Origin of the sequence: Campylobacter concisus, from assembly GCF_015230035.1 — a bacterium.
In the GTDB taxonomy this organism is placed as follows: Bacteria; Campylobacterota; Campylobacteria; order Campylobacterales; family Campylobacteraceae; genus Campylobacter_A; species Campylobacter_A concisus_BK.
Window position 1 is genome coordinate 1 of record NZ_JAAKZD010000009.1, and the last position, 57,671, is coordinate 57,671.

At 38.8% G+C, this 57,671-nt stretch carries 54 protein-coding genes, 1 tRNA gene and 2 pseudogenes (1 of these 57 running past the window's edge); 35 read left to right on the forward strand and 22 right to left on the reverse strand.

Annotation, left to right across the window (positions count from 1 at the left end):
* The 14 genes from G6W41_RS07035 to G6W41_RS07095 form a co-directional block, all read left to right on the forward strand.
* On the forward strand, window positions 1-646 hold a 646-nt coding region (locus G6W41_RS07035; protein WP_194171042.1), incomplete at its 5' end, for a hypothetical protein.
* Between the two features lie 128 nt (window positions 647-774).
* Window positions 775-921: a hypothetical protein gene (locus G6W41_RS07040; RefSeq protein ID WP_194171043.1), complete on the forward strand. Its 147-nt coding sequence runs from the start codon at window positions 775-777 to the stop codon at window positions 919-921.
* Between the two features lie 130 nt (window positions 922-1,051).
* Window positions 1,052-1,684 carry a tetratricopeptide repeat protein gene (locus tag G6W41_RS07045; RefSeq protein ID WP_194171044.1) on the forward strand — a complete coding sequence of 211 codons (633 nt, stop codon included), beginning with the start codon at window positions 1,052-1,054 and terminating at the stop codon, window positions 1,682-1,684.
* Between the two features lie 110 nt (window positions 1,685-1,794).
* Window positions 1,795-1,932, forward strand: coding sequence for a hypothetical protein (locus G6W41_RS07050; protein WP_194171045.1), 138 nt, complete (start codon window positions 1,795-1,797; stop codon window positions 1,930-1,932).
* 127 nt (window positions 1,933-2,059) lie between these two features.
* Window positions 2,060-2,443 (forward strand): Imm41 family immunity protein, encoded by a 384-nt coding sequence (locus tag G6W41_RS07055; protein ID WP_194171046.1) that lies wholly within the window; start codon window positions 2,060-2,062, stop codon window positions 2,441-2,443.
* Entirely contained in the window at window positions 2,440-2,832 is a 393-nt protein-coding gene (locus G6W41_RS07060) for an Imm41 family immunity protein (protein WP_194171047.1), read from the forward strand. The genes G6W41_RS07055 and G6W41_RS07060 overlap by 4 nt, the downstream gene beginning before the upstream one ends.
* Before the next feature lie 167 nt (window positions 2,833-2,999).
* Window positions 3,000-3,338: a hypothetical protein gene (locus tag G6W41_RS07065; RefSeq protein WP_194171048.1), complete on the forward strand. Its 339-nt coding sequence runs from the start codon at window positions 3,000-3,002 to the stop codon at window positions 3,336-3,338.
* Between the two features lie 125 nt (window positions 3,339-3,463).
* Complete coding sequence (locus G6W41_RS07070) at window positions 3,464-3,913, forward strand: hypothetical protein (RefSeq protein WP_194171049.1); 450 nt, start codon at window positions 3,464-3,466, stop codon at window positions 3,911-3,913.
* Window positions 3,914-3,918: 5 nt separating this feature from the next.
* Window positions 3,919-4,314 (forward strand): hypothetical protein, encoded by a 396-nt coding sequence (locus G6W41_RS07075; protein ID WP_194171050.1) that lies wholly within the window; start codon window positions 3,919-3,921, stop codon window positions 4,312-4,314.
* A gap of 49 nt (window positions 4,315-4,363) precedes the next feature.
* Window positions 4,364-5,191, forward strand: a complete 828-nt coding sequence (locus G6W41_RS07080) for a hypothetical protein (RefSeq protein ID WP_194171051.1) — start codon at window positions 4,364-4,366, stop codon at window positions 5,189-5,191.
* A 74-nt stretch (window positions 5,192-5,265) separates the two neighbouring features.
* Window positions 5,266-6,024: a hypothetical protein gene (locus tag G6W41_RS07085; RefSeq protein WP_194171052.1), complete on the forward strand. Its 759-nt coding sequence runs from the start codon at window positions 5,266-5,268 to the stop codon at window positions 6,022-6,024.
* A complete protein-coding gene (locus G6W41_RS10320; protein ID WP_257784944.1) occupies window positions 6,015-6,137 on the forward strand; it encodes a hypothetical protein in 123 nt (40 codons plus the stop codon). The genes G6W41_RS07085 and G6W41_RS10320 overlap by 10 nt, the downstream gene beginning before the upstream one ends.
* Before the next feature lie 241 nt (window positions 6,138-6,378).
* Window positions 6,379-7,581: a lysozyme inhibitor LprI family protein gene (locus tag G6W41_RS07090; protein WP_194171053.1), complete on the forward strand. Its 1,203-nt coding sequence runs from the start codon at window positions 6,379-6,381 to the stop codon at window positions 7,579-7,581.
* On the forward strand, window positions 7,581-10,364 hold the full coding sequence (locus tag G6W41_RS07095) for a hypothetical protein (protein ID WP_194171054.1): 2,784 nt from the start codon (window positions 7,581-7,583) through the stop codon (window positions 10,362-10,364). Before G6W41_RS07090 ends, G6W41_RS07095 begins: the two co-directional genes overlap by 1 nt.
* 62 nt (window positions 10,365-10,426) lie before the next feature.
* Here the strand turns inward: G6W41_RS07095 and G6W41_RS07100 are convergent, their stop codons facing one another.
* Both G6W41_RS07100 and nifJ read right to left on the reverse strand, forming a co-directional pair.
* Window positions 10,427-10,933: a DNA-deoxyinosine glycosylase gene (locus G6W41_RS07100; protein WP_194171055.1), complete on the reverse strand. Its 507-nt coding sequence runs from the start codon at window positions 10,931-10,933 to the stop codon at window positions 10,427-10,429.
* 65 nt (window positions 10,934-10,998) lie between these two features.
* Entirely contained in the window at window positions 10,999-14,577 is a 3,579-nt protein-coding gene (nifJ, locus tag G6W41_RS07105; RefSeq protein WP_194171056.1) for a pyruvate:ferredoxin (flavodoxin) oxidoreductase, read from the reverse strand.
* Between the two features lie 156 nt (window positions 14,578-14,733).
* Between nifJ and G6W41_RS07110 the strand changes: the two genes are divergently transcribed.
* The 4 genes from G6W41_RS07110 to fldA all read left to right on the forward strand — a co-directional run bounded on the left by G6W41_RS07110 (window position 14,734) and on the right by fldA (window position 17,567).
* Complete coding sequence (locus G6W41_RS07110) at window positions 14,734-15,900, forward strand: sugar transporter (RefSeq protein ID WP_194171057.1); 1,167 nt, start codon at window positions 14,734-14,736, stop codon at window positions 15,898-15,900.
* 135 nt (window positions 15,901-16,035) lie between these two features.
* Entirely contained in the window at window positions 16,036-16,347 is a 312-nt protein-coding gene (locus G6W41_RS07115; RefSeq protein ID WP_002939277.1) for a DUF2325 domain-containing protein, read from the forward strand.
* Between the two features lie 3 nt (window positions 16,348-16,350).
* Window positions 16,351-17,064 (forward strand): hypothetical protein, encoded by a 714-nt coding sequence (locus tag G6W41_RS07120; RefSeq protein WP_194171058.1) that lies wholly within the window; start codon window positions 16,351-16,353, stop codon window positions 17,062-17,064.
* 11 nt (window positions 17,065-17,075) lie between these two features.
* Entirely contained in the window at window positions 17,076-17,567 is a 492-nt protein-coding gene (gene fldA / locus G6W41_RS07125; protein WP_012001166.1) for a flavodoxin FldA, read from the forward strand.
* Between the two features lie 28 nt (window positions 17,568-17,595).
* Here the strand turns inward: fldA and G6W41_RS07130 are convergent, their stop codons facing one another.
* From G6W41_RS07130 to G6W41_RS07155, 6 genes are all read right to left on the reverse strand, one after another.
* Window positions 17,596-18,333, reverse strand: coding sequence for an amino acid ABC transporter ATP-binding protein (locus tag G6W41_RS07130; RefSeq protein WP_194171059.1), 738 nt, complete (start codon window positions 18,331-18,333; stop codon window positions 17,596-17,598).
* A complete protein-coding gene (locus G6W41_RS07135; RefSeq protein WP_194171060.1) occupies window positions 18,333-19,001 on the reverse strand; it encodes an amino acid ABC transporter permease in 669 nt (222 codons plus the stop codon). The genes G6W41_RS07130 and G6W41_RS07135 overlap by 1 nt, the downstream gene beginning before the upstream one ends.
* 23 nt (window positions 19,002-19,024) lie before the next feature.
* Window positions 19,025-19,777, reverse strand: a complete 753-nt coding sequence (locus G6W41_RS07140; protein ID WP_021088117.1) for an amino acid ABC transporter substrate-binding protein — start codon at window positions 19,775-19,777, stop codon at window positions 19,025-19,027.
* 9 nt (window positions 19,778-19,786) lie between these two features.
* Window positions 19,787-20,539: an amino acid ABC transporter substrate-binding protein gene (locus G6W41_RS07145; RefSeq protein ID WP_194171061.1), complete on the reverse strand. Its 753-nt coding sequence runs from the start codon at window positions 20,537-20,539 to the stop codon at window positions 19,787-19,789.
* A 9-nt stretch (window positions 20,540-20,548) separates the two neighbouring features.
* Window positions 20,549-21,328, reverse strand: a complete 780-nt coding sequence (locus G6W41_RS07150) for an amino acid ABC transporter substrate-binding protein (RefSeq protein WP_103569424.1) — start codon at window positions 21,326-21,328, stop codon at window positions 20,549-20,551.
* Between the two features lie 146 nt (window positions 21,329-21,474).
* Window positions 21,475-24,927, reverse strand: coding sequence for an acyl-[ACP]--phospholipid O-acyltransferase (locus tag G6W41_RS07155; protein ID WP_194171062.1), 3,453 nt, complete (start codon window positions 24,925-24,927; stop codon window positions 21,475-21,477).
* Between the two features lie 171 nt (window positions 24,928-25,098).
* On the opposite strand from G6W41_RS07155, the gene mnmG reads away from it, so the two are divergent.
* From mnmG to G6W41_RS07175, 4 genes are all read left to right on the forward strand, one after another.
* Window positions 25,099-26,961, forward strand: a complete 1,863-nt coding sequence (gene mnmG / locus G6W41_RS07160) for a tRNA uridine-5-carboxymethylaminomethyl(34) synthesis enzyme MnmG (RefSeq protein ID WP_194171063.1) — start codon at window positions 25,099-25,101, stop codon at window positions 26,959-26,961.
* A gap of 362 nt (window positions 26,962-27,323) precedes the next feature.
* Window positions 27,324-27,827 (forward strand): ubiquinol-cytochrome c reductase iron-sulfur subunit, encoded by a 504-nt coding sequence (gene petA / locus G6W41_RS07165; protein ID WP_103612822.1) that lies wholly within the window; start codon window positions 27,324-27,326, stop codon window positions 27,825-27,827.
* Between the two features lie 10 nt (window positions 27,828-27,837).
* Window positions 27,838-29,082, forward strand: coding sequence for a cytochrome b (locus tag G6W41_RS07170; protein WP_194171064.1), 1,245 nt, complete (start codon window positions 27,838-27,840; stop codon window positions 29,080-29,082).
* Between the two features lie 2 nt (window positions 29,083-29,084).
* Complete coding sequence (locus G6W41_RS07175) at window positions 29,085-30,125, forward strand: c-type cytochrome (RefSeq protein ID WP_194171065.1); 1,041 nt, start codon at window positions 29,085-29,087, stop codon at window positions 30,123-30,125.
* A gap of 281 nt (window positions 30,126-30,406) precedes the next feature.
* Here G6W41_RS07175 and G6W41_RS07180 read toward each other — a convergent pair whose 3' ends face one another.
* Complete coding sequence (locus G6W41_RS07180) at window positions 30,407-30,889, reverse strand: hypothetical protein (protein WP_194171066.1); 483 nt, start codon at window positions 30,887-30,889, stop codon at window positions 30,407-30,409.
* A 116-nt stretch (window positions 30,890-31,005) separates the two neighbouring features.
* Between G6W41_RS07180 and G6W41_RS07185 the strand changes: the two genes are divergently transcribed.
* From G6W41_RS07185 to G6W41_RS07195, 3 genes are read left to right on the forward strand one after another with little or no spacing between them, the layout of a single operon-like run.
* On the forward strand, window positions 31,006-32,169 hold the full coding sequence (locus G6W41_RS07185) for a cation:proton antiporter (protein WP_021088913.1): 1,164 nt from the start codon (window positions 31,006-31,008) through the stop codon (window positions 32,167-32,169).
* A 2-nt stretch (window positions 32,170-32,171) separates the two neighbouring features.
* Window positions 32,172-33,449: a citrate synthase gene (locus tag G6W41_RS07190; RefSeq protein WP_194171067.1), complete on the forward strand. Its 1,278-nt coding sequence runs from the start codon at window positions 32,172-32,174 to the stop codon at window positions 33,447-33,449.
* Window positions 33,446-34,249 carry a 3'(2'),5'-bisphosphate nucleotidase CysQ family protein gene (locus G6W41_RS07195; protein WP_194171068.1) on the forward strand — a complete coding sequence of 268 codons (804 nt, stop codon included), beginning with the start codon at window positions 33,446-33,448 and terminating at the stop codon, window positions 34,247-34,249. The genes G6W41_RS07190 and G6W41_RS07195 overlap by 4 nt, the downstream gene beginning before the upstream one ends.
* Window positions 34,250-34,251: 2 nt before the next feature.
* On the opposite strand, the gene G6W41_RS07200 is transcribed toward G6W41_RS07195, so the two are convergent.
* The 8 genes from G6W41_RS07200 to G6W41_RS07235 all read right to left on the reverse strand — a co-directional run bounded on the left by G6W41_RS07200 (window position 34,252) and on the right by G6W41_RS07235 (window position 40,278).
* Entirely contained in the window at window positions 34,252-34,653 is a 402-nt protein-coding gene (locus G6W41_RS07200) for a damage-inducible protein (RefSeq protein WP_242039925.1), read from the reverse strand.
* Window positions 34,654-34,719: 66 nt separating this feature from the next.
* Window positions 34,720-36,276, reverse strand: a complete 1,557-nt coding sequence (locus tag G6W41_RS07205) for a class I SAM-dependent methyltransferase (protein ID WP_194171069.1) — start codon at window positions 36,274-36,276, stop codon at window positions 34,720-34,722.
* Window positions 36,277-36,285: 9 nt separating this feature from the next.
* Window positions 36,286-36,783, reverse strand: a complete 498-nt coding sequence (locus G6W41_RS07210; protein ID WP_194171070.1) for a redoxin family protein — start codon at window positions 36,781-36,783, stop codon at window positions 36,286-36,288.
* A gap of 36 nt (window positions 36,784-36,819) precedes the next feature.
* Window positions 36,820-37,494: a molybdate ABC transporter permease subunit gene (gene modB, locus G6W41_RS07215; protein WP_194171106.1), complete on the reverse strand. Its 675-nt coding sequence runs from the start codon at window positions 37,492-37,494 to the stop codon at window positions 36,820-36,822.
* Entirely contained in the window at window positions 37,494-38,351 is an 858-nt protein-coding gene (locus G6W41_RS07220) for a sulfate/molybdate ABC transporter ATP-binding protein (RefSeq protein ID WP_194171071.1), read from the reverse strand. The genes modB and G6W41_RS07220 overlap by 1 nt, the downstream gene beginning before the upstream one ends.
* A 2-nt stretch (window positions 38,352-38,353) precedes the next feature.
* Window positions 38,354-38,743 carry a TOBE domain-containing protein gene (locus G6W41_RS07225; protein ID WP_194171072.1) on the reverse strand — a complete coding sequence of 130 codons (390 nt, stop codon included), beginning with the start codon at window positions 38,741-38,743 and terminating at the stop codon, window positions 38,354-38,356.
* Window positions 38,740-39,495 (reverse strand): molybdate ABC transporter substrate-binding protein, encoded by a 756-nt coding sequence (gene modA / locus G6W41_RS07230; RefSeq protein WP_194171073.1) that lies wholly within the window; start codon window positions 39,493-39,495, stop codon window positions 38,740-38,742. Before modA ends, G6W41_RS07225 begins: the two co-directional genes overlap by 4 nt.
* Window positions 39,496-40,278, reverse strand: a complete 783-nt coding sequence (locus G6W41_RS07235) for a TOBE domain-containing protein (protein WP_194171074.1) — start codon at window positions 40,276-40,278, stop codon at window positions 39,496-39,498.
* 154 nt (window positions 40,279-40,432) lie between these two features.
* On the opposite strand from G6W41_RS07235, the gene G6W41_RS07240 reads away from it, so the two are divergent.
* The 3 genes from G6W41_RS07240 to G6W41_RS07250 are packed head-to-tail and all read left to right on the forward strand — an operon-like array spanning window position 40,433 to window position 44,198.
* A complete protein-coding gene (locus G6W41_RS07240; protein WP_194171075.1) occupies window positions 40,433-41,143 on the forward strand; it encodes an MlaA family lipoprotein in 711 nt (236 codons plus the stop codon).
* Window positions 41,144-41,145: 2 nt separating this feature from the next.
* Window positions 41,146-41,748 (forward strand): ABC transporter substrate-binding protein, encoded by a 603-nt coding sequence (locus tag G6W41_RS07245; protein ID WP_194171076.1) that lies wholly within the window; start codon window positions 41,146-41,148, stop codon window positions 41,746-41,748.
* Window positions 41,748-44,198, forward strand: coding sequence for an efflux RND transporter permease subunit (locus G6W41_RS07250; protein ID WP_194171077.1), 2,451 nt, complete (start codon window positions 41,748-41,750; stop codon window positions 44,196-44,198). Before G6W41_RS07245 ends, G6W41_RS07250 begins: the two co-directional genes overlap by 1 nt.
* Before the next feature lie 2 nt (window positions 44,199-44,200).
* On the opposite strand, the gene G6W41_RS07255 is transcribed toward G6W41_RS07250, so the two are convergent.
* A complete protein-coding gene (locus G6W41_RS07255; RefSeq protein ID WP_012140469.1) occupies window positions 44,201-44,776 on the reverse strand; it encodes a BON domain-containing protein in 576 nt (191 codons plus the stop codon).
* Window positions 44,777-44,851: 75 nt separating this feature from the next.
* On the opposite strand from G6W41_RS07255, the gene G6W41_RS07260 reads away from it, so the two are divergent.
* A tRNA-Sec gene (locus G6W41_RS07260) sits at window positions 44,852-44,949 on the forward strand.
* A gap of 117 nt (window positions 44,950-45,066) precedes the next feature.
* On the opposite strand, the gene G6W41_RS07265 is transcribed toward G6W41_RS07260, so the two are convergent.
* The 4 genes and pseudogenes from G6W41_RS07265 to G6W41_RS10510 all read right to left on the reverse strand — a co-directional run.
* On the reverse strand, window positions 45,067-45,408 hold the full coding sequence (locus G6W41_RS07265) for a hypothetical protein (protein ID WP_194171078.1): 342 nt from the start codon (window positions 45,406-45,408) through the stop codon (window positions 45,067-45,069).
* Window positions 45,409-45,410: 2 nt separating this feature from the next.
* Window positions 45,411-46,733, reverse strand: coding sequence for an NFACT RNA binding domain-containing protein (locus G6W41_RS07270; RefSeq protein WP_194171079.1), 1,323 nt, complete (start codon window positions 46,731-46,733; stop codon window positions 45,411-45,413).
* 71 nt (window positions 46,734-46,804) lie between these two features.
* The gene (locus G6W41_RS10505) at window positions 46,805-48,019 is read right to left on the reverse strand and encodes a methyl-accepting chemotaxis protein (protein ID WP_430733019.1); all 1,215 of its coding nucleotides are present in this window, start codon (window positions 48,017-48,019) and stop codon (window positions 46,805-46,807) included.
* Window positions 48,008-48,781 (reverse strand): annotated as a pseudogene (locus G6W41_RS10510) (cache domain-containing protein); the annotation flags it as partial. The pseudogene G6W41_RS10510 and the gene G6W41_RS10505, both read right to left, overlap by 12 nt.
* 462 nt (window positions 48,782-49,243) lie before the next feature.
* Here G6W41_RS10510 and G6W41_RS07280 point away from each other — a divergent pair.
* The 6 genes and pseudogenes from G6W41_RS07280 to G6W41_RS07310 all read left to right on the forward strand — a co-directional run.
* Window positions 49,244-51,286 (forward strand): annotated as a pseudogene (locus G6W41_RS07280) (TonB-dependent siderophore receptor).
* A gap of 83 nt (window positions 51,287-51,369) precedes the next feature.
* Window positions 51,370-52,635 (forward strand): 3-isopropylmalate dehydratase large subunit, encoded by a 1,266-nt coding sequence (leuC, locus tag G6W41_RS07285; protein WP_103589905.1) that lies wholly within the window; start codon window positions 51,370-51,372, stop codon window positions 52,633-52,635.
* 872 nt (window positions 52,636-53,507) lie between these two features.
* Complete coding sequence (locus tag G6W41_RS07295; protein WP_194171081.1) at window positions 53,508-54,071, forward strand: molybdenum cofactor guanylyltransferase; 564 nt, start codon at window positions 53,508-53,510, stop codon at window positions 54,069-54,071.
* Complete coding sequence (locus G6W41_RS07300; RefSeq protein ID WP_194171082.1) at window positions 54,064-55,026, forward strand: phospholipase A; 963 nt, start codon at window positions 54,064-54,066, stop codon at window positions 55,024-55,026. The genes G6W41_RS07295 and G6W41_RS07300 overlap by 8 nt, the downstream gene beginning before the upstream one ends.
* Window positions 55,027-55,191: 165 nt before the next feature.
* Window positions 55,192-56,586 carry a GntP family permease gene (locus G6W41_RS07305; protein ID WP_194171083.1) on the forward strand — a complete coding sequence of 465 codons (1,395 nt, stop codon included), beginning with the start codon at window positions 55,192-55,194 and terminating at the stop codon, window positions 56,584-56,586.
* On the forward strand, window positions 56,583-57,671 hold the 5' portion of the coding sequence (locus G6W41_RS07310) for a glycerate kinase family protein (RefSeq protein ID WP_194171084.1). 42 nt of this gene lie beyond the right edge of the window; only the first 1,089 of its 1,131 coding nucleotides appear in the window; its start codon is at window positions 56,583-56,585; the stop codon falls past the right edge of the window. The genes G6W41_RS07305 and G6W41_RS07310 overlap by 4 nt, the downstream gene beginning before the upstream one ends.

The window sequence follows — 57,671 nt, forward strand, 5'->3', positions numbered from 1 at the left end:
GTATGATATAAAAATTTTAGAAATACAGACTTATACCTATAAAGCCAAAAATGATAAAGAGTTAGATTTATCGTATGATTTTTGTAGAAATTATGATTATGAAATAGTCAAATCAAGATTAAATAATTCTGCGTATGATAAAGACAATATTTTTATGTATGAAAAATTTTTATTATTAGATAGTATGGCTCGTGCTGGTTATGTTACATTATTTTCTGTAATCCCAAATTTATCAAATAATATAAATTCGGTAATCGACAATTTAAATTTATGGTTCAACAAATCTCCTAAAATTTATAAAGAAAAAGATATAACAAAGTGCGAATTATGGCTATATTATGAAGATGGTTTATCATTTTTAGGTTTATTAGAACAAAACAATATCAAAGTTTTAGGTTGCGAAGCTCTACTTTTTTATCCAGACAAAAAAGGAGTAGAACCAAATCAATATCATAGCTTTTCACTAGAACACTATCCTTTAGTCAATAAAAATCTGACTTGGTATCCAAAAGAAGAAAAAAATAAATATGATACTTGTAGAAATTTTTTTTATGATAGATTTGAAATAGTCAAAGAACTAAGAAAAATCGGATACGATATGTTATTTCAGACAGAACTGGATTTATCTATTGCAAAAATTGATTAATTTGCAATCTAAGGAGGCATCAAATAAAAACAGATAGTATATGTGAGCAATATTCAAAAGAAAAAATAAAAATAAATACTTGGCTAGAAGATGATGTCTTTTTTATACAAGGAGATACAAAAAGTTTAATGTTTTTATCTGACTTAATTAAAGCACAGGCAATGGAATTGAAAAATGACAATATTTGTATTGGTCCAAATTTAGCAGGAAATAAATTTTTTTCTAAAAAGGCTAAATTTGGAATTTTAATTCACAATACGGACAGTGCAAAATGAAAAATATCCTAATAGTGTTTGGAAAACAAAAGAAAGTTGCCTTGATAGTGCGTTTAAAACTGGAAAGCATAATGTAGATAAAAAAGAGCTACAAAAACTTTTAAATCAAAAATTAAAATAGGATATATTTATGAGATTAAATAAAAATATAACCGAAAGATTAAATTTGCTAAAAGAAATAGTGAATTTTTTATCTGATGAAAAAAGTTTATCTACTTACTTAAAAATAGCAAATATATACACGGAAGAATGTAGATATAACTCAGCTATCAAATTTTACAAAAAGGGATTACAAATTTCTAAAAGGTTATTTGGAATAAATAATGTCGAAGTAGCAAAATTTTATAATGATATAGGAAATGTGTTCTTGCTAAAAAAGGATTTTGAAAATTCTATAAAAAATTTTCAAAAATCTCTTACAATAAGAATTAAAATCTTAGGAGAAATCCACCAAGATACAGCAGTATCATATTATAATCTGGGTGTCGCTTTTTTGAAAAAAGAAGATTATATAAAAGCTTTTGAGCTTAATAATAAAGCACTTGAAATTTATTTAAAGATATGTGGGGATAGCAGTACTAGCGTGGCAAAGTGTTATGCAAATATTGCAGCTATTTGTGAAGTAGCAGATGAGTATAAATTAGCAATAAAAAATTATAAAAAAGCCTACAAGATCAGCAAAAAATTACTGGGAAACAAAAATCCTATGACAAATTTTTACTTTAATAAAATAAGCGACATTTGTAAGACAGTGCAAAGTTAACTTTGGTTTTAGTGACTACTTAGAAAGCTCTAAATTCAGCAAAAGCTCACATCTTACACTAAGGACAATATCTACTAGTATAAAAAAGTAAAAGGTGTTGATTTTTTACAATGTTTAGTTTTAGGGATGCTTTTGGTGTGCAGTTTGCATATCGTATATATTTTTCTGAAATTTGTATCTATATCGCATCTTTGAGCGATTATTATTATATGGTTTATTGCAAAGATGAAAGCGAAGAGATAATATAAAAAGAACGGCTATAAAATTTGGTCTTTATTTGAGGGGTTTGCCTAAATATGTTGTGAACTAATAATATAAAGATTTTAAAATTTGGAAAATCAAATTTTTAAAAAATATAAATGGAGCAGGCGATTGATGAAATTTGAAAATTTTTATAAAAATGTAAAAACAAGTAAGTATTTTGATAAGGATTCATTTATAGGACAAATAGTTCTTAACGGCATATGGTATGATGATAAATATTGGCGACTAGAAAAAGATCTACTTGAAATTTATGATACATACAAATGTGAAGTAAAAATTCCAAGAGAACTGTTTGCAGGGATAGTGTCTATATTGGATGTTTTTATTATGCATAGTACTCAAGAGCTTATATTTGAGAAAAAGTCTATCAAAAGACCATATCTATCATTGGAATTTGACCCAAAAGAGAGACTGGAGGTGATAGGTAGCTACATATTTGGAATATATGATGGCGATATTAGAAGTGTTGATTTTGATTACATGGAGGACTTATGAAGTATTTTTATAAAAATTTAGCATATGAAAAATGCTATGATGAGAACTCATTTGTTGCAGGTCTTATGGATTATTTTGAGTGGAGTGATGAGAAGTATTGGCTATTAGAGAGCGACCTTGTAGATATATATAAAAAATATCATAAAAAAGAGCTACCGATTAGGATAATGAGGGGTATAGTTTGGCTATTGAATACCCCTTTATATCACTTTGGCCCTTTCAAGGTAAAGACATGTGAGAGGTCTTTTAAAAAGAAAAGCAACTATCTAATCAGTCCTTTGAGACCCAATATATCTGATAGAGTTAATAGGCTCAGGTCTTTAATCTTGACCGTGTCTCTAGATGATGATAAATTTTTCTATACAGATTTTATATATGCTCCAAAATAAAAGGTATTACGGTAATCTGATTAAAGGAGGTAAAATGAACTATTTAATAGGTTTTATTATTTTTGCCGGAGGGCTGTCTATCTAGCGTTGCTTGGCTTGCTTTTTATATATAGGGAGCTAAAAAGTAGTTGAAGGGCTGCAAATTTGGCTTTTAAAGGTAATGAAAAATGAGTAATTTCTTTATATCTATTGGATTTTTGATAACTGCTATTCAAATTTTTGCTAGCAAGAAAATAGCAAGAGCATATGATAGTACCGACTACTCTTTGATGGGAGATTTCTACTTGCTTTCTGGTGTGGCGGCATTAGTGGGCACCATATTATTTTTTTGGCTTGGATATAGGTCTATTAAATTTAAAGATATCAAGAAAGAATTTGAATACAAATGGTGTAATAGCTGCGACAAAGCCATTAAAGTCGGCAAAGATGCCTCTTGGTGTCCAGACTGCGGCAAGCAACTAACGAAATTTAACGACAAGCACGGTAAAAAAGCATCTAAAATATAGCACTCCTTCATTGGCTCTGTAAATTCCATATAAATTCATTTAAAATTTAGGCGATATTGCCAAGATAGGAAGTGGTTTAAGGTTTATTATTTGCCGATCCGTTTGGTTAAAAAAAGGAAGTTTGGTTGGGTAGATTTTGGGATATTTTCATAAATGGCTTAATTGAAATAACAATAAAAAGTGGATCGCCACTATTGTATTGGGTGTTGTTTGATGTGGTTGGTCTAGCTTCTTTTAGCATTTTTTTGAGCATGATTGTGTTTGATCTGTGTTGTTTTATTAAGTATGGATCTATTGAGTACTTTAATAAAAACACAATAATATCTTCTATTTTTGTATCTGCCATTTTTGGTGTGTTTTGTTTTTTGTATATTAATTACAGCTATGGGACATTGCGATATGTGGCAAATTTTTCACTTTTTCTAGCTGGAGCGGTTCTTGTTCGGACTATCTATAAGGAAGTAAAAGCAATGTCAAGGAATTACGACAATACCACAAGAACTAAACCAAAATTCTTTAGAATGTCTAGATCAAAAAGGCGTAAAGAAAATTTGAAAAATAATACTAGAAAGTAGAAAATATGTTTAAACGCATAGGCTGGTCTTTTATAGGATTTATGTGCTTGCTTGACTGTATATCTATGTTAATACATAAAAATGTAAAAGTAGGTGAGAAGTTTTTTAAATTTGATGATGCTGGCAATTTATATCTTTTGCCAGCTTTTAGTTTTTTATTTTTGGGTATATATAGCTTTTGGATGGCTTTTAGAAAAGAGCCGCCAATCGTGCAAAGGCTAGAGGGCATGTGGTGCCCTGATTGCATGAAATTTTATAATATAGGTGAAACTACATGTGAAAAGTGCGGACAAGAGCTGCTAAAATGCTATAACACACACTATGAAACAAGGCCAAAACCAAAGACCGAGCCGCTGTTTAGATCAAAGCCTAGAAATAAAAAGCGAAAGCTAAAGAGATAGGAAAGCAATAGCGATCGAGAGGATGTTATAGTAAAGTGAAAGAGAATAGATGAAATTTAGAAATTTTATATTATTTATAATCACTCCATTTGATGTATTGGTTGCTACTTTAAAACCGCAACTTACGAAATGTTTATTTATTATCTTATTTCTGTCGGGATGCGGCATTGTTACGAGTGTAGATGATGACAATAAAGAATCTAAAATTTTGAGTGTAGATCAAAGAATATCTACTAAAGAGGGATTGCTCTCTTTGATGGCACCTATACATAAGGATATAGGCGTTTTTTATGGAGTATATAAAGTAGAGGAAGGCATGGCGTTGACTTGGGCTGTAAAAAATATGATGGCTTCAAAGCTTATTATTTCGACAGAGTCTTATCCTGGGCATACTTTTGAATCTGCAAAATATCTCAATCCAAAAAATCTTAAAATTTTTGAAGAAGAGACAAAAACTAAAGAGAGTTTTTACAATACTACTACTAGTGCTATATATAAAAAAGCATATCTTGATTATATAGATGGAGTTAAATGCAGGACATTTGTCCATGCGGATTTGAGACAGATTTATCAGAATGTAATTGATGGTGAAAAGACATATACACAATACTATGATACATATTGTTCATTTTATCAGCCAAAAAACATTAAAAAACCAACAAATATGGTTAGACTGCAATATGAATATAGCTTTAATCGCAAATCAAAAGCTTTTACAGATAGCAACAAAACAGAGCAGGAAGTCTTAAATGATATACACAATATATTTAGGCAAGACATACAAGCAATATTTTCTACCATAAAACTTGGCATGGACAGAGAGAAGATGAGAAAAGAAGGGCTTTTGTTTGATAAACCATATAGGGTTCAGTTTTAGATAAAATTACAACTGCAAACTATATGCAAAGAATTTGATAAAAATAGTGGCTATACATAAAGGAGTGTAGTGAGATGAAGATACCAATAATTTCATTTTTAATAGCTTTCATAACAGGATGTAGTTTTGATAATACATATAAAAGTGATATATATGATCGCGACTATATAAAAATGGATCCAAACACTACACTTTATAGCTCAAATAAAACATTTTCAGTAAAGGCGCCGATAAATAGAGGCATCTTATTTGAGGGTTTAGACAAATATGATGATTTTACAGTGTTGCAGCGCCGTATCATCGGAGAGATAGTTGAGATATTTTATCTTGAAATAGATAATATAGATACATTCGATGGAGAAAAGTATCTTGATTTGAAAAATATAAATTCTTTTGAGCTAAATACTAATAATCCAAATATAAAATATAAAAATGAAACATTTGGACAGTATTATGATAGAGCTTTTGTCAATATCATAGATGGTATAAAATGTAGAAGCTTTCCTAAAGAACTAAACAAAAAATATAATCATCAAAACAAGGGTGATGGCATAATTCAGACACAAGAGTATGAGACATATTGTAGCTTTTATGGTACCAATGGTGTGCCAAAGGTGCTTCGTATAAGATCTGAATATAGTTTTAACTTATCAAGTGAGGCATTTAAAAAAAGCACCCTCTCAGAAAAAGAAAAGTTAAATAAAATAACAAGACAATTTAGGCAAGATGCGGAAGAAATTTTTTCTAATATAAAAATCAATATGGATAGACAAAAGATGCGTCAGCATGGGTTATTATTTAATACAAAATCAAAGGAGATAAAATGGAAATAAAAAAATTAATCATGTTTGCTTTGTTGGCATTTGTTTTTACGGCTTGCGCAGAAAAAGAATATATATGTCAAGACCATGAAAAAGATGGCGCAGTATGTGGCTATAGACCATAAGTAGCCATAAATATTTAGAAACATAGAATTTAAATTTACAGGACGGACTTAGAAATTCCTTGTTTGTATGGAAAACTATATAAAAAGCAGGTGCTAAGTTATCTAAGCGAATTATATGAAAAATGTGGCGACAAATACGAAATAGTAGATGATTTGCGTTAAAATAAGCTTTTAAATTATAATAAATAAACCCCATAAAAGATACAATAACAAGATTTTATTACCACAAAAAGGAACTCTAATGAAAAATTTAAAACTTATTTTTATATCCACATTACTAATCACATCAAACCTCTACTCAAGTGAAAAAATTCAGCCTAGCTTCGATTGTTCTAAAGCTAAAACAAGAGTAGAAAAACTAGTATGCTATGATGAAGATATATCAAGAGTAGATAGAGATATGCAAAAAGCATATGATCTAATGATGGGCAAATATGACCTTGCTTATATGAATGAAGAGGCTAAAGAGGAGATAAAGCCATATTTAAAAAAGCTAAAACAAAGCCAGATTGACTGGGTTAAGTATAGAGATAAGTATTGCAACACAAAAAAGGATGAAAAAGAATTTAATAGCTGTGTCTTTAGTAGATATGTTAATAGAATACAATCTATAGTGCCAAGTTACGACTGGAGAACAGGTTTTTCAATAAATGATAAAAACAGCACAAATGATCTATGCTATAACTACTTTACTCAAAAATTCTGGATGGACTCCCCAAAGCCTGTAAATAAAGATAACCCATCTTATGGCGAAGATAAAGAGTTTTATGAGAAATTTCTAATAGATGCTCTTGATGAAGATGTTGCAAAAAGAGAGCTAAACACCACTAAGAACTACTATTACACTAAGCTTGACTTTGCTCCAGTTGGAAGCTTTATCATGTGTGTAGGTATAGGTGGGGAAGAAAAAGATATATACGATCTACGAAGTAAAATATATAAGCCTTATTGTACAAATTCTAGTATGAGATTTGATGATTTTTTATATGGATATTCTACGATAGATAGTAAAAACCCTAAATTTAAAGAGGTAGAAGAGACTAAGGCGGAGTTTAAAAAGAGAGGCTTAGATTATGAAAAAGATGATAACTTTCCAACAGAGGTCTATAAAAAGGCGATAAAGAGTGGCAGAAGTAGCTTTAGTAATAAAATATATAGTACCATAGAATATTACGATGCAAACATACTTTCAGATGGAATGGTTAGGATACTATATGCTTCAAATTCAGGAGCAGAAGTTAAGGATAAATTTGGAGAGTATATAGACACAAATAATTATTCCACTACACCTTCTCTTATTATAGCCGATAAATTTTTCTTTAGAGTTTTTGCAGGAAAATATGCTAATAATCTTATATGTAGAATGCCTATCCAAAGCAGATTTAAAGATAGAAATGATACTAAGCTTATAAGAGAGTATCTTAATCAGTTTAAGGAGTTTTAATGCCAATCAATGAGAGAAATGCTAGTGATTTTAAAAATAAACTAAGAGATGCATTAAAAAAGGCTGAAGATTTTATATATGAACTATATTATGATACTAATAAAATAGCTACCATAGGTTGTGGTTTTAATGTAACCTTAAAAGATATATTACAAAAAGTTTGTGATAAGAAATATTCTGATCCTAAGATGGATGAAAAAGAATTTACTGGACTACTTAATACCATTAATGGAGTAAAGGTAAAAACCGACGAAAATTTAAGATCTAAGGTATCAGAGTATCTTGATGGCATAAAAACAAAAGATGGGAAAAAATTAAAATTTAGTGCATTTGAATTAGACGATAATCAAATCGGTGATATATTGCCAGAGGTTGTTGAAATATTTAGAGATGGTCTAAATAAAAAATTAGCCTATACCTCTATAAGCCCACAAGAGAAAAAGATAGATGAAAATAGTATAGGTAGCAGAGAATATATAGCTCTAATGAGCATGACATATAATAATCCAAGCCTTGTAGGAAATGGTCTAAAAGCTTACTTAAGAGCTAAAAACCGCTTTGGAGCTTGGTATGAGATAAGATATAAGAGTAACGCAGATAATAATATAGGCATAGCTAAGCGTAGATTTATAGAGTCAAATGAATTTGGACTTTTTGAAAGTAGTGAAAATAATGAAGCGCTTAATAATAATGCCCTAACTAACATAAGTATAAACGCAATATCCTTTGAAGAGTGTTTGGATCTATTCTCTCTTTTAAACGTAGCAAAGATAAAAGAGAAAGATGAACCATCTATAACCTATCTACAAAACGCTATAGCTTATGAGACTACTAAGGAATTTAAAGGCAATAGAACTATAGCTGGCTACTCAAATGGCAATGCTGACTTTAACGAACACTACAGAAAATACAACACTATCTTGCAATTTTTTGCAGACAAGATAAATGCTCTTTTAAAAAATGTCACCTCAAAGACCTTTAAGCTAGAAGATATCTATGTGATCACCACAAAGGATGATAATAGTCATAATATCTCAAGGATAAATAAACTTTTAAAGATAAGAGCAGAAAATGGTGAGTTTAAACCTGAAGCCAAAAGAGATATCTTGCTTATATATCCAACAGCCTCAGCCCTTCCTGTAATGCCTATCCAACCAAAAAATACAACCTTTACTATCGTCTTAGCAGATAATACATCGCTTGATTGTTCAAATTTAAACCCAGATGGAAATAGTAATGAGAGTGAGATAGTACTTATGAACTATAAGCAAGATGTAAGAGAGCCTAATAAAAACTCAAGAGATGAAGAGATAAGCTTTATAAAGCCCTCTACAAATGTTGAGACTATCATCTACAAAAACGATAACGACATTTTCATATCACAAGATGAGAAATATGCCTTTAATAGCGGCAATGTAATAACTCTTAACTTCTTTGAAAAAATGAACTTTAACCTCTTAAATTTTGCTAAAGAAAACAGCTATAGCATAAGAAGCGACAAGGCTTCAAGCATGTTTGATATAAAGCTAAGGCTACCAGACGCTACTGATAGTATCTCTACAAAAAATGAAGGAAATTTCAACATAGTAGTGAGTGATCTGATCATAGAAGATGAAGAGGGTAAAAGCTTTGATATAAAAGAGGTATATCTTCATAATGGTGAAGATAAAAGGGTCTATCCCTCTTACTACCTAAAGAAAAACGATGATAAAGACTCAGATAGTAATAGTAGCTCTAAAAACTCATATACGGCTAAATTTAGAATAAATATAAATTTAGACAAAAACTCTACAGGCTTTAAAAAGACTTCAAAATTTATCATAGCTACATTTGATCTAAGCAAAAGGTATGACACTGCCGAGATACATGCCAAAGAAGATACTGCTGTTGTTACTTTGGCTAGTAAAGATAAAAAAAATGGAGGTGCTGAGTTTGATATCAAAGTATCTACAGTCGCTTATCAAAAAAATATAACTGAGATCAGGCTAAATACTTCAGAAAATACTAGTGCTACAAATCTAAGCATAAAGGATACTTTAAATTTAGAAGCTGTTTATCTACCAAATAAGGGAGACGATGACTACAAAGAGGTAAACTGGGCATATAAAGTGATAAGAGAGGATAAATATAATAGTGAGGTGATGGTAGATAAGCCAATAGGGACAATAAATTTAAGTGAAGAGAAATTTAAAGGTAAAAAGATCACCTTTAGTCCAAAAGATGACATAAAGGATAAAGAGCTACTAAAAAGACTAAATCATGGCAACCATATCATAATGTTTTTTGCCTATCTAAGATTACCTGCATTTAAGACTAAATTTGGAAAGACACATATTAGGGTAGATATAAAAGCACCTATTTATTTAAAATACTCTAATGGCAAGCTTTGCATATATGAGTTTGGGCATACTGATGCTACTATGTGCTTTGATACAAGCTTGTCTGATGATATCTTTGGTAAAGAGGGTAAAGATGAGAAAGTAGAGCATATGCCTAAAGGAACGTACTATATAAGCTCAAATTTAAATAGCGGGGATATAGATATATATGAAGATGATAAGCTAAGTGAGACATGCTACCAAAGCATAGATGGTAAAGATAGATCATATATAGAGCCATGTAAAATTTATGCAATAAATAGCAATATACAAAGAGTATCATCTGTAAAAAGTGGGATAAATTTGATAGATAGTGAGAATAAAAACAGATTTATCCAAAAATTTAACGAAGTAAAGCAAAGAGTTGGACTAGATAGCAAAGAGGTTAAGTTAGAGGTGGGGTAGGGGACGATATTCTAGTTTTATATTTTGGAATTTGTAATAACAGACAAGCAAATTAGCTAAATTTAACTTTCTATTACTGCTTTTGCTACTACTTTCCATTCGCATTTGAGCTTTTCAAGGCTAAATTTAGCATTTGCAGGGCTGGTTGATGGTAGTTTTATCACCTCGTTTTTTGTCGCTTTTATGATCTCATCTTCTAAGTATTTTTTACAAATTTCATAAGCCTTGCCGCCGTTTGCATAGACTTGCTTGATATTTGCCTCTTTAAATAATGGCTTTAAATTTGCAGGTACGATCTTGCTCATCTTAGCGTCGCTTGAGCCATCTATCTCGCATGATATCGCCGCGTCATATATCGCGATGTGATGAGAGAGTAGAAATTTTATCTTTTCATCCGTGCTTTCTGGCACATCAGCATTTAATATCCTAGCTAGCACTCGCCAAAAGCGGTTTTGCGGATTTGCGTAGTAAAAGCCAAATTTACGAGAGATGACAGAGGGAAATGAGCCTAGGATCAAAATTTTAGAGTTTTTATCAAAGATTGGCTTAAAAGGGTGCATTTGGCTCATATTTTGCCTTTTAAATTTAATGAAATTTTCTCTTGCCGTTTAAATTTGGCAAGAGAAATTTAAATTTATTCAGCGCTTTGCGCAGCTTCGCTGCTCTCTATCTCATCGCTAAAGTCAGCTAGGCTTAGGCGTTTTAGCTGGCGGTAGCGTCTTTGTGCGTCGGCTTTGTTTTTAGCTAGTAGCTCGTCTGCGTGCTCAGGGTTGGTCTTTTTAAGCGAGTTGTAGCGAACTTCGTTTAGCAAAAACTCTTCATAAAGCGACCAGTCAGGCTCTTTTGAGGTGATTTTAAGCGGATTTTGCCCCTCTTTTAAAAGGCGCGGATCGTATAGATATGTCGGCCAGTATCCGCATTTTGTGGCGAGCTCGCCTTGGCCGCCTGACTGTGACAAGCCGCCTTTGATGCCGTGAGCGATGCACGGAGAGTAGGCGATGATGAGGCTTGGGCCGTCATACGCTTCAGCCGCTGCGATCGCTTTTATCACGTTTGCTTGGCTCGCGTTTGAGTTGATCTGCGCTACAAAAATATTGCCGTAAGTCATTGCGATGTAGCCAAGGTCCTTTTTCTGAGCCGGCTTGCCGCTAGCCGTAAATTGCGCTATCGAGCCTGCGCGGCTTGATTTAGAGCTTTGGCCGCCAGTGTTTGAGTAGACCTCGGTGTCAAGCACTAGTACATTTACGTTCTCACCGCTTGCTAGCACGTGGTCAAGTCCGCCAAAGCCGATGTCATACGCCCAGCCGTCGCCGCCGATGATCCATTGCGACTTTTTGACTAGGAATTTCTTAAGCTCTAAAATTTCTTTAACGCCTGGCGCGCTTAAATTTTGCTCTAAAATAGGCAATAAATTTTTCGTGATCTCTTGCGTTTTAACGCCATCATTTTTGAAATTTATCCAGTCGTTGTAAAGCGCTGAAAGTGCGTTTGGCACGCTATCTATGTTGTTTCTCATTATATCTTCGATGCGGTGGCGCATAGTCTCCATCGCTACGTTCATACCCATGCCAAACTCAGCATTATCTTCAAATAGCGAATTTGCCCACGCAACGCCCTTGCCTTCGTCATTTGTGGTGTATGGAGTAGATGGAGCTGAGCCGCCATATATCGAGCTACAACCAGTTGCGTTTGCAACGATCATGCGCTCGCCAAAGAGCCTTGTTATAAGCGTGATATACGGAGTTTCGCCACATCCCGGACAAGCGCCGTGGAATTCAAAGAGCGGCTTAGCAAAGCCAACGCCCTTAACGCTCTCTTTGTTCATGAGATCGTCTTTGTAAGCGACCTTTTTAAATAGATAATCAGCATTTTCTTGCTCGTTTTTGCCTAGCTCTTCTTCAAGCGGCACCATGACGAGCGATTTTTCTTTGCTTGGGCAGTTTTGCGCGCACAGCTCGCAGCCGGTGCAGTCTAGCGGGCTTACTTGGATTTTATATTTTAGCCCTTTAAGCTCTTTGCCTTTTGCCTCTAGGTTGTGCTCTTTTACGCCTTGTGGTGCTGCGCTAAGCTCGTTTTCGTCTATCAAAAATGGCCTGATTACAGCGTGTGGGCAGACAAATGCACACTGGTTGCACTGGATGCAGTTTTGCTCGATCCATTTTGGCACCATTACGCCAACGCCGCGCTTCTCGTAAGCTGTCGTGCCAGCTTCGAAGTGTCCGTCTTCGTAGCCTATGAAGGCAGAGACTGGTAGGCTATCGCCTCTGGCCGCATTTATCGGTTTTACGACGTTTTCGATGAAGCTGTTGCAGATATATTTTTCATCTTTTTGTTCATCATCTGCTAAATTTGCCCACGCAGGATCGACTGGCACCTTGATAAGGCCGTTTGCGCCGACGTCGATAGCGCTGTAGTTCATCTGCACGATCGCCTCGCCTTTTTTAGCGTAGGCTTTGTGCGCGTACTCTTTCATATATTTTTGCGCATCTTCAAATGGTATGATGCCAGCTAGCTTGAAAAATGCCGACTGCATTATGGTGTTTGTGCGGTTTTTAAGGCCGATGTCGTGCGCTAGCTTTGTTGCGTTTATGATGTAGAAATTTATATTTTTGCTAGCTAAAATTTTCTTAACTTTATTTGGCAGCTTCGCTATGGTCTGCTCTGCGTCCCAGATAGAGTTTAATAAAAATGTGCCGTTTTCTCTGATGCCGTCAATGACGTCGTAAATTTCAAGATATGCTGCGACTGAGCAGGCTACAAAGTGCGGGTTTGAGACGAGATAGGTCGAGCGGATCGGCTTTTTGCCAAAGCGAAGGTGCGAGCGCGTGTAGCCGCCTGATTTTTTACTATCGTAGGCAAAATATGCCTGCGCGTAAAGATCAGTCTTATCGCCGATGATCTTAATAGAATTTTTGTTTGCGCCCACGGTGCCGTCAGCTCCAAGGCCGTAAAATAAGCACTCTTTAACGCTCTCATCGCTTAGTGAAATTTTCTCTCCAGTTGGTAGTGAGGTAAAAGTGACGTCATCGACGATGCCCACTGTAAAGCCATCTTTTGGCTCACTTTGGTTTAAATTTTCAAACACAGCTAGCATTTGCACAGGATCGACGTCCTTTGAGCTTAGGCCGTATCTACCGCCAACTATGACTGGAGCGTCCTTTTGTCCGTAAAATGCAGCTTTTATATCAAGATATAGTGGTTCGCCAAGGCTGCCAGGCTCTTTTGTGCGGTCAAGAACGGCTATTTTTTTCACGCTCTTTGGCATCACGTCAAAGAGATACTTCGTGCTAAATGGGCGGTACAAATGCACCTTGATGATGCCCACCTTTTCGCCTTTTGCGTTTAGATAATCAACGACCTCTTCAAGTGTCTGCGTCACTGAGCCCATAGCCACAATGACGCGCGTAGCCTCTGGGTCGCCGTAGTAGTTAAATGGCTTGTAGTCTCTGCTAGTGATCTTTGAAATTTCAGCTAGGTACTCTGCCACGATATCTGGCACTGCGTTATAAAAGCGGTTGCTTAGCTCTCTTGTTTGAAAGTAGATATCGTCATTTTGCGCTGTGCCTCTCGTTTTTGGGCTCTCTGGATTTAGCGCATTGTCTCTAAATTTTTGTAGCGCCTCTCTATCAAGAAGTCTATCAAAGTGCGCGTAGTCCATCACTTCTACTTTTTGAATTTCATGGCTCGTTCTAAAGCCATCAAAGAAGTGTAAAAAGGGCACTCTGCCTTTTATCGCCGCTAAATGCGCCACGCCAGCGATGTCCATCACCTCTTGCACTGAGCCACTTGCTAGCATAGCAAAGCCAGTTTGGCGACAGGCGTAGATGTCTTGGTGGTCGCCAAATATTGAAAGTGCCTGCGCCGCGAGCGAGCGAGCTGAGACGTGGATGACGCCAGGGAGGAGCTGGCCTGCTATCTTATACATATTTGGAATTTTTAAAAGTAGGCCTTGAGAAGCTGTGTAGGTCGTAGTTAGGGCGCCAACTTGTAGCGAGCCATGCACCGTGCCAGCTGCGCCGCCCTCGCTTTGCATCTCGACTACTTTTACTGGCATACCAAATAAATTTTTCTTGCCCTGCGCTGCCCAAAGGTCAGTATAGTCAGCCATAGGCGAGCTAGGAGTGATAGGGTAAATTCCAGCTACTTCGGTAAATGCGTATGACGCGTAAGCTGCGGCCTCGTTTCCGTCCATAGTTTTCATTATTTTTGACATATTTCCGCCTTAAAATTATCTTAAAAATGGCTTTATTATAAGGAAATAATCCAAAATTTGTCATTAATCTCTATCATTAAAAAATTAAAATTTATAAATAACTAAGATGTAAGTCAAATTTTAATATCGTAGAGGCAAAGTAAAAAGGATAAAATTTTGATAAATATTCATAAAATAGCCTATCTAAGGGTTATCGCGTTAGCTTTTGCAGCTTTTATATTTAATACAACTGAGTTCGTGCCGGTGCCGCTTCTAAGCGATATGGCGAAGGATTTTGGCATGAGTACGGCTGATACGGGGCTCATTATCACGATATATGCGTGGAGCGTGACGATACTCTCGCTACCATTTATGTTGCTAACTGCAAATTTAGAGCGAAGGTCGCTACTTTTAAAGGTTTTTATCATTTTTGTCGCTTCTCACGCACTTTGCGCTGTTGCTTGGAATTTTACTGTTTTAGTCATAGCTCGCGTGCTAATAGCCATCTCACACGCCATATTTTGGTCGATCACCGCTTCGCTTGCTGTTAGAGTGGCCCCTATCAATAAAAGCTCGCAAGCCCTGGGGCTTTTAGCACTTGGCACATCGATGGCGATGATACTTGGCTTGCCGCTTGGCAGGATTTTAGGCGATAGCTTGGGCTGGCGTGTCACATTTGGACTTATAGGGGTCTTTGCTGTGGGCGTTGGCGCTTGGCTATATAAAATTTTGCCGCTTTTGCCTAGTAAAAACTCAGGCTCGCTAAAAAGCTTGCCTGATCTTGCAAGAAATGGCTTTTTGATGGTAGTATTTTTGCTAACTGCTATCGTTATCAGTGCGCATTTTAGCACCTATAGCTATATCGAGCCGTTTGCTAAAGATATTAGCGGTTTTGATGGTAAATTTATCACCATATTTTTGCTTTTGTTTGGCGTAGCCGGTATCGTAGCAAGCGTACTTTTCTCTAAATTTTATAAGCTCATACCAAATGCTTTTACAGCTATCTCAATAGCGATCATTTTAGCCTGCTTGCTGACGTTAAATTTGATCGCTACAAATGAGACTTTTATGCTTGCACTTGCCTTTATCTGGGGGCTTGGTATAGCTGGGATAAATATGAGCTTTCAGATAAAGGTGCTAAGCTTAGCCTCAAATGCCACGGACGCTGCGATGGCGATATATTCAGCCATTTATAACATCGGCATAGGAGCTGGCGCGCTAATAGGTCATCAAACGATAGTTCATCTTGGTGAGCAAAATATCGGCAATGTTGGTAGCCTTTTTGCAGCGGCTGGACTTGTCATCTTTCTCGTTGCAGCGGTTAAATTTAAAAAGGCTAATTAAATTTAGCTTTTTAAAAAACCAAAAACGTTACAAATTTCTACAAATAAGTGATAATAAATATCATAACTAAGAATAATTTTAGCTAAGCTTTTTTATAATCGTTATCAGAAAACGAATAAATTTTAGGAGCTTGTTATGTCAGTTTTAGTTATCGGAGCAGATGAGATCACGCCTATTAAGGCTGTTTTGCATGATTTGGGAGCTGAGAAGATAGAGCACTGGGACGCTAGAAATGAAAATCGCGTAAATCGCAAGCCGATCCCACAAGATACTGAGTGCGTGGTGATGCTCACTAGCTTTTTAAACCACAACACGATGAAGACTATTAAAACTCAAGCAAAAAAGAGAAATATCCCTATCGTTTGTGCAAAAAGAAGCGTTAGCTGCGTATTTTGCGAGTATTGTAAGGTCTTTGGCCTAGATAAGGAATTTGGATGCAAAGAATAATCGATGAAGTTCGGGTTTTTATCAGATATTGGCGAAATAACTCCAAGTATTTTTGCAAAGCTTGACAAGCTTTCGCGTGCGAAAATTTTCATCGCACTTTATAATGTTGGCGTTGAAAGCGAGCTAAAGATCCCGCTTTCTTACGCTAAATTTCTAAATTTCAAAGACATTTTTGAGGCTAGGATAAATTTCTTACTGCGTGATAAATTTTTAAATTTCAAACCAGTTGATAGCTTCTGCATACCTTCAAACGTCGTTATAAATGCTTATTTGAGAAATGATTTTAAAGCGTTGAAATTTGTAGCAAAAGAGCCAAAGATGGCAGCTGCAAAGATGATAAAGATGCTTTATAGAAGCGGGGAATTTGAGTTTTTTATTGACGCAGCGCAGATGTTTTGCCAGTTTGTTTATGATAAAATACGCCTCCGCCATCAGGACAAAGAGGTCGTGCTAAATGGCGGTGTCATCTCGGTCAAAAAGGGTGGCAAAAATTTGCTCAGCGTCATGCCAAGCTTTAAAAGGGTGAGCTTTGATGATATGAGAAATTTAAACGACGACATCGATGCAGCCGTTTGCGCGCTTGGTCGCGAGTGCGAGATGGTCTATATCGTTTGTCCTAGAAATGAGGAATTTAGGCGGCACGTTGAGGTTAGACACTGCTTTGCTAGAGGGTGCATAAAGCTCGTGCCTTATACGATTATTAGTAAAATTTTTTAAAAAGGATAAAAATGATAGGTATAGTTTATGGAAGCAGCATGGGAAATACCGAAGATGCAGCAAAACTTATAAGCGAGGGCTTGGGACTTGAAAACGAGCTTTTAAACGTCTCTGACGTGGACGCAGCGAAGCTAAATAGCTTTGATAAGCTCATCCTTGGCACATCGACCTGGGGCAGCGGCGATCTTCAAGATGACTGGGACGCGTTTGACTTTAAAGCGTTAAATTTAAGCGGTAAAACGGTCGCTGTTTTTGGCATGGGCGATAGCGAGAGCTACTCTGATGAGTACTGTAACGGCATGGCAAAGCTTTACGACGAGGTCGTAAAAGCAGGTGCAAAAGTAGTTGGCGAAGTTAGCACTGATGGATATACATTTGATGGCTCTGATGCCGTAAGAAATGGTAAATTTGTAGGTCTAGCGCTTGATGCTGATAACCAGAGCGACAAAACTGAGGGTAGAATTTCAGCTTGGATCGAGCAGATAAAACCATACTTTGCGTAATTAATTTAGCTAGATCTTCTAGCTAAATTTATATATCCATAGCCGAGATGAAGCTTTTTATCCTCTCATTTTGGCTGTTAAAAAACTCATCTACCAAGCCATCAAACGCGATCACGCCTTTATCTAAAAACAAAATTCTATCAGCTATCTTTCTAGCAAAATTCATATTATGAGTGACGATGATCATAGACTTTTTCTCTTTTGCAAGAGATAAGATGACCTTTAAAACTTCAGCCTCAAGCTCTGGATCAAGCGCACTTGTAGGCTCGTCAAGTAGCAAAAAGTATGGATTTACAGCTAGCGCTCTAGCGATGGCCACGCGCTGTGCTTGTCCGCCTGAGAGCCTATTTGGATAGGTATCTTCTTTGTGGCTAAGCCCCACTTTAGCTAAAAGCTCTTTTGCCTCTTTTGTCGCTTCGTTTTTATCCTTTTTTTGAACGTAGATCGGAGCTTCGGTGACATTTTGAAGCGCTGTTAGGTGCGGGAAGAGGTTGAAGCTTTGAAAGACCATGCCTGTTTTTTTACGAATTTCTAAAAGCTCTTTTGAGCTTAGCTTCTCTTTAAAATTTACACTCCTGTCATCTACCTCTAAAGTGCCATTTTGTGGGATCTCAAGTAAATTTATGCATCTAAGAAGTGTTGATTTGCCACAACCAGATGAGCCAACTATCACGGTCGTTTGCCCCTCTTTAAAGCTTGTATTTATGTTATCTAGCACCAAATGATCGCCGTAAGATTTGCTTATATTTTTAAAATTTATAGCCATTAGACATACCTTGAGACAGCTTTTTCAAGCCTTGATTGAAGATAGGTTAAAAGTGTGCAAACCACCAGATAGATGAGTGCTGCTAGGATGTAGAGGATGAGTGGCTCAAAGGTCCTTGCTGCGATCCTTTGAGTGACCATAAACATATCCACCATCGTTATAGAAGCTGCTAGTGAAGTGTCTTTAACAAGGCCTATAAATGTGTTTGAAAGCGGTGGTAGCGAGATCCTCACTGCTTGAGGTGCGATGATGCGCTTTAAAATTTGATAGTGCGTCATGCCAAGCGAAGTGGCAGCCTCCCACTGACCTTTTGGCACAGAAAGTATGGCAGCCCTTACAGATTCAGACGCATAAGCGCCCACGTTTAGGCTAAATGCGATAGTAGCAGCACTCCAAGTATCAAGTGTGACACCGATGCTAGGAAGCCCGTAAAATACGATGAAAAGCTGCACAAGAAGCGGCGTACCGCGAAATATCCAAACGTAGGTGGCAAATATAAATTTTAAAATTTTTATATTTGAAAGCCTCGCTACTGCTGTGATAATTGCGATGACAAGCCCTAGCGAAAACGAGAGCAAAGTAAGTGGGATCGTCACTTTTAAAAGCGCGATGATCATCGGTAGTGTCGAGCTTGAAACAAGCTCGATCACTCTATCTAAATTTTCCATTTTTGCCTTGTTGGTTTATAAATTTATTTTGAGACATCTTTGCCAAAGTAGCTTTTTGAGATGGCTTCTAGTTTGCCCTCTTTTGAAAGCTCAGTTAAAGCATTTGAAATTTGCTCTGCAAGTTCGGCGTTATCTTTCTTAACAGCTGCTGCTGTGTAGTCTTTCTCGTCAAGTGAGGCAGCTATCTTTACAGGTGCATTTGGACGCTCTTTTATGAAGTCGTAAAATACGATGTTATCTCTTACAACAGCATCTACACGTCTTGATATAAGAAGCTCCATGCTTTTAGCAAAACTATCTGTTACGACGTGCTCAGCACCGTATTTTACGGCGACTTTCGCCCAGTTGCTAGTTGCTGAGTCGGCATCTTTTTTGCCTTTTAGATCAGCAAAACTTTTGATGTCGTTATTATCTTTTCTAGTGATGATAGCGCCAAATGTCACAGTATAAGGCACTGAAAAAGCATACTTTTTCTTTCTCTCATCAGTTATGCTTACTTGATTAAACACCACGTCTGCTTTGCCAGCGTCAAATGCTGCTAGCATCGCGTCCCAAGGAGCTGTTAGAAACTCAACTTTTAAATTTAGTTTTTGCGCTACTGCTCTTGCGATATCTACGTCGTATCCTACTAGCTCATTTTTGTCATTATAAAATGTAAAAGGCGCGTAAGTGCCTTCTGTTGCCACTGTTAGCACGCCATCTTTTATAGTTTTTGCTTGCAAATTTAGAGCCATTGCAAGCACTGCTACTACTTTTAATAAATTTGTAAATTTCATTTTGATCATTTATTTTGAAATATCTTTTCCAAAATATTTCATCGAAATTTCGCTTATCTTGCCTTCGGCTTTTAGCTCATCAAGCGCTTTGTTTATCGCTTCTAGTAGCTCGGTGTTGCCTTTTTTAAGAAGTGCAGCTGTTGGCATCGGCTCGTTGCTAGTGTATGTGATCTTTAGCGGTGCATTTGGGCGTTGTTTGATGTAGTCAAAAAATGTGACATTGTCATTTATCGTATCGTCAGCTCTTTTTGAAATGATAAGCTCCACGCCTTTGCTAAAGCCATCAGCCACGACCACTGTTGCGCCGTTTTTCTCAGCTATCGCTGCCCAGTTGCTAGTTGCAGAGTGCACGCTTTTTTTGCCCTTTAGATCAGCAAAACTTTTGATGTCGTTATTGTCTTTATGCACGACTATTACGGGATATGGCATGGTGTAAGGCACGCTCATGTCATACTTTTTCTTTCTATCTTCGTTTATGCTAACTTGGTTAAACACAACATCTGCTTTGCCAGCGTCAAATGCGGCTAGCATCGCGTCCCATGGAGCTGTTAGAAACTCGATCTTTAAATTTAGCTTCTTTGCAACAGCTTTTGCGATATCTACGTCGTATCCTACTAGCTCGCCCTTTTCGTCATAAAATGAGTAAGGTGAGTAAGTGCCTTCAGTTGCAACTATAAGCTCGCCTTTTTTGATAGTTGAAGCATTTAAATTTAAAGCTAAAAAAGCACCTGCGATAAAGCCAAAAATGGGCTTAAAATTCATTGATTCTCCTTATTTAGAAATGTCTTTGCCGAAGTATTTAAGCGAAATTTCGCTTAAAACTCCTTCTTTGCTAAGCTCATTTAGGGCATTATTTATCTTATTTAGTAGCTCTTTGTTGCCTTTTTTAACAATCGCAGCCGTATACATCGGCTCATCGCCAGCTTCGATGATCTTTATAGGGGCGTTTGGGTGTTGTTTGATGTAGTCATAAAACATCACCGCATCATCTATCGTATCATCAGCTCTTTTTGTGATGATCAAATTTATCTGATCGCTCAAACTATCAGCCACAACTAGCTTGGCGCCATACTTTTCAACGGTTGGTATCCACATGCTATTTACTGAATGCACGCTTCTTTTGCCTTTTAGATCGGCAAAGCTTTTGATGTCGTTATTATCTTTATGCACGACGATGGCCGAGTAAGAGACCATATATGGCACGCTGTAGTCATACTTTTTCTTTCGCTCGTCTGTTATGCTTACTTGGTTAAACACCACGTCCGCCTTGCCAGCGTCAAATGCCGCAAGCATCGCATCCCATGAAGCTTCGATAAATTTTGGTTTTACGCCTAGTTTTTTAGCCACGGCTCTTGCTATCTCCACGTCATAGCCCATTAGCTCATCTTTTTCATTGTGAAATGAAAATGGCGAATAAACGCCTTCTGTTGCTATCCTTATGACGCCATCTTTTTTGATCTGCTCGTAAGAATTTGCCAAGGCAGAATTTAAAGAGAGCAAACAGCCAACTACGCAGAGCGCACCAAATTTAAAAGCACTAGAAAATTTCATACAAAACTCCTTCATAGAAAAAATAAAATCAATAACGGAATTTGCAAAAAAAGATAAAAATTTAAGATTTATGCAAATGTCAGTCGCAACTGCGACCTATGTGATATTTTGGCGCTATTTTATCACAAAAATAAAAGGGCGGCGGCTCACTCCGCTAAAAGTGAGACCGCTAGAGCTTTTACCCCCTTAAAATCAACCTTGCCGCTTGCAAGCGTTGGGATATCATCAACGATAAATATATAGCTTGGCATCATTATAGGAGCTAAGCTGCTCTCTTTTAAAATTTGCTCGATATTCTCAGGCTCTGTGCCACTTTTTACTAAAAGTGCGATCGCTTCGCCCTTTTTACTATCTGGCACGTTTGCGCTACTAAAGACAACGTCGCCCCCAAGCACCTTTGCAAGCTCTTCTTCGACGCTTCCAAGGCTTATCATCTCGCCACCGATCTTGGCAAATCTTGAGTATCTATCGACGATAAAAACAAAGCCGTTTTCATCGATGTGGCCTTTATCGCCAGTTTTATAATATCTTACGCCATCAATGTGCGTGATGACCTCGCTTGTTTTGGCTTCGTCGTTTAGATAGCCCTTCATCACCTGCGATCCGCCGATGACGATGAGTCCGTCCTCGCCAGTTTCTAGCTCTTCAAGCGTCTCTGGGTCGATTATTTTTATGATGGTGCCAGGTAGAGGCATGCCAACGCTGCCAGGTCTATTAAATGTAAGCTCTTTTAGGCTCTCTTTTTCTAGGATATTTGGCATATTTACAGCAGCTACCGGCGCCGTTTCGGTCGCGCCATAGCCTTCATAAATTTCTATGCCAAATTTGAGCCTAAACTCGTCTTTTATCTCAGGTTTTAGCTTCTCAGCCCCAGCTACGACCATTCTGGCACTTTGAAACATCAGCGGATGAAGCTTTTTGTTTCTGGTGTAGAGCCTAAAAAACGTTGAAGTGCCAAAAATGATGCTAGCGCTGTGTCTTGCGGCTATTTTGCCGATAGTCGCTCCGTCTGTTGGGTCAGGCACGCTTACCATTTTTATGCCCTCGCAAAGTGGCATGAGCGTGGTGACTGTTAGGCCAAATGAGTGAAAAACAGGGAGTGAATTTAAGATCACGTCATCTTTTTTGAAATTTAGAAGTTCGCTTATTTGCTTAATGTTTGCAAGTAAATTTTTGTGGCTTAGCTCGATGCCTTTTGGCTCGCCCTCGCTACCGCTACTAAATAAAATGGTGGCCGTATCCTCTAAGCTCACTGGCCTAAAATAGCAAAGCTTAATAAGCCAAGTTGGGGCAAAAAATGCCGTTAAAAGCGCTAAAAATTTCTCTTTTTTTGAGACGCTGGCTGAGAGATCTTCTGCAAATTTAGCCTTGCCACTCATCGCATCTTTTAGATCAAAGCCCTTAAGTGCTAGTTTTTCAAGAAATTTGCTAGAGGTGATGACTGTGCTTATATTTGCCTTTCTTAGGGCGTGATTTAGCGAGGTCTCATTAAGCGTGTAGTTTAAATTTACGCTCACTTTGCCCATCGCAAGAAGCGCCATGTTTACGATAGCTGCGATACTTGAGCTAGGCAATAAGATGCCTATATTTTTCTCATCTTTTAGCTCGCGCTTGAAAATTTTAATAAAGACTAAAACGGCGGTTATAAATTTCAAGTTGCTTAAATTTAACCCAGTACTGTCGCTCACGCACTCTTTAAATTTATCCTCTTTTGCGTTGTTTAGCCATTCGCTCGTTAGTGGTTTTTGCCTTGAGATAAAGCTCTCCCACGATGAAAAGCTAAGCTCAAGCACTTTTTGCTTCATCTTTGCAGCATTTATAAATGTAGTTATTGGCTTGCCAAAGGCGACGATGATGTCGCGTCTGCCGTTTTTAGAAGTGAGGTCTTTGTAAAATTTACTAGCTCTTGAAAAGCTCGAACCCCAAAGGCCACGAAGGTAAAATGGCACGATGCAAATTTCTTCTAGATCTCTGATGATAAGCTCAAAGCCCTTTTGAAATTCATTTATCTGGCCGTTGTAGCTGATGTGGCCCTCTGGGAAAAGTGCGACTACTTCGCCATTTTTTAGGCACTCTCTAACTAGCTCGATCGACTCTTTGCTAGCGCCTGCGCCTATTGGGATCACTTTAAAAAATTTAAAAATTTGCTTTAGATACCATTTGTTATAGATCGTTCTATACATGACAAATCTTATGCCCCTTGGGCTTGCAGCTTGAAGCACGAGCCAGTCGATCCAGCTGATGTGATTGCCAAGAAGTAGTGCGCCGCCACTTTGTGGTAAATTTTGTAGTCCTTCAACGAAAAAGCGGTACTTTGTCTTTAAAAATGGTAGTAAAAGTAGCCTTGTAAAAAGGTGTGGAAGCTGCAAAATGGCGTAAAAACTGCCGATTAAGCAAACAAGCGCTGTAAAGACAAAGAGCCCGGTGGTTGAAATTTCAAAATATACCAAGCCTATGCCAATGGCTAGAAATAGCAGCATTGAGACGTTTTGCAAGAAGTTGTTTGCCGCCATTATCTTGCCGGTGCTCTTTTGTGGGGCAAAGTACTGGATCATCGCATTTAGCGGCACTATAAAAATTCCACCAAAAAAGCCAAATGCAAATGAGCTAAGGCTCACTACGCCGATGCTTGAACCAAATGCGAAAAATAAAAGCGAGAAAAATATACCAATAGCGCCCATCGGCACGATGCCAAGCTCGATATGAAGCTTTGACATAGAGCCAGCCACGTATGAGCCAAATGCGATGCCTATGGCGCTTACTGCAAGGATCGCTTGCACCGCTAGAGAACTGTCGTCATTAAAAACTGCCTTGTAGTGAGCTGGAAAAGCTGCGATGATGATCTGAGAGATGCCCCAAAATATGCTAAGACCTGCGATGCTTAGCCAGATATTTTTATCTGATCTTACCTCTTTTAAATTCTCGCTTAAGTAGCTAAGGCTGATGTATCTTTTAAGCTCAAATTCTCCGCTTTGTTCGTTTGTTTCGCTGATATAAGGTAGCTTGTAGGCAAAAAATGCCTCAAGCGCGCTAAATACGACTAAAAAGATGCCGATAGGATAGACACTTTTTAAAATTTCTTCTGAGTTTTCGCCTTGGATGTATAAATTTTCAAATATAAATGAAAATAAAAATGAGCTAACAAGTATAGCAACGATGGTAAGCGCTTGGATGATGCCGTTTGCTGTGCCAAGTCGCTCAGTGCCGACAAGTGCTTTGATGATGCCATATTTTGCTGGCGAGTAGATCGCACTTTGAGCAGCCAAAATGAGCGTGAGTGCAAATGCCACGCCAAAGGCACCTAAAAGGTAGCTAATAAGCACCGCAACACTGATAACAACGCCAAAGACGGCGCAAATTCTGATAACCTTTGTCTTTGCAAATTTGTCATTTATAAAGCTTGAAGGCGAAAATAAAAATATAAATGGAAGCAAGATCATCGCATTTATAACGGCTGTTAGGATAAAAAGCGTGTCGCCTGAGTAGGTCTTTAAAAGGACGTTTTGAATTGTTATTTTGTGCGCTAGATCGACACTTGCGTTTAAAAATGCGATCGCAAGGTAGGGCAAAAAGCCAGTGACTTTTAGTAAATTCCTCATGAATAAAGCCTTTTTGGATTTAAAATTTTGTAAATCTAACAGCAAAATATTTAAAATATCATTAATAAAAAACTCTAGCCATAAATTTTGTGGTGAAATTTCTTTGAAAAAATTTAAATTTTATATGCTTTTTGATAAAATCCGCCTATCAAAAATAAGGAAAAATTTATCATGGACTATGAAATCATCGTCGTTGGCGGCGGACATGCTGGCATTGAGGCAAGTCTTGCGGCTGCTAGAATGGGCAAAAAAACTTTACTGATCACTATCTTAGCCGAGCAAATAGGCGCTGCAAGCTGCAACCCAGCCATCGGAGGCCTCGCAAAAGGACATCTTGTAAAAGAGATCGACGCGCTTGGCGGTCAAATGGGACTTACGACTGACGCTGTTGGTATCCAATTTCGCGTGCTAAATGAGAGCAAGGGCCCAGCAGTACGTGGTAGCCGTGCTCAGATCGATATGGATAGATACCGCGTTTATATGAGAAATTTACTTTTAAACACTCCAAATTTAGAAATTTCTCAAGAGATCGCCACTGAAATTTTAAGCGAAAATGGTGAAATAACGGGCGTTAAAACTCACCTAAACAACATCTATAATGCAAAAAAGGTGATAATTACAACTGGCACATTTTTAAACGGGCTAATCCACGTTGGATTTAACAAACTTGAAGCTGGCCGTGTGGGCGAGCTAAGCGCAAAGGATCTAAGCTCTAGCCTAAGGGAGCTTGGGCTAAATTTAGGCAGGCTAAAGACTGGAACATGCCCAAGGATCGACGCAAAAACTATAAATTTTGAAATTTTAGAAAAGCAAGATGGCGACGCAAATCCATCTGCATTTAGCTTTAGAACTAAAAATTTCTCCCCAACGCAGCTGCCATGCTACATCGCCTATACAAATGAAACCACCCATGAGATAATCCGCTCAAATTTCGACAAAGCACCGCTTTTTACAGGTCAGATCGAGGGTATCGGACCAAGGTATTGCCCAAGTATCGAGGATAAGATAAACCGCTTTGGTGACCGCGATAGACACCACCTTTTCATCGAGCCTCAGACTCTTGAAGCGACAGAGTACTACATAAATGGCTTTTCAACGAGCCTGCCTTATGAGGTGCAAGTGCAGATGCTCCGCTCTGTAAAGGGCTTTGAAAATGCCAAAATAGTAAGGCACGGATACGCCATCGAGTACGACTACGTCGAGCCAACGCAGTTAAAGCATAGCTTAGAGACCAAAAAAGTAAAAGGGCTATACTTGGCTGGGCAGATCAACGGCACGACAGGATACGAGGAGGCCGGCGCTCAAGGGCTAATGGCTGGTATAAATGCAGCGCTTTCACTTGATAACAAAGAGCCGCTTATCTTGCGCCGTGATGAGGCGTATATCGGCGTTTTGATAGATGATCTTGTCACAAAAGGGACAAAAGAGCCATATAGGATGTTTACGAGTAGGGCGGAGTATCGCTTGCTTTTGCGTGAAGAAAATGCCATTTTAAGGCTTGGCGGATATGGTCACGAGCTTGGGCTGCTTGATGATGAGACTTTTAATGAGATAGAAAACATAAGAAGAAATTTAAAAGAGGGGTTAGAGTTTTTAAACGAGACTCAGATCACGCCAAGTAAGGCAAATTTAGAGCTTTTAGCAAGCCTTGATGAAGAGCCGATCAGCCAAAACGTGAGCCTTCAAAAGATAGTCGCACGCAAGAGCTTCACGGCTGAAAAACTAAGAAAGCTTGATGAGAGATTTGTAAATTTAGACGATGCGAGCATGGATCAAATTTTAACCGAGTGCAAGTATCAGCACTACATCAGCGAGCAAAAAAATCAGATAGAAAAAATGAAAGATATGATGGATGTGAAAATCCCTGAAAATTTCGACTTTAGAAGTATAAGCGGACTTAGCAATGAAGTGGTCGAAAAGCTTGAGAAATTTGCTCCGCCAACGCTCTTTGCGGCGAGTGAAATTTCAGGTATCACGCCAGCAGCTATTGATATCTTACATATCTATATAAAGATGAGCGAGAAAAAGGCTTAAATTTAAGCCTTTTATGGTTTTAAAATTTAACTGGCGTTTAAAATTTAAAACAAAGTCACTCGTTTTTAATAGTTGCTATTTATAATTTTTTAAGTTTAATAAATTTTATTATTAAAATTTCTATTTTACGAGAGCTAAAATAGAAAAATTTTTTATATTAACGTTTGGGTATTAAGTCAAATTTCTCTTTTATAAAAAGCTTAAAGTCATGATATACAGGCATTTTTAGATAAATTTATTTCAAATTTTAGTGTAAAAAAAGCTTAAATTCACTTTATTTTTACAAACTATATTGTGAGATTATAGTTTTTTAATTTTTTGAGAGTATAATCGTTTAAATTTTATTTATAGAAAGGAAATTAATGTCAGTAAAGCAAGAAAGACGAAGCTTTATCGGTCTTGCGTTTGGTGCCGTGGCAGCTGTTGGTGGCGCGATGTCACTAGTTGCCATGAAAAAGACCTGGGATCCGCTCCCTAGCGTAAAAGCTGCTGGTTTTACAACTGTCGATCTAAGCCCGATCAAAGATGGCGAGATGAGACAGGTTGAGTGGCGTAAAAAGCCTATTTTCATCCTCAAAAAAAGCCCAGATATGGCTAAAAACGACAAGAGAGATGTAGTCGTTGGAGATGCGAGGTATGTAGTTCTTATCGGACTTTGCACACACCTAGGATGTATCCCTGAGTATAAAGCTAGTAAGCAAATGTTTGTCTGTGCCTGTCATGGCGGCGAATTTAACGTTGATGGCATACAAACATACGGACCTCCACCAAGACCGCTTGATATCCCACCATTTAAGATCGATGGTACCAAGCTAGTTCTAGGCGAAACAAGCCCAGAATACGAAAAATTAGTAGCTAAAGCTTAGGAGGTTAGCGATGTCTTTATCTCACAAATCAACTGGCGTTATTGACTGGCTTGACCAGCGCCTAGCTTTTACAAAACTTATGAAGGTTCTTGTTAGCGAATACTGGATCCCAAAAAATATAAATTTCCTTTGGGCGATGGGTGTTATCCTAACGACACTTTTCTTGCTATTGATCATCACTGGCTTTTTGCTTATGATGTATTACAAACCAGACATACATTTAGCCTTTGATAGCGTAAATTACACTATCATGCAAGAGGTTGAGTATGGCTGGCTGTGGCGTCATATCCACGCAGTTTCAGCTTCTACGATATTTCTTATCATGTATATCCACTTGCTTACTGGACTTTACTATGGCTCATACAAAAGAGGCAGAGAGGTCATTTGGGTAAGCGGTATGGTGCTATTTATCTGCTTTTCAGCAGAGGCATTTAGCGGCTATATGCTCCCATGGGGTCAGATGAGCTACTGGGCGGCTACTGTTATCACTCAGCTCTTTGGTGGTGTGCCAGTTATCGGCGATGCTTTGGTTGAGTGGATCAGGGGTGACTACGCAGTTGGTGACTCAACGCTTACAAGATTTTTCATGCTTCACGTCTGCTTGCTACCACTTGTAACTATCGTTGTTTTGGTTATTCACTTCTACTCATTAAGAGTTCCTCACGTAAATAACCTAACAAGCGAAGATATCGACTTTGAAGTAGAGGCGCAAGAGTACTTGCATGGTGACAGAGCAAAAGCTAAAGTTATACCATTTTGGCCAGGATTTTTGGCAAAAGACTTCATGTATGTATCATTTTTCATGATCTTTGTCATATATCTTGTTTGCTATCACTTCAACTTTGCGATGGATCCTATCAACTTTGAGCCAGCAAATCCGCTAAAAACTCCACCACACATCTACCCAGAGTGGTACTTCTTGTGGCAGTATGAAATTTTACGTGGCTTCTTCTTTGATATAGCTGGAATTTCAGCTTATAACATCGGTCTTATCGCATTTGCCTTTGCGGGCGTGGCATTTATGCTTATACCGCTCTTTGATAGAAGCGACCTTGTGGCACCAGCTCACAAAAGACCACTATTTTTCGTATGGTTTTGGGTGCTAGTTGCTGACCTTATCGTATTATCTATATATGGCAAGCTTCCAACAGGCGGCATCAACGACTGGATAGGATTTTACGCGTCACTATTATTTTTGGTGCTATTTATAATCGCACTTCCAGTTATCACAATACTTGAAAGAAAAAGGGGCTAATCATGAAAGAGCTTAAAATTTTTGCCATCGTTGTTATCCTTTCAGGTATTTTATACTGGGGTATCGAGCCTTACGCTCACACAAAGCTTCATCCGCACACTGCAAATGCTGAGTATAACTTCTCAAAAGAAGATACTGACTACGCAAAGCACTTTTTAGAGCAGAAAAAAGAGGCGCTTGAGGCTGCAAAAGCTAGCGGCAATAAGGCTAGCATAGAAGCAGCTACAAAAGATGTTGAGACAGCACAAAAAATTCTTGATGACTACACAGCTTTTTGGGCTGATATAAATTCGATCGACCTTGCAAAAGGTGACGCTGCAAAAGGCGCTGAGACATTTGGCGCAGCTGGATGTACAGGATGTCACGGCATCGAAGCAGCTGGTATGCCAGCTAGCATGGACGCTGAGACAGCTAGCCAAAGCTTTGGCGTAGTGCCACCAGACCTTAGCACAGCTGGTAAAATTTATGACGAGAGATTTTTGGCTGCACTCATCAAAAATCCAACTATGGCTGTAAAACTATCTCATAAATTTAACGACGAGCATCCTTATCCGATGACTGCATTTATGGGTGCTGGCGGTGATATAAACGCTGAGATCGCTGACATAGTTGCTTATCTTAAAAAAGTATCAGCTGAGGCGGATGCAAAGAGCAAGATCACAGATGAGAAAGTATTTGCTGATGCATGTCAAAGATGCCACGATATGAAGTATGATAAAAAGTATGCTTTCAGCAACAAAGCAAGCCTAGCAGCTTATATGGGCTCAAACCCACCTGATCTATCTATGATGATCCGCTCAAAAGGTGCTGACTACTTGCATAAATTTATAAACGATACTCAAAAGATGCTTCCAGGCACTGCTATGCCTAGAGTTGGCTTAAACAAAGCCGCTGAAGACGACATAGTATCTTACATAGAAAAAGTAGGCGATAGTAAAAAGGCTGAGCGCGAGAGCACAGGCATTTACGTGATGATCTACTTCTTTATCTTAGGAATTTTTGCTTGGCTTTGGAAACGCAAAGTCTGGAGCGAACTCCACTAAAATTTAAGAGCCTTTTTGGCTCTTAAATTTTCTCTAGTAAATTTACATATATAAATAAGTAGTGATCTTTTAAATTTATTCTTTTTTGCAAATTTGCTTAAACTATTTTGCAAATTTTAAAATCTCATTCACTCGCAAGAGTTGACTACTAAAATTTGGCTTCGCTTACCGCTTAGCTCAAATTTTAGAGCCGAAATTGCTCGTCCATGAAATTTTAAAATTTGTCAAAATTTTCTAAAAACAAACCCCATGCAGTGCGAAGCTTCGCCACATGCACCTCTCTACCTAGCTTCTACCTTTGGCATCTGCAGCATAAAATTTCTAGCTTCGCTTAAAAGCACCGGTTTAAGCGCATCTGCTGAGGTTTTTGGATCGTAAATTCTCTCATACGAAAGCGTCATAACTCCATCTTTTTTAAGTAAAAAGTGGATTATTTCTATATTTTTGCTCTTAGTTTCATCTTTTATAAGAGCTAAAATTTGATCATTTTCTTCGCTAAAAAGCACGTTTTTATCTTGCTTAAGAGCCTTTTTTAGCTCTTCTAGCTCGCTTTTTGTCTTGACATCTTTGTCAAATTTTACCTTAAAAGAGGCAAAGTGCTCGTCCATATTTTCATTTTTTAAAAAGTAAAAGCTCTCATTTTTAACCACTTGCTTTTTGTAAAATGTGCTCCCATCAAACCTAAAACTCTCAACCAAGCTTAGCTCGCCTGCCAAAGAAAAGACGCCAAAAAATATCAAAACAAAAAGGCTAAATTTACGCATAAAATTTCACTCCAAATTTCTAAAAATAGCCGCCATTTTGCCCAAATTTCGCTTAGCTTAATCAAAAAATAACAAAGCTTTTTATACAATCAGGCATTTTTATTTTAAGGATCTTTTTGCAGTTACACCAAGCAAGCGAGCTTAGCATCCTTGTCGTTTTGGCATTTATCGTCTTTGCTTCGCCTTATATTTCTAAAATTTTACGCATCCCAGTCGCACCTGCTGAGATACTACTTGGAGCGGTTGCTGGCTACATCGGAGTTGTTGGCGATAACGAGATGTTTAAACTCATCAGTGAAGTTGGCTTTTTCTTTTTGATGTTTCTAGCTGGCATGGAGATCGATCTTAGGATGCTCATAAACATCGACCGTAAAATTTTGCGCCTTGGGCTCATTTACCTTGCGCTCATCTACGCTTTAGCCACGGCTTTGACGCTAGGACTTGAGCTTAGCCTGCTTTACATCATCATCATCCCGATAATGGCCGTTGGTATGATATTTACGCTATTTAAGGAGTATGGCAAGCAGCAGGAGTGGCTAAATTTAAGCATGCTAATAGCAACCATCGGCGAGCTTTTAAGCATCACGCTTCTAACTTTTACCGCTGCTTACTTGCAGTTTGGAGCGAGCATAAATTTATGGCTAACGATTGGCTATTTGATCCTATTTTTGGCTATCAGCGTGCTTAGCTTTAAAATTTTGGACGTGCTTTTTTGGTGGTATCCGGGGCTTAAAGTGGTTCTCATGCCACACTACGACAAGGACGAGAAGGACATCAGGCTTTGCATCGCGGTATTTTTCACGATGATAGCTTTGATGCTCTATCTAAATTTAGAAGTCGCCTTTGGTGCGTTTATCGCAGGTATGTTTATCACGACATTTTTTGATCACAAAAAGGACTTGCCGCACAAGCTTTCAAGCTTTGGGTTTGGCTTTTTGGTGCCGATATTTTTCATTCACATAGGCTCGACATTTAAGCTTTCAAGCCTAGGATCTAGCGAAGTGATAAAGGATGCTATTTTTATATTTTTAGCGATGCTTGGCACCAGAGTTGTATCTAGTTTGCTCTTTTTGGGCAAGCTTGGCTTTAGGGGGATATTTTTATTTTCAGTTTCGCAGTCTATGCCGCTCACTCTTTTGATCGCAGTTGCTACTATCGCACACAAATCAGGCGAGATAAGTGACTATTCTTACTCATCTTTCATCCTAGCAAGCCTCGCACAAGCTATAATAGGAGCTATAATCATCAAAATTTTAATGCAATCAAAAAGCAAGGAGTAAAAATGTCATCAAATACAGCCACACTAATCGACAACCGAACAGGCAAGAGCTATGAATTTCCTATCCTAAAAGGCACGATGGGGCCAGACGTCATCGACATATCGACCTTTTTTAGCGATACTGGGATGTTTACCTTTGACAGGGGCTACACCTCAACTGCGATGTGCCGCTCAGCCATAACATACATCGATGGCCTAAAGGGCGAGCTCATGTATAGGGGATATGACATCGCGTATCTGGCTGAAAATAAGACATTTTTAGACGTTGCCTACCTGCTTTTAAACAAAGAGTTGCCAACGAGCGAGCAATACAAGGGCTTTAAAGATGAGCTCAAAAAAAGAAGCTTCATACATGAGGGCATGATGAAGCTATTTGATGCATTTCCAGACAAGGCGCACCCTATGGCGATCTTGCAGGCCGCAGTCTCAGCGCTAAGTGCCTTTTACTCAGACCACCTAAATATGGACAAGCCTGAAGAGTATCACGAGATGGCTATGCGTATCATCGCCAAGATCCCAACGATAGCGGCCTTTAGCTACCGCTACTCACGCGGTCTTCCTATCATATATCCAAATTTAGATCGTGGCTTTACTGAAAATTTCCTCTACATGATGAGGGGCTATCCATACGAGCACGTCGATCTTAAGCCTATCGAGATAAAGGCGCTTGACACTGTTTTTATGCTGCACGCTGACCACGAGCAAAACGCCTCAACGACTACTGTTAGGACTGTTGGCTCTACGCACGCGCACCCATACGCATGTATAAGCGCGGGTATCGGCGCACTTTGGGGCTGGGCTCATGGCGGAGCAAACGAGGGCGTTATCCGCCAGCTTGAAGAGATCGGCTCGGTCGCAAATGTCGATAAATACATCGCTAGAGCAAAGGATAAGAACGATCCATTTAGACTAATGGGCTTTGGTCATAGGGTCTATAAAAACTTTGACCCGCGCGCAAAGGTGCTTAAAAAGATGAGAGATCAGCTGATGGATGAGATCGGCATTAGCTCAGAGCTTATAAAGATCGCTAACCGCATCGAAGAGATCGCGCTAAATGATGACTACTTTGTAAGTAGAAATTTATATCCAAATGTTGATTTTCACTCAGGTCTCATCCTAAAGGCGCTTGGCATACCAAATAATATGTTTGCCGTCATTTTTGTCATCGGTAGGACGCCAGGCTGGATCAGCCAGTGGATCGAGCTAAAAGAGCAAGACACTATAAAGATCGTCCGCCCAAGACAGCTCTACGTCGGAGAGACAAACAGAACACCAAAATGAGTGAGCTTTTAAATTTAGCCATCAAGGCAGCCATCAGCGCTGGGGGTGAGATAATGAAATTTTACTCATCTAATAGCCAGGCGCTTAAAGTCTGCCTAAAAGATGATAGCTCGCCACTAACTAGCGCTGATCTAGCGGCAAATGAGGTGATACTAAAAGAGCTAAGCAAAAGTGGGATAAAAATTTGCTCTGAAGAGAGTATCTTGCAAGATAGCGATAAAGACGAGTTTTGGCTAGTTGATCCCCTTGACGGTACGAAGGAATTTTTAGCTAGAAATGGCGAATTCTGTGTTTGTATAGCGCTTATAAAAGAGGCTAGGCCAGTACTTGGCGTCATTTTTATCCCAGTTAGCAAAGAGCTTTTTTACGCTGATGAAAACGGCGCTTTTAAAGAAATTTTAGGCGCTAATGATGAGGTCGTAGAAAAACAAGATCTAAATGAAAAAGCCAAAAGCTTAAATAACTTCATCTTTTCAAGCAGAAGAGGCGAGACAAAGAGGGTTGAGCTCATAAGAGATAGTTTAAATTTAGAGCAAAAATGCATCGGATCTGCCATTAAATTTTGCCGTTTAGCCGAGCTTGGCGGGATATATGTGAGATTTAGCCTAAGCTATCTTTGGGACAATGCTGCAGGTGAGGCGGTGGTGAAATTTAGCGGTGGTAAGGTCTTAAACGCTAGCGACAGATGCGAGCCAAGCTACAAGCTAGCGGATCTAAAAAGCCCATTTTACGTAGCTTTTGGCAAAAATGCTTTGAGCTTAGAGGATGAAGTTTTTAAGCTTATAGAGCAGGGCAGATAAGGCTACTTGCACATTATCTCACCACTCATCTTTAAAAATGCGCTCTCGTTTTGCTCTAAAAATTTATCTGCCGCTTCTAAATCTTGAAATTTATCTTTTAGCCTGATCACTAAAGTGCCACATTTTAGCTCTCTAGCTCGCTCTAAACTGGCATCAAAGCTTTGCATTAGATCATTTACGCTTTTTATCAAAAGATCGTTTTTACCTAGCTCTTTTACGCTAAATTTAGCGTGTCTCTCAGCTCTTACTACGCCAAGATAGTTTGCGACTTTAGCGTTACTTATGTAGATGAAAACTCCCTCACGCAAGTTGCTGCTAAATGCCACTGCATCATCTTGCTCAAGTATCTTTGCAAGCTCTTCGCCGCCGTAGTTTAGGCTGCTTTTAAGATTTAGATTTTTCACGCTTAGCTTGCTAGCACAACCTGCTAGAAATATACAAAATATAAGAGCAAGAAAATTCTTTTCATTTTAAATTTCCTCAAGCAAATAGAGCATGCTAGCTATTCTTATAGTGCCTGCCACATAGTTCAATATATTTGATACAACCTTGTTTCTTTTTATCTCCTTGCCATTTGTTTCAAAAAACTTGACATCATTTTCTTTTATAAATTTTAAAGCTTTGGTTACAATATCTTCTAAGTTATTTTTGCCATCTAGTAGTAAAAATATATAATAATCAACCAAATTTAGTTTTTCAGAAACACCAAATTTATTTGCAAAAACAATGTCTGTCTTATCTTTATGTTTTAAAAAATACTTAACATAATTTATCAAATTTGGATTTAGTCTTGAATGGTTTGGAGTATACTCTATATCTTTTAATGCGTCTCTTACAAGCATTACGTTTGCTGAGTTAGTTAAAATCCTTACAAAAGTGCTATAAACCAAAAGCTTATCTTCTGGCAAAATCTCTAAAATTTGAGAGAGATTTATGCTTGCTGGGAACATCTTGTTGAAGACCTCACAAAGCCAAGATATATCTTGAGGCATAAGAGCAAATTTGTCATGCCAGCCATCATCTTTTTTTATAAAGTCAGCTACGACGTGAATTTTATTTATATCGCTTGGTCCTATTTGTTTTGTCTTAATGACTTCAAAAGCATCTTTGTGAACGATTAGACTCTGTCTAAAAAGTCTCATATTTAATGTATCAAAAAATTGCTCACTTTGTATACGATCAGTAAAGTGTGTATTTTTAAAATCATCCACAAGATCATTTCCAAAGTTTGGAGCAAAAATATCTTTAAGGTCACAATCGCAAAGATAAGCTAAGTCAAATTTATCTATTTTCTCGCAAAAGTCTTTAAAGTAAAATGGATCATTTATATCTTCTAAAAACTCATGCGCTACGTAGAAGTCATCTTTACTAAGAATATCATCTATCCAATTAATAAGCGACTTAACTGGCATGACACTTTCAAATTTTTCATTATCTCTTGTTAGTAAGACCTCTTTATATACTAAAAGCGCCTCTTTGGCAGCCTTTAGCCTCTCTTCTGTGCTATCTTTATCTTTTGCAGCAAGCAGCATAAGATCACGCACGACATCTTTTATCTTCCAGCCTGGGTATGTGTTATAAGAGATAAACGCCACGCCGTTTTGGCTTAAATTTTCTCTTACGACCCTTAAAATAGCATCTTTTACAAAGTCAGGCACCCAGCTAAAGACGCCGTGAGCGATGATATAGTCAAATTTCTCATCACTTTTAAACTCACAGATATCGCCGTGAATTAGCTCTAAATTTTGCAGTCCTATCTCTTTTACGATCTCTTGTCCGCGCCTTATCTGTTCGCCGCTAAGATCGATGCCAACTACTCTTGCATCTTTATTATTTACAGCAAATGGGATCAAATTTCCACCAAAACTGCACCCTATCTCCAAAACTTTTGCGTTTTTGCAAGGCGGTGGATTGATGCCAAGAAGTGTAGCGCAAGCCTCTAGTTTATAAGGCGAGCTTTGCGCAAATGCTGCTGATTTGTAAGTTAGTTCATCATAAGATTTTTCGATCTTGCTATTTTGGCTCATTTTACCCTCCTAGTAGTCTTTATTTTGCAATTTTTCTAGCATATTTTTAGCGTCGTTTTCAGGCTCATCAACGATATATGCTCGCCTTATATTGCCACCTTTTATGATAAGTGTTTGACGAAAGTAAAATTTATGCCCATTTGAAGCTGCAAATACCGGAAGCTCAAGCGCGCGCTCTAGCATAAACTCGCTATCATTTAAAAACATCACGCCAGTTGCAGTCTCTTCTTCAAATTTCTTTTGAGCTGCGATCTCTTGGGAGCCTATGGCAACCACCATAAAGCCAAGATCGTTAAATTCTTTTAAAAGTTTTTCGTAGTTTTTCGCTTGTTTAGTGCACCCAGTCATGCCAGCGGTATTTTGCAGCTGCTCGCTTAAAAGCTCAAAGTCCGCACCTATCTTTGGGTAGATGAAAACCACGCAGTCATGGCTCCTTGCGAAGGCAGAAAAGTCAAATTCTTTACCGTCTAAAGTCCTTAGATAGATGCTTGTAGGCACTTTTATCATCTTTCATCCTTTAAAATTTTTATCTATTATATATCTTTAAGCTTTTTTTGAATTTAAGAGATAGACGACAAAAAGAACAAAAAAGCTAATTATTAGCATCAAAAGGGCATAGATGTGAGCTTTGGTATAGTCAAGCATCTCAACCGCCTCAAATATCGCGATACTAGCGACCTTGCTCTCTCCAGCCACGCTGCCACCTATCATCAAAACCACGCCAAATTCGCCCATCGTATGAGCAAAACTAACGACGATTGCGGTTAGTAAATTTGACCTGATACTTGGCAAGATCACTCTAAAAATGGTCGTGAGCTTGCTTTTGCCAAGGCTGTAGCTCGCTTCAAAAAGGCTCTTTTTTAGGCTATTTAGCCCAGCATAAATGGGCCCAAACATAAATGGCAGCGAGTAGATACAGCTTGCCACAACAAGGCCGGTGAAGTTAAAAACTAGCCTCACGCCAAAGAGCTCTTCGATAAATTTACCAAAGGCCGAGTATGGCGAGAGAAAAATAAGCAGATAAAAGCCAAGAACGCTTGGCGGCAGTACCAAAGGCAGCGAGATGATAGACTCTAAAAATGCCTTACCAAAAAATTTCTTTTGCGACATAAAATAAGCTAGCGCTACGCAAAAGAAAAATAGGATAAAGGTCGTGATAAAAGAGAGTTTTAGAGATAGCCAAAATGGCTCGTAGTCGATAGATAGTAGCTCGCTCATCATGCTTTTACCAAATTTACGCCAAAGGCTTTTGTGCTAACTATGGCGGTGTCGCCAGCTCTTAGCCCACTAGCTTCTGCACTACTTAGCACGACTTCACAAATTTGGCGGTTTATTAGCACGTTTGCCACAAAAATGGCGTCGCGCTTTTTGATCTCCAAAACCTTAGCGTTAAATGCAAATTTCTGCGATCCAGCACTTTTTAAAAATATCTCACTCGCACTGCCAGACCTTGAAATTTTGCCATTTTCAAGGACAAAAACCTTGCTACAAAGCTTGTAAATTTCAGCTATGTCGTGACTTACCAAAATAACGCTCATCTTAAACTCATCGTGAAGTGCTAGCAAATAGTCTTGTAGCTTCTCACGCATAGCGTTATCTAGAGCACTTAGTGGCTCATCAAGTAGTAAAATTTCAGGCTTTCTCATCACCGCACGTGCAAGTGCTACACGTTGCTTTTGACCACCTGAGAGCTCGCCTATCTTGGCGTTTTTTAGACTCTTTAGCTCGCAAATTTCAAGCAGTTTATTTGCTAAATTTTCATCGTTATTTGCAAAGAGTAAATTTTTAAAGACGTTCATATTTTCAAAAAGGGCGTAGTCTTGAAACAAAAAGCCGATATTTCGCTTTTGCGGGGCTAAATTTATCTTTTTGTCAAAAAAGATCTTATCTCCGACCTTTATCACGCCACTTTGCGGGGTTTCAAAGCCAGCGATGAGCCTTAAAATCGTGGTCTTGCCTCCGCCACTTGCTCCATAAAGTGCGACAAACTCGCCACTTTCAAAGGCAAGCTCAGCCTCAAGCATAAATTTACCGCCACCACCATTTAGCTCTTTTTTGCAAGAAATTTCTATCATTTTTAAGCGCTTATGTGGATACTTGTTGATTTAACATAGGCAAATACCTGCTCACCTACCACTAAATTTAGCCCTTTTAGAGCGTGATCTGAGATGATAGCCTCAAAGCAAAGCTGCTCACACTTTAGATTAACTATACTTAAAATTTCGCCGCGAGTTATGCCTACAACCTCGCATTTTAGCTCATTTTCAAGCGAACTAGTTTCAAATTTAAGTCTTGACAATATGACGTCTGAGCTTTTGAAATTTAAGCTCACCTCATCATTTAGGGCAAATTTGCTAGCCTCATTTAAAGCTAGCATATATAAATTTGTCCCTAAATTTAGGCACTCAAGCTCAAAAAAACTGACGCCATCTTTAGAAGAAATTTGAGCGATCTTTGCTTTTATCATTTAGCTGGGACGTTGTAGCCAAATTTCTTGAAAATTTCTCTTGCCTTTTCGCCCAAGATAAACTCATAAAATGCCTTCGCATCAGCGTTATTTTCAGCACGTTTTAAGAGCACGATGCCCTGATCGATCGGAGTGTAGAGTTCTTGAGGTACGAAGATGTAGTTAGTGCCCTCTTTGTATTTTGCCATTTTCTCGCTAAAAAGCGCGCTAGCAGCGATAAACCCAACGTCTGAAGCGCTTAATGCCTGAGAAAGTGTCTCAGAAATTTTTTGAGCATAGACGATGTTTTTCTCTACTTCATCATAAATTTTCGCGTTTTTTAGAGCCTCGATGCTAGCCTTGCCGTAAGGTGCTGTTTCTGGGTTTGCTATTGAGACCGCTTTTAGTCCGCGAACCACTTCTATGCCCTTTTTAAAATCCACATCTCTTATAGAAAAGATCGCCAAAGCGCCTTGTGCGTAAACTTTTGGAGCAGCCACCGCAAAGCCTGTGTCGTAGGCCTTTTGCGCAAAGCCCATATCAGCAGCCATAAAGATATCAGCTGGAGCTGAATTTTGTATCTGCGTGACAAGGCCACCGCTTGCGCCAAGAGTTAGGTTGATCTTAGCGTCTGGATGAAGCTTGTTAAACTCTTTTATAAGCTCGGGAAACGCATAGGTCGTGTTTGCTGCGGCATAGACATTTACCTCTGTGCCAAGTGCATTTATGGCAAGCAGAGCCGCTGCGCATAGAAATTTAAAAACCTTTTTCATTTATACTCCTATTATGATTTGAGATGATTTTACTATCGCTATTAGCGTGTCGCCAACGCCTATTTGCATATCCATCGCGCTATCTTTTGTGATGATGGCAGTGAGCGTCTGCTCGTCGCTTAGTTTTAGCGTGATCTCAGCATTTACAGCGCCTATTTTTGCCTCGATGACCTCGCCCTTTAGCTGATTTTTAGTGCTGATTTTTAGATCAAGATCTTTTGCGAGAATGACAGAGGGCGCTTTAAAGATGAAAACTACCTTTTGACCCACTTTTAGGCCTAAATTTTTCTCGCTCTCAACTGTTATGGTGGCTTCAAGCGTGTTGCCATTGCTTAGTTTTGCGGTGATTTCAGAATTTACAGCGCCTCTATTTATACTAACGATCTCGCATGAGAGCTGGTTTCTAGCGCTTAAATTCATACTCATCCTTTGAAGGTTTATGATATCAACATCTTCAAAATCAACCTTTTGGCAAACTTTTTGCAAAAAGTCCTTTTGTGTCTCAAGGATGGCGTCGTAAATTTTTATCAGTTTTTTGGCATATGGACTAAGCTCTGAGCCGCTATTTTTCTTGTTGCCGTCGGCTCTTATGATGAGAGGCTTGCTGCTTTTGTTGTTTATCGTATCTAAGCAGTCCCAAGCGTTTTTGTATGATATGCCGACAACCTCAGCCGCTTTTGTGATGCTTTTTGTCTCTTTTATCGCTTTAAGTAGCGCTATATGCTTTGCTAAAACCTGCGTATCTTCGCCTAGAAATAGCTCTAAATTTATATCTGCTTTCAAATTTTTAACCTCTAAATATATAATAATAATTTGCAAAGTATATCTAATTATATTAATTCACAAGCTTAAAATTACAAATTTTCTTTAATTTCTTGTAAAGTTTCAAGAGGATAAAATCAAGCTGTATTTTATAAATAAATTTTAAGGTTTTATGATGAAATTTTTGCTTGCTATCTTTTGTAGCCTGCTTTTAGCCTGTGCTAGCGCTGATCTGAACGCAAACAGTGAAAAAGATGATTTTGACGTTGAGTTTGAAGCAAAAAAAGATGTTTTTGACCCACTTAGTGGCTACAACAGAGTGATGACAAATGTAAATGACTTTATCTACATAAACATGCTAACTCCAGTTGCAAAAGGCTACGCTTATGTCGTGCCAGCCACAGCTAGGACGATGGTCGCAAATTTCTTTGACAACCTCCTTTTCCCAGTGCGTTTTGTAAATAACCTGCTTCAGTTTAAATTTCAAAACGCTGGCGAAGAGACTTTGCGCTTTTTAGCAAATACGATAATTGGCTTTGGAGGGCTAACAGACGGGGCAAAATACTATGATCTAAAGGCTCACAATGAGGACTTTGGACAAACCCTTGGCTACTGGGGGCTTGGAAGCGGCTTTCACATCGTTTGGCCTTTGCTTGGTCCATCAAATTTAAGAGATACTGGCGGCATGGTTGGAGACTATTTTGCCGATCCTATCAGCTACGTTGATCCTAGGCTTTTATCGCTTGGTATCAAATCTTATAGAGCATTTAACAGCTTTTCACAAGATCCAACTGCTTATGAAAAACTACGCAAAGATGCGATCGATCTATATCCATTTTTACGCGATGCTTACGAGCAAAGACGCGATAAACTTATCAAGGAGTAAGTATGAAAATTTTTAAAATTATAGCGGCGATTTTAATTTTAACAACTAGCCTTTTTGCCCTCTCAAAAGAGCAGATAAAGCCTGAGATAGAGGCAAAGACAACAAAGGTGATCGAAATTTTAAAAAATACAAATTTAGACAACAATGCAAAGACAAAAGAAATTTTCGCTCTACTTGATCCACTATTTGACTACAAACAAATGGCAAAGATCAGCCTTGGCAAACGCTACAACAGCCTAAGTGCTGACGAGCAAGCTAAATTTGACGCTGCATTTGAGCAAAAGCTAAAAAGCTCATATATCGACAAGCTCTTAGGCTACAAAGACCAACAGATCCACATCACTGGAGAGAGTGAGCCTCAAAAAAATAGATACTGGCTCACATCAGAGCTTCTAAATGATGGCAAAAACTATGAATTTGTCTATAAATTTTACGATGCAAAAGAGCGTGGCTGGCTCATTTACGACCTTGATATTGTTGGTGTGAGCATTATACAAACTTATAGAAGCCAGTTTGGCGACGTGCTAAACAATGGCGATTTTAATACGCTTTTACAAAAACTAAACGAAGCGGTTTTGCCTGATCAAAACAAAACTAATCCTTAATGCGACAAATTTTTAAATTTATCATTGCCAAAAACAAGCTTGTTATCTCGCTTGTGCTAGTTCTAAGCGTAGTTTTTGGCTACCTTAGCACAAAGCTTAGCATCGATGCTTCGGCTGAGACCTTGCTACTTGAGCATGACCCAGATCTAAAAGCTTATAGGCAGATCGCAAATCGCTACGACTCGCCAGGGCTTTTGGTGGTCGCTTTCACCCCAAAAGATGATCTTTTTTCGCCTAAAAATTTAGAGCTTATTAAAAATTTAAGTGATGAACTAGCCAAAAACGATATGGTTAGCAGCGTCATCTCTATCTTAAACGTGCCACTTTTAAATAGCGTAAAAGGTGGCGTTACAGGCATCTTAGATCACACGCCAACACTAAGCGATAAAGATATAAATATCTCAAAAGCAAAGCTTGAGTTTGCAAAAAGTCCTATTTATAGCGGAAATTTGATAAGCAAAGATCTAAAAACCACAGCGATCGCGCTAAATTTAAAGCAAGATGATAAATTTAACGAGCTTGTAAATGAGCGAAATTTACTTAGCCAAAAAGAGTCAAACGGCACTATCACGCAGGCTGAAAAAGAGAAATTTAAAGTGCTTTTAGCGGAGTTTAAAGCCTACCGAGATGAGCTTAGAAAGAGCGATCACAAAAACCTTGAAGCCATAAAGGCAGCCATCGCTAAATTTAACGCAAATGACGAGCTGTTTTTGGGCGGCGCAAACATGATCGCTGATGATATGATAGGCTTTATAAAGAGCGATCTTTTGGTTTATGGGCTAAGCGTTTTAGCGCTTCTTAGCTTTAGTTTGTGGCTATTTTTCAGGCAGATTAGATGGATCGTCTTGCCGATGTTTATTTGCGCGGTAAGTGCCATTTTTACGACTGGGATTTTTGGTATGTTTGGCTGGGAAGTGACGGTCATTAGCTCAAACTACATCGCACTTCAGCTCATCATCACCATCTCAACAGTCATCCACCTAGTCGTAAGCTACAGAGAATTTTACGCAAGACATCCAAAATATAGTCAAAACCAGCTTATCTATCTGACACTTCGTGACAAATTTTCTCCATCTTTTTGGGCGATATTTACGACGGTCATTGGCTTTAGCTCATTAATGAGTGCTGATATAAAGCCAGTTATCATGCTTGGCATTATGATGAGTGCTGGCATTAGCGTTTCACTTGTGCTTGCATTTTTGCTATTTGGCTCGGTAAATGTAAATTTAAAGAAGCTTGCTCCTGTTAGGACATTTGAAAATAGCTTTAAATTTACAAAATACTGCGCAAATTTAGCCCTAAACTCAAGAAAGATCATCTACGCAGTTTGCGTGCTTGTTGTCTGCTTTGGCGTTTATGGCATCAGTAAGATAAAGGTTGAAAATAGCTTCATTGGCTACTTTAAAGAGAGCACGCAGATCCGCCAAGGCATGCAAGTCATCGACACAAAGCTTGGTGGCACGATCCCAGTTGATGTGATAGTGAAATTTAAAGAGAGCGAGCCAAAACAAGAAAAAAGTGATGAGAAAGATGACTTTGAAAGCGAGTTTGAAAACGACGCAAAGAGCGCAAAATACTGGTTTAACAGCTACCACACAAGAGTTGCAGAAAAAGTTCACGACTATCTAAAAGAGCAAAATTTTGTAGGCAACGTAAGCTCGCTTGCAACGCTTATAAAGGCGATAAAAGAGCTAAATAACGGCGTTAGTGATGATTTTTTGCTAGCTGCGATGTATGAAAAACTGCCACTTGAGTATAAAAAGATCTTGTTAAGCCCTTATGTAAGCGTCGAAAACGACGAGCTTAGATTTAGCCTAAGGATCGTTGATAGTGATCCAAATCTTAGACGAAATTTATTTCTAAAAGAGCTTAGAGAAGGGCTTTTAGAGCTTACTAAAAATGACAACGTGAGTATCGAAGTTGTCGGTATGATGGTGCTTTATAACAACATGCTTCAAAATTTACTTAGCTCGCAGGTTGATACATTTGGACTAACGGTTGCGATACTTTTTGTCATATTCTGTTTTGTTTTTAGAAGTATCAAGCTAGCAACCATCGCGATAGTCTCAAATTTGATCCCGCTTTGCACCCTTTTTGGCGTGATGGGATTTTTTGGCATACCGCTTGATGTGATGAGCATTACGATTGCTGCCATTAGTATAGGCATCGGCGTTGATGATATCATCCACTACATCCACCGTTTCAAAGAGGAGCTGCTTACAAAAGACGTTTTTGAAAGCATCAAGGCTGCGCACGCTAGCATAGGATACGCGATGTATTACACCTCATTTACCATTTTTCTTGGTTTTAGTGTGATGATAACTAGCAACTTTATACCGACAATTTATTTTGGCTTGCTAACTGATCTTGTTATGGTCTTTATGCTACTTGGTGCGCTCATCATCTTGCCAAGTTTGATAGCAAGCTTTGTGAAAAAGCGCGAGGTATAAATTTATTTGATAACTTTGATAAACGAATAGACATCAGCCACGCCGTCAATGTGCTTAGCGTACCAAATGGCGTGCTTTTCTTGCTCGATGCTATCTACCACACCGCTAAAAACAACGTCACAGCCAACGATGCTAACACGCACATTTGTGCCCTCAACGACACTATCTTTAAAGAGATTTTGCTTTAAATTTGCAAGAATGCTCAGGCTATCGCACGGATACTCGCTCTTTTTTACCCTAAGATAGGTGTAAATTTTGCGCACTCCGTCTGTGCTTTTGGCAAGCTCAACTAGCTTACCTTCAAGCTCTTTGCTATCAACAAGCCCTATGAGATAGGCATCGCCATAAAAGACCTCTATCTCGATGTCGATGTTGCTAAGCCCTTTTGAAAATAAAATTTTGCTTTGTAGCTTGCTTTGGATAAATTTATCACGTGAGATCGAGTAGATGCCGCGTTTATCGCGAGAAATGGAGTATGCGTCATATACATTTAGTGGTGCTGTTGCTGGGGTGAGGACTGAGGAGCAAGAGCAAAAAAATAAGACCAAAAATGCAAAAACGCTAAATTTAGAAATCATAAATCCTTTTGTAATTTCAAAAAGTTTATAGAAAATGGGCTAAAATTTATCTAAATCTGCTAAAATAACACGCACGGAGGATAAAGTAATCTGGTGATGCTCACGGGCTTCAAACCCGATGACTGGGCGGTTGACCGTCTGGTGGGGAGTTCGATTCTCTCATCCTCTCGCCACTTTTACTTCTTTTAATTTCTACTTTTTAAATGATTTTTTGATTTTAGGCGCAGCTAGCTATTAAATTTTAAAAACGAAGGTTACAAATTTAAACCATTGTCTTTAAATTTCAAAGTTTAAATTTTTATATCCAAAACGTGCGGTTCTTCGCTCTCTTCTTCGCTATCAAGCTCGTCTTCTAAGACCTCTTCATCTTTAGTTTTTGCGTTTTGCTCTTCGTTCTCAAACTCGCTCGCCTCTTCTTCGCTTTTTTGACGCTCGTGCTCTTTTTCAGGGTCTATTTTATATGACTCCTCCATCGGACGCACCTCTTTGATCTCCTCATTTTGCTGGGTGGCTAGCTCAGATGCCATTAGCGCTTGCATGTCAAAGCGTGCTTGCTGGTTTGCATGCACCTGCGAGACGACTGGGGCGTTTTGGTTGATGAAGTTGCTGTTTCCTAAAGGTGTTACCGCCATTTTTAGCCTTTATTTATGATGATCGTTTTGTAGTTTGTGTAAGTGACATTTGCGCCATTTTCACGCCTTAAATTTTCACGTTTAGTGTAATCCACCTCGTATCTGCCAGCCCCTTTTACGCTAAATTCCACGCAAAATTTAGCAGCCATCTCTAGCACGTCTTCTGGCACTTTGCTCTTGTTTGTTTTTATGATGACGTGAGCGCTTGGGGCGTCTTTTAGATGAAGCCAGATGTCATCTTTTTTGGCAAGATCGAGCAAATTTATATTGCCTTTTTCATTTCTGCCAACTAAAATTTTAAACTCTCTAACATAGAAAATTTCAGCATTTTCGCTTACATCTTTTATATGTCTCTCTCTTTGTTTTGCCTTGTTTTTTGGGCTTAAAATTTCAAGCTCGTAAGCACTATTTGCCTCTTTTAAAAGTGACTTTAGCCCTTCTAAAAACTCGATCTTTTCACTTAAATTTCTCTTTTCTATCTCCACGCCAAGGGCTTTTGCGCGAAATTTCTTTGATCTTGTATAAAATTCATTTGCGCTATTTTTGGGTGTATCGCTAAGAGTTAGTTTTATCTCGTTGCCATCAAAATCATTAAGACAAATTTCTCTCTCATAGCCCTTAAAATTTGCCAAATTTGCAAGCAAGATCGTGCCGTAGTTTGCAAACTCCTCGCTCTTTTTCATAAGCTCATCTTTATCTTCAAGCGAGCATAAAATTTCTCTCATGCTATCTATCTTTTTTTGCACGCTAGTAAGCTTTGCCTCTTTTAGACTAGCCATCCTTGCTTCATTTATCCTAGCTGCTTCACTTTTAAAAAACTCATCAAAGTCCGTTATAGGCTCGCACGGCTTTTCTTTGATGGCGATGGCTGGCAGCTCTTTTAAAACCTCGCCAGTTTCTATCTTGCGGTAGCTATTATCGATGTGCCTTAGTGCCTCGATGATCACGCTATTTTCATCAGTTATCACGGCGTTTGTAAAGCGGCCTGTAAATTCAAGATAAAGGATGAAATTTTCGCTTTTATATGAGCCACTTTGTGTGCAGGTAAATTTTAAAATTCTATTGTCTTTTAGGCACTCGACGTTTTTTATGTGCGAGGCGTTAAAACGCTTTTTTAGGACATTATCAAAGGGTGCTTGATAAATTTTCGCCTCTTTTAGCTCACCGTCTTTATAGATAACAGAGTTTGACTTATTTAGGTCAAAAATGATCTTTTCGCCGCTAAATTCGATAAGTATAGCCATGTTGCTTACGCGCTTTGCTTGGCTGATCTTTTTAAATTTTGATAGATAACTTGCTATTTGAACTAAATGTGCGTACTTCATGCGGGGATTATATCAGAAATGTTGCAAAAATGTTTTAATGAAATGTCCTAGCTGGTTTGCTAGGACAAAAGTTAAAATTTGTTTTTAGCCACCTCTTTAACGATCTGATCAGCGATCTCATCGACCTCGTTTGTGGCTTTGTTTGTTTGATTTGCCACTTCGAGATTTTCTTTTGTTAGGTTGTCGATGTCGGCAACCAGTGTGTTTATCTGAGCGATCGCTATGGTTTGCTCGTTTATCGCTGCACTCATATCATCGATGTTTTGCGTTAGGATGTTTGCATTTGCTTCGATCTCACCAAGGCTTTTTTGAGTGCGCTCGGCTAAATTTCTAACCTCATCAGCCACAACCGCAAAGCCCCTGCCATGCTCGCCCGCACGTGCTGCTTCAATGGCAGCGTTAAGGGCTAGTAAATTTGTCTGATCGGCGATGTCGTGGATGATGGTGATGATATTTTTTATCTCCTCAGACTGTCTTTTGACATCATCAGATCTTGCATTTACCTGCCTCATAGATGCGCTCATTTGTTCAACCGCAGCCGCACCCTCAGAGAGCGAAGTTGCACTCTTGTTTGCCTTAGTCGTTAGCTCTTGCATGTAGCCTTTTAGCGCCTTTGCGCGGTCTTCTAGCAGTTTTGCGACATCTTCATTATTTTTTAGCATCTGCGCGATCTTATCGCCAAGTGCGTCGATGCCTTTTGCGATGACGCCCTCGTCGTTTATCCTAGCGGTAAAGTCATTTTTAAAGTAAATTTCTAGCGCTTTTAAGATGTCATGCTCATTTGAAGCGATATTTGTCTTTAGCGAGTCACGTAGATCGCCAAATGCCTCTTTTAGCTTTAGCAGAGCTTGGCTATTTGTCGTCGCTTCAAGCGTCGCTCTAAAGTCGCCACCTTTTATCTTGCTTACAAATTCTTGCGTTTTGGCTAAAAACTCGCGCTCGTTATTTAAATTTTCTTTTGTGCTCTCTATATTTTCATTTATGATAGCAGCCATAACGCCTAGTTCGTCGCTGCTTTTTAGCTTGATAGGCTCGACGTTTGAAGTTTTGTTGTTTATAAATTTAAAGACCTCGATTAGCCCATTTTGTATCGTTAAAACTGGCCTTAAGAAGTATCTAACGACCACCATAATAGCGATGATGACTGAGATCAAAAATAGGCTAAACATCAAAATTTGCTTATTTGAAGCGCTTTTTATCTCAGCTACAAACTCATCAGCATCAGCCACTATACAGACGTTCCAGCCTGTTATCTTTTGCTTTTGGCAGTAGATCACATTTCTCATGCCGTTATAGAAAAATAGCGAGACCTTGTCGCCATCTATGCTGTTTTTCATATTTTCTTTGATGAGATTTTTGTAGGTTTCATCTTCTTTTGAGACCAAATTTATATCAGGATGAACTATCACTTTGCCAGCATCATCGGCGATCATGATGTTTGAAGTTTTGGTTGTTTTTATCTCTAAAAGCTCTTCGCTAAGGCCGTTTAAAAAGATATTTGCGCCAATTACCGCTACAAGCTTATGGTTGCTATCAAAGATAGGAGCGTAGGCTGTGATGGTTAAATTCTTTGTCGTGACATCTACGTATGGCTCTGAAAATCCAGGCTTGCCGCTGCTGCTAGCACCCTGAAACCAGGCCCTTGTGCGGCCGTCAAAATTTGGTATCAAAAATGGCTGGTTGTTTTTCAAAAGATCAGTCTTGATGACGTTGCCGTTATCTGCATAGCCCACAAATAGCGCGTCAAATGGCGAAATGACAAACGCACCCTTTAGTGCCTCAGCTATATCGTCCCTGTTAGCATAGGTCTTTTTGTCCTCAAGCTCTTTTGCAAAGGTTTGCACCATGTGAAGTCTTGATTTTAAAAACTCATCGACAAAATACATCGTCGATTTTAGCCCAGTTTTGCGCACATTGTTGTAGGACTGAATTTTTTCCGATTTGGAATTTGAGTAGTTTATGCTAAAAAATATGCCTATGCCTATTAGCATCCAAGCTGTCAGCAAAAAGGCTATCTTGTTAGACAAGCTAGAAAAAAGTCTTTTCATCTTAAATCCTTTTAAAATTTTCGGCGTATTTTATAATAAAAGTTAAACAATATCTCTTAATTTTTATTTTTAAGAAAAAATAGCAAAAAGTAGCTAAATAACGCTTGTTATGATAAATTTTGCTAATTTTTATTAATTTAATTATCCAAAGTAATAAACAGAGTATTTTAGGGACTTAGAATAAAATTTAAGGCTAAATTTGACGTTGAATTTATTTTAATTGCTTAAATTATAATTTTAAAATATATAAATAATAAAATTAGTATTTTTATGGTGATTGTGAAATTTTCATAAATATAATGTAAATTAATTCATAAAAAATTAAATTGCAATTTTATATAATGATAACTATTTTTAAAATTATTAATTTTTAAAGGAGACCAGTTGAGTAAATTTCGCATTAGTATCGCACTTTGTTTTGCGATTTCGGCTTTAAATGGCGCTGATGTAAATTTAGAAGGCGTGAGCGTAGAAGATAGCGCGGATGATGGTTATAGAGCCACAACTAGCGAAGTTGGCAAGACAAATACACCCATCCTTGAGATACCACAAACCGTAAATGTCGTGACGGCTCAGCAGCTAAAAGACAAAAAGCCAGAGACATTAGCAGAGAGCCTTCAAAACGTGAGTGGCATAAGCTATGGCAATACAACAGGCGGCGTATTTGATGCTATCGTCAAGCGTGGATTTTTTAGCGAGCGTGACGGCTCAATAATGCGCAATGGCGTGCCAGCAGGCGTTATGGATAGCTTTAATAAGACAGTTGAAACGGTTGAAGTATTAAAAGGTCCAGCTAGCTTACTTTACGGTCCACAAGATCCAGGTGGCGTTATCAATATGGTAACCAAAAAACCACTTTACGACCGCATTCATAATGAAATTTGGACGGGAATAGGAAATAGAAAATATCGGGGCATTGGATTTGATATGACAGGACCGATAGCAGATAGCGGATTTGCTTATAGATTAATCTTTGATTATTCAAAAAAGGATTATTGGAGAAGCTTTGGCGATTTTGAAAATCTCCTTATAGCTCCGACCATCTCATATAAAGGCGATGATTACCGAATAAATTTAGGCTATACGCACTCGAAAACGACTAAACCTTACGATAGGAGCGCATATATATTACCTAAAGCAACCGCCGGATATGCAGCGGGAACTATTTTTGGTGCTGATAAACAAAGATTTGATGAAAAAGAGGCGTATATTGACGCCAAAACCGATACTGTAGATTTAAATTTCGAAAAAAATATCGGCGAAGCATGGCTTTTAAAAGCCGCGTATGCACTGACTAGATCTACACATAAGTATTCAGATATCATCGTTACCAATCCTAGAAATTTAACAAATGCCGATCGTAGATATCAATATTTCGACGATTTTATACATCGCACCCACGCTGGCAGCGTTACGCTAAATGGCATAGTTGATACTGGCACAATATCTCATAACTTACTATTTGGTATCGATTACAAAGACTACTATAGGGCAAGATCTGGCGCTTGGTCTAATACGATAGGTAAGATAAATTTATTAAACGGCATTGCGGCGTCTGGCACATCTTGGTCGGCTACTTCAAGACAAAACAATATAATAAAAGTTAAGCAAAAAACCGTCGGAGGATATGTCCAGGATAGTATAAATTTAACCAACAATCTTATATTGTCTCTTGGTCTTAGATATGAGTACTACGATTCATTAGGCAAAAGAAGCATAACCGGTAAGCCAGTAACAGATCAAACCGATAAAGCTCTAACCTATCAGGCGGGACTTTTATATCTCATAACGCCAGAGTGGTCCGTCTATACAAACTATGCTACGAGCTTTAAACCACAAGTATCGACTACTACAGGCGATAATATAACAAATGCCGATCCAGAGAAGGCAAATCTATCGAAGTTGGAAGTAAATTCCAAAACGATAGCATAACCGCAACATTAGCTGGCTTTAAGATAGATAAGAAAAATATCGGTAGAACCATAACGGAAAACTCACAACCAGTTGGAGAAGCAAACATCTAAAGGTGTTGAATTTGATTTTAACGGCAGAATAACAAGCGGACTAAGTCTATCTGCTAGCTACGCTTATACAAAAATTAAAACCGAGAAAGACTCGTATATCGGTATGATCGGTAAAACGCTTGAAGGCACCCAAAAACATCAAGGAAGTTTATTTGCCAACTATGATTTCACTCATCTAGACGTAAAAGGACTAAGGCTTGGTGGTGGAGCAAGATATTTTGGCTCTTGGTATACGTATTTTTATAGCACGGCGACTAACACAGCTACGCAATTTAAGCTTCCGAACGCAGTCGTATATGATGCATTTATAAGCTACGATACTAAAATAGCCGGCTACGAGACGAATTTCGCATTTAACGTTAAAAACCTAACGGACAAACTATACTTTACGTCTTCTTCAACTGGAACAACTTCAAATATGCTACCAGTTCAAATGGGCTATGCTCGTCAGTTTATGCTCACTGCGTCGGTTAAATTTTAACTTCACTAAGCCTTTTGGCTTGGTGAATTTTCTTTAAATTTAGCTATTTTTGTTAAAATCGCCCCAAAATTTAAAGGAAATTTATGAAACAAACTATCACCGAGAAAATATTTTCAGATCACGTTGGCAAAGAGGTAAGCGCTGGAGAGATCATCGAGAGCAAGATCGATATGATCATAGGCAACGACATCACGACGCCTATTTCGATCAAGCAGTTTGAACGAAGTGGCGCGACAAAGCTAGCTAACCCAGACGGCTTTGCTATCGTGATGGACCACTACATCCCGACAAAGGACATCCTAAGCGCAAATCAAGCCAAAATTTCACGCGAATTTGCCTACAAACACGACCTTAAAAACTATTTTGACGAAAAAGATATGGGCATCGAGCACGCGATTTTGCCTGAAAAAGGACTAGTCATCCCAGGCGACGTCATCATCGGCGCAGACAGTCACACCTGTACGCACGGCGCTCTTGGAGCGTTTAGCACTGGCATGGGTAGCACCGACCTAGCTTATGCGATGATCACTGGCAAAAACTGGTTTAAAGTGCCTGAGAGCATCAAAGTCGTCTTTAAAGGCAAGCTTGATAAGCACGTCTATGGCAAGGACCTCATCCTTGAGATCATCCGTCAAATAGGCGTTGATGGCGCACTTTACAAGGCGCTTGAGTTTAGCGGCGAGGTGATAGATGGCCTTAGCATGGATGATAGATTTTCAATGTGTAACATGGCGATCGAAGCTGGAGCAAAGAGCGGTATCATCGCGGTTGATGAGATAACAAAAGAGTTTTTAAAAGATAAAAATTTACGCGATAAACCAAAATTTTTCTACTCAGATGAGGGCGCAAAATACGACAAAATTTTAGAGATCGATGTCACAAATCTTGATCCAGTCATCGCATATCCATTTTTGCCAAGCAACGGCAAGAGCGTAAGGCAGGCTGTTCGCGACGATCTAGCTATCGATCAAGCATTTATCGGCTCATGCACAAATGGCCGTTTAAGCGACCTTCGCATCGCAGCGCAAATCCTAAAAGGTAAAAAAGTAGCCCGCAAAACAAGGCTCATCATCACTCCAGCTACACAAAAGATCGCAAGAGCTGCTGAAAAAGAGGGGCTTATCGACATTTTTATAGAAGCAGGAGCGGTTGTGAGCAACCCAACATGTGGCGCTTGTCTTGGCGGATATATGGGCATTTTAGGTGCAAATGAACGCTGCATATCAACGACAAATAGAAATTTCGTCGGTCGTATGGGCGATAGGACGAGTGAAATTTATCTAGCTAACTCGGCTGTTGTGGCGGCTTCAGCGATAGCTGGTAAAATCGCCGATCCGCGCGATCTTTAGAATTTAACGGCTCGTCTCGCGAGCGTTTTTAACGGAGCTAGTAAAAATTTAGCTCGATAGACTAAAATGTCTTATCTTTGCTAAATTTTTACGTCGCTTCTGCTTGCAGTTGCGACCGCAAGGGAAGCAAAGCCCTTAAACCCATCTCACGATACTTTGCCTTATCTTTTTCACAAATTTTGATGAAATTCCTTCTGAAAATTTCGTCACAACATCTAAATCTATCTTAAAATCTTGCCGCCAAATTTTAAAACCCATCTCACAATGCTTTGCCTCATCTTTTTGACAAATTTGATGAAATTTCTTGTGAAATTTACTTTTAGATCTGTCTTAAATTTTGATATTTTGGTTTATTTGTAAAATTTAGATTTGTTAGCCGATAAATTTGTAAATTTACCGGCTATTTTTAGCGTAAAAGGCTTGAAGTTAGCGCATTAAAACGCTGTTATAGTTGCCAAAAGTCCAAAGATTATGCCTGGGAAGTTTGCAGCAGAAAGTGGATAGTCTTTTTTAGCTTTTAGTAGGCCGTAACTTGTCTAGATCGTGCAGTTTAGCGCAGCCGCTAGTGGCTGTATATAAGGCGTTTTGTTGCCATCAAGGTTGCCCATTATCTGTGGGATGTATGAAAAGTACATAACAACTGGTAAGCATGTGCCTATCCAACCTAAAATTTGTTGATCTCCTTTAAAAGTAAGCCGTTATTTTCTAGCTTTATGACTAGCGAGGTAAAAAAATTAATTTTATTCGCAGCAAAATGCTCTTTTTTGCAAATTTAAGGGCAAAGCTTTGCTAAGTGATAATAAATTTAAAACAAGATGAGTTAGAAAATTTGGTTATACTTTTGTAATTTTTAAAATTTAAAAGGATAAAAGATGCAAACTTGCGTCATTTTAGCAGGGGGCAAGAGCTCGCGCATGGGGCAGGATAAGACCTTGCTGCCATTTGGGGGATTTGAAACACTCACGCACTATCAAGTTGCTAAATTTAGCAAAGTCTTTGATGAGGTTTTTGTAAGCTCTAAATTTGAGAAATTTAACCCGCCACTAAAGCTCATAAAAGATGAGAGCAGCGAGGATTATTCGCCGATGTTAGCGCTTTACTCTGTGCTAAAAATCTTTGATCATAGCGTCTTTATCATCCCAGCTGATATGCCATTTTTTGACCCAAAAAGTCTTGGCGAGCTGGCTAAATTTAAAGATGAATTTGAGATGGTCGTAGCTGGCGATAATGAGCATATCCACTCGCTTTGTGGCTTTTTTAGTCCAAGCTTAGCCCCACTTGCGCGCGAGCTTTACCTAAAAAATGAGCATAAAATCGGACTTTTACGAAAAAACTGCAAGTGCAAGATAGTAAATTTTAAGGACAAAGAGCGGTTTTTTAACGTAAATTTCCCAGAAGAGTACAAAATAGCAAATGAAAAGATGAAAAATGAGTAAATTTACATTGCTTTTAAGCCTTAGCCTTACATTTTTGATGGCAGGCAGGACTGATGACTTTAAAAGGGCACAAGAGCTTGAACAAAGCGGCGATATAAAGGCTGCGATGCAAATTTATAAAGAGCTAGCCAAAAGCTCTTTAGGCGAGCAAGAAGCGGTGCAAAATGTGCAAGCAAACGAGCCAGCACCAAATGATGCGAAGCTAAAGCAGGCTGATCTTTTAAGAGATAAAAGCGATAAAAATTTACAAAATGCACTTGGCATCGAGCTTTATAAATTTAACTACCTTTTGCCAGTAACTTACGCTAAAACTGTCCCAGATGACGGGCGAAAGAGCGTTGAGACGAAGTTTCAAATAAGCCTTGCAAAGCCGCTATTTTACGATGTTTTTGGGCTTAGAGAGAGCCTTGTGGCAGCATATACGCAAACCTCTTGGTGGCAGATAACAAAAACTTCAGCTCCGTTTCGTGAGACAAACTATCAGCCAGAAATTTTCTTAAATTTCGCCTCTCCAAAATACCTAGAGCAAATAGGCGTGAAAAACCTAAAATTTGGACTTTTGCATGAGTCAAACGGACGAGATGGCACTAACTCAAGGAGCTGGAACAGAGCCTACGTGCAAGGCGATCTAGTCTATGGAGATTTAACCATCTCGCCAAGAGTTTGGAGCGTGATCGGTGAAAAGAACGACAATAAAGAAATTTTAAACTACATCGGACACGGAGATCTAAGGCTTAGTTACAAGCTAAATGACCAAATTTTTAGCCTAATGCTAAGAAATAACTTACATTTTGATAAAACAAATAAAGGTGCAGCTGAAATTTCATATATGTTTCCGATATTTTCAAGTGGCGTTTATGGCTATTTGCAGTATTTTACAGGATACGGCGAGAGTTTGATTGACTATGATAGACACACTGACAAGGTTGGTCTTGGCTTTGTTATTTTAAAATAGCCTTAAAAATTTAATCTTATAAAGTGGCTAAATTTGGGCAGATGAAGTAAATTTTAGATAAATAACGAAAAAAATTTAACTAATAGAAAAACTTAAAAATATTAGAAAAAATATAAGCAAATTTTGCTAAAATCACTGGCAAAATCTCACAATAAAGGAGTTTTCATGAGCGGTATAGCTTTGATTGTCTGTTTTGTTATAGCAATCATCCTTATGATCGTTATGATCTCAAAGCTCAAGGTGCATCCATTTTTGGCACTTATGAGTATATCTTTGGTGCTAGCAGTAGTCGCAGGTATCGATCTATCCAAGATCCCAGCGATGATAGGCGTTGGTTTTAGTGGCACATTTAAGAGCATCGGCATCGTCATCATCTTTGGAACGATCATCGGCACAGTGCTTGAAAAAACAGGAGCTGCGCTAAAGCTAGCTGACATGGTCGTAAAGCTAGTCGGACAAAGACGCCCTGAGCTTGCCATGCTTATAATGGGCTGGGTTGTTGGCATACCAGTATTTTGCGATAGCGGTTTTGTCGTCTTAAACTCTATCCGCGAGGCACTTTATAAGAAAATTTCAGCAAGCCCAGTTGCTATGTCAGTAGCACTTAGTGGCGGTCTATACGCTTCTCACGTCTTCATCCCACCAACTCCTGGCCCGATAGCCGCTGCTGGCACACTTGGCCTTGGAGGAAATTTACTTCTTGTCATCATCATGGGTACAGTAGTTTCAGTGCCTGTTTTGGTAGCTGTTTATTTCTTTTCAAAAAGTATCGCTAAAAGTGTAACTATCAGCGACAAAGAGGCTGACGCTACGATAACAGCTAGCTACGAGGAGCTTTTAAAGAAATTTGGCACATTACCTAGCGGATTTTTGAGCCTTGCTCCTATCATCATGCCTATCATCTTCATGGCGGTTGGCTCTGTGATCGACGTTTTGGCAAAACAAGGCATGCTTGATAAAGCCGCACTCTTGCCAAAGATATTTTTATTTTTAGGTAACCCTATCATCGCCCTTGCGATCGGCGTGATCTTTTGCGTATTTTTACTAGCTGAAACTAAAAAGATGAGAGAATTTGACCACATAACAAATGAATCATTAAAGATCGCTGGTCCAATACTTTTTATCACCGCAGCTGGCGGCGTTTTAGGCAACGTCATCACCGAGGCTGGCTTTGTAAATTTCATCAAAGAAAATGCCTCAACTATAAAAGCGGTAGGAATTTTCTTCCCATTCATCATCTCAGCCGTGCTAAAAACCGCTCAAGGAAGCTCGACTGTGGCTATCATCACGACAGCCTCTATCATGGGCGCATTTAGCGATGGCAACTCGCTCATGTACATACTTGGCTTTACGAGCGAAATTTCAGCCGCACTTTGTGTCATGGCGATAGCCTCTGGTGCTATGTGCGTATCTCACGCAAACGATAGCTACTTCTGGGTCGTGACAAACTTTAGTAAAATGACCGCAGATCAAGGTTACCGCACACAAACAGCGATGACATTTATCATGGGCGTTGTTGGAATGATCAGCGTTTATATTTTATCTTTGGTGCTTTTATGAGAATTTTGGTTGCGATAGATTCATTAAAAGGCTCGCTAAGCTCACTTGAGGCGGGCCTTGCTATAAAAGAGGCGCTTGAAGATTTTTGTGACGTCGTCGTAAAGCCAGTGGCTGACGGCGGCGAGGGCAGCGTGGAGGCTATGGCTGATGCGCTTGATGCTAAATTTATAGATACCATCGTCAAAAACCCGCTTGGCACTGAAATTTTAGCTAGATATGCCCTAAAAGACGACCTCGCCATACTTGAGATGTCAAGTGCTTCTGGACTTACTCTTATAAATCCTGATGAGAGAAATCCTATGAAAACTAGCACATTTGGCTTTGGTCAGATGATAAAAGATGCCATTAGCAAGGGGGCAAGGAAATTTATCATAGGCATCGGCGGAAGTGCGACAAATGACGCTGGCACAGGCATGCTAAGCGCTCTTGGCTTTAAATTTTATGACAAAAATGGCGCTTTGCTTGAGGGTAAAGGCGAGGATCTAGCTCAAATTTGCGAATTTTCAGATGAAGAGGCTATAAAAGAGCTAAAAGAGTGCGAATTCTTAATCGCCTGTGACGTGGATAATCCACTTTACGGACAAAAGGGCGCTGCCTACGTCTATGCACCACAAAAGGGCGCAAATGGTCGCATGGTAAAGCAGCTTGATGACGGGCTAAAGCACTTTGCAGGGCTTGTAAAAGAGAAAAACGGCACCAAATTTCACACGCAAAAGGGCGCTGGAGCAGCTGGCGGACTTGGCTTTGCCTTTGTGGCATTTTTGGGCGCAAAGCTCAAGCCTGGCATCGAGATCATCACGCAGACAATAGCACTTGAAGATGAGATCAAAAAGGCCGATCTTGTCATCACTGGTGAGGGCCGCATGGACTTTCAAAGCACCATGGGCAAGACCCCAACAGGCGTGGCAAAGCTAGCTAAGAGACATCATAAGCCAGTCATCGCGCTTGCTGGAAGCGTGCAAAGATGCGCCAAAGACTGCCATAAACACGGCATTGATGCCTATTTTTGCATACTAAATGAGCCAATGAGCCTTGAAGAAGCCATGCGAAAAGATAATGCTATTAGAAATTTAAAGATGACTGCC

Bases quoted from the DNA above. Each gene is read 5' to 3' on its own strand.
- G6W41_RS07040 (WP_194171043.1), top strand. From the start codon at position 775: ATGTTTTTATCTGACTTAATTAAAGCACAGGCAATGGAATTGAAAAAT.
- G6W41_RS07045 (WP_194171044.1), top strand. From the start codon at position 1,052: ATGAGATTAAATAAAAATATAACCGAAAGATTAAATTTGCTAAAAGAA.
- G6W41_RS07050 (WP_194171045.1), top strand. From the start codon at position 1,795: ATGTTTAGTTTTAGGGATGCTTTTGGTGTGCAGTTTGCATATCGTATA.
- G6W41_RS07055 (WP_194171046.1), top strand. From the start codon at position 2,060: ATGAAATTTGAAAATTTTTATAAAAATGTAAAAACAAGTAAGTATTTT.
- G6W41_RS07060 (WP_194171047.1), top strand. From the start codon at position 2,440: ATGAAGTATTTTTATAAAAATTTAGCATATGAAAAATGCTATGATGAG.
- G6W41_RS07065 (WP_194171048.1), top strand. From the start codon at position 3,000: ATGAGTAATTTCTTTATATCTATTGGATTTTTGATAACTGCTATTCAA.
- G6W41_RS07075 (WP_194171050.1), top strand. From the start codon at position 3,919: ATGTTTAAACGCATAGGCTGGTCTTTTATAGGATTTATGTGCTTGCTT.
- G6W41_RS07080 (WP_194171051.1), top strand. From the start codon at position 4,364: ATGAAATTTAGAAATTTTATATTATTTATAATCACTCCATTTGATGTA.
- G6W41_RS07085 (WP_194171052.1), top strand. From the start codon at position 5,266: ATGAAGATACCAATAATTTCATTTTTAATAGCTTTCATAACAGGATGT.
- G6W41_RS10320 (WP_257784944.1), top strand. From the start codon at position 6,015: ATGGAAATAAAAAAATTAATCATGTTTGCTTTGTTGGCATTTGTTTTT.
- G6W41_RS07090 (WP_194171053.1), top strand. From the start codon at position 6,379: ATGAAAAATTTAAAACTTATTTTTATATCCACATTACTAATCACATCA.
- G6W41_RS07095 (WP_194171054.1), top strand. From the start codon at position 7,581: ATGCCAATCAATGAGAGAAATGCTAGTGATTTTAAAAATAAACTAAGA.
- G6W41_RS07100 (WP_194171055.1), bottom strand. From the start codon at position 10,933: ATGAGCCAAATGCACCCTTTTAAGCCAATCTTTGATAAAAACTCTAAA.
- nifJ (WP_194171056.1), bottom strand. From the start codon at position 14,577: ATGTCAAAAATAATGAAAACTATGGACGGAAACGAGGCCGCAGCTTAC.
- G6W41_RS07115 (WP_002939277.1), top strand. From the start codon at position 16,036: ATGTCAGTTTTAGTTATCGGAGCAGATGAGATCACGCCTATTAAGGCT.
- G6W41_RS07120 (WP_194171058.1), top strand. From the start codon at position 16,351: ATGAAGTTCGGGTTTTTATCAGATATTGGCGAAATAACTCCAAGTATT.
- fldA (WP_012001166.1), top strand. From the start codon at position 17,076: ATGATAGGTATAGTTTATGGAAGCAGCATGGGAAATACCGAAGATGCA.
- G6W41_RS07130 (WP_194171059.1), bottom strand. From the start codon at position 18,333: ATGGCTATAAATTTTAAAAATATAAGCAAATCTTACGGCGATCATTTG.
- G6W41_RS07135 (WP_194171060.1), bottom strand. From the start codon at position 19,001: ATGGAAAATTTAGATAGAGTGATCGAGCTTGTTTCAAGCTCGACACTA.
- G6W41_RS07140 (WP_021088117.1), bottom strand. From the start codon at position 19,777: ATGAAATTTACAAATTTATTAAAAGTAGTAGCAGTGCTTGCAATGGCT.
- G6W41_RS07145 (WP_194171061.1), bottom strand. From the start codon at position 20,539: ATGAATTTTAAGCCCATTTTTGGCTTTATCGCAGGTGCTTTTTTAGCT.
- G6W41_RS07150 (WP_103569424.1), bottom strand. From the start codon at position 21,328: ATGAAATTTTCTAGTGCTTTTAAATTTGGTGCGCTCTGCGTAGTTGGC.
- G6W41_RS07155 (WP_194171062.1), bottom strand. From the start codon at position 24,927: ATGAGGAATTTACTAAAAGTCACTGGCTTTTTGCCCTACCTTGCGATC.
- mnmG (WP_194171063.1), top strand. From the start codon at position 25,099: ATGGACTATGAAATCATCGTCGTTGGCGGCGGACATGCTGGCATTGAG.
- petA (WP_103612822.1), top strand. From the start codon at position 27,324: ATGTCAGTAAAGCAAGAAAGACGAAGCTTTATCGGTCTTGCGTTTGGT.
- G6W41_RS07170 (WP_194171064.1), top strand. From the start codon at position 27,838: ATGTCTTTATCTCACAAATCAACTGGCGTTATTGACTGGCTTGACCAG.
- G6W41_RS07175 (WP_194171065.1), top strand. From the start codon at position 29,085: ATGAAAGAGCTTAAAATTTTTGCCATCGTTGTTATCCTTTCAGGTATT.
- G6W41_RS07180 (WP_194171066.1), bottom strand. From the start codon at position 30,889: ATGCGTAAATTTAGCCTTTTTGTTTTGATATTTTTTGGCGTCTTTTCT.
- G6W41_RS07190 (WP_194171067.1), top strand. From the start codon at position 32,172: ATGTCATCAAATACAGCCACACTAATCGACAACCGAACAGGCAAGAGC.
- G6W41_RS07195 (WP_194171068.1), top strand. From the start codon at position 33,446: ATGAGTGAGCTTTTAAATTTAGCCATCAAGGCAGCCATCAGCGCTGGG.
- G6W41_RS07205 (WP_194171069.1), bottom strand. From the start codon at position 36,276: ATGAGCCAAAATAGCAAGATCGAAAAATCTTATGATGAACTAACTTAC.
- G6W41_RS07210 (WP_194171070.1), bottom strand. From the start codon at position 36,783: ATGATAAAAGTGCCTACAAGCATCTATCTAAGGACTTTAGACGGTAAA.
- modB (WP_194171106.1), bottom strand. From the start codon at position 37,494: ATGAGCGAGCTACTATCTATCGACTACGAGCCATTTTGGCTATCTCTA.
- G6W41_RS07220 (WP_194171071.1), bottom strand. From the start codon at position 38,351: ATGATAGAAATTTCTTGCAAAAAAGAGCTAAATGGTGGTGGCGGTAAA.
- G6W41_RS07225 (WP_194171072.1), bottom strand. From the start codon at position 38,743: ATGATAAAAGCAAAGATCGCTCAAATTTCTTCTAAAGATGGCGTCAGT.
- modA (WP_194171073.1), bottom strand. From the start codon at position 39,495: ATGAAAAAGGTTTTTAAATTTCTATGCGCAGCGGCTCTGCTTGCCATA.
- G6W41_RS07240 (WP_194171075.1), top strand. From the start codon at position 40,433: ATGAAATTTTTGCTTGCTATCTTTTGTAGCCTGCTTTTAGCCTGTGCT.
- G6W41_RS07245 (WP_194171076.1), top strand. From the start codon at position 41,146: ATGAAAATTTTTAAAATTATAGCGGCGATTTTAATTTTAACAACTAGC.
- G6W41_RS07250 (WP_194171077.1), top strand. From the start codon at position 41,748: ATGCGACAAATTTTTAAATTTATCATTGCCAAAAACAAGCTTGTTATC.
- G6W41_RS07255 (WP_012140469.1), bottom strand. From the start codon at position 44,776: ATGATTTCTAAATTTAGCGTTTTTGCATTTTTGGTCTTATTTTTTTGC.
- G6W41_RS07265 (WP_194171078.1), bottom strand. From the start codon at position 45,408: ATGGCGGTAACACCTTTAGGAAACAGCAACTTCATCAACCAAAACGCC.
- G6W41_RS07270 (WP_194171079.1), bottom strand. From the start codon at position 46,733: ATGAAGTACGCACATTTAGTTCAAATAGCAAGTTATCTATCAAAATTT.
- G6W41_RS10505 (WP_430733019.1), bottom strand. From the start codon at position 48,019: ATGAGAAATGTGATCTACTGCCAAAAGCAAAAGATAACAGGCTGGAAC.
- leuC (WP_103589905.1), top strand. From the start codon at position 51,370: ATGAAACAAACTATCACCGAGAAAATATTTTCAGATCACGTTGGCAAA.
- G6W41_RS07295 (WP_194171081.1), top strand. From the start codon at position 53,508: ATGCAAACTTGCGTCATTTTAGCAGGGGGCAAGAGCTCGCGCATGGGG.
- G6W41_RS07300 (WP_194171082.1), top strand. From the start codon at position 54,064: ATGAGTAAATTTACATTGCTTTTAAGCCTTAGCCTTACATTTTTGATG.
- G6W41_RS07305 (WP_194171083.1), top strand. From the start codon at position 55,192: ATGAGCGGTATAGCTTTGATTGTCTGTTTTGTTATAGCAATCATCCTT.